The following is a 56,397-nucleotide window of genomic DNA, read 5'->3' on the forward strand; positions in this document are numbered from 1 at the left end:
TGTCGTTCCTGTTGTCCCGCAACCGGTCGAACGTGGCCCTCTCACGCGGCAAGTGGTCGGCGGTGATCGTCCGGTCCGGCGCCCTGACCGATCACCTCCCGTCGACCCCGGACGGCCTGATCGAACTCGGGGCGTTCATGCGGCTGACCGGAGCCGACCCGACCAGGACGTGACCGCACTCACAGCGTCCGTTAGGATCGACGACGATCCTGTTACCTCAGGTATCAGATACACGGGACCCGGCCCCCGAGAAGACCCGGTCCCCCGAGCACAGGAGTACACGTGTCGAAGACCCTCGAGGCCACGATCGAGATCACCGCCTCCCCCGAGCAGGTGTGGCGCGTGGTGTCCGATCTGAAGCGGATGGGCGAGTGGAGTCCGCAGTGCCGTCGGATGATCGTGCGCGGTGGGCCGGTGTCTGCCGGCACCACCACGATCAACATCAACAAGAAGGGCCTGCTGGTGTGGCCCACGACGTCGAAGGTGATCGACTTCGAACCCGGCCGTCGCCTGAGCTTCCGGATCAACGAGAACCGGTCCATCTGGTCGTTCACCCTCGAACCCACCGCCACCGGCACGCGGGTCACCCAGCGGCGCGAGGCGCCCACCGGGACGAGCAAGGTATCGCAGACCCTGGTCAAGTATGTTCTCGGCGGCACCGAGGCGTTCGACGACGAACTGACGATGGGGATGAACGCGACTCTCGCCCGCCTCAAGAACGAGATCGAGGCGGGCGCGCGGGTCTGACCTTCCCTCCTCCGCTCACGTACGCTGGAGTGCCTGTGGACCGACAGGACCCGCCCGCGCGACGGGCGGGTCCACTGCGGTCCCGGATCACCGATCGCCAGCGATAAGAGGAGCCCGTGGCACGTAAGCCGACGCCCGCCGGAACACCCCCCACCAGCGGGGTAGCCCACATGGTCGACCTGGTCAGGCATGTCGTACCGCCCATGCATCCGGGCGGCATCCCCTTCGTCGCAGCTCCGCTCGCCGTGGCCACCCTCGGCCGCCGCAAGCCCTGGCTGCGCCGCGCCGGTCTCGCATCGGCACTGGCGTGCGCCACCTTCTTCCGGCACCCGCACCGCGTGCCGCCGAACCGCGCCGGGGTGGTCGTCGCTCCCGCCGACGGTGAGATCGCTCTCGTCGACCACGCCGTGCCGCCCGCCGAACTCGGGCTCGGCAGCGAGGAGCGCCCTCGGGTCAGCATCTTCCTGTCCGTCCTCGACGTGCACGTGCAGCGCAGCCCCGTCGGCGGCACCGTCCGCTCGGTGGTCCACACCCCGGGCAAGTTCCTCTCCGCCGATCTCGCCGACGCGAGCGAGGTCAACGAGCGCACCAGCATGCTGATCGAGACGCGCGACGGCGCCGAGGTCGCCGTCGTCCAGATCGCCGGGCTGCTCGCACGGCGCATCGTCAACGACGCGCAGATCGGCGACACCCTGCCGATCGGCGACACCTACGGCCTGATCCGCTTCGGATCCCGGGTCGACACCTACCTGCCGGTCGGGAGCACCCTGCTGGTCGAACGCGGTCAACGCACCATCGGTGCCGAGACCGTCCTCGCTCAGCTGCCCACGGTGTCGTGAGTCCGCACACGCAGGGTTCGCGTGCGGTCGCGACCGGGCGGTCCCGCAATCGGCCCAACGTCGTCCGCCTGCTGCCGAGCGTCATCACGATCCTGGCGTTCTCCGCCGGACTGTCGGCGGTGAAGTTCGCGCTCGACGGACAACTCGGCACCGCGCTCGGCATGATCGGCGCCGCGGCCGTCCTCGACTCGCTCGACGGCCGCATCGCCCGCATGCTCGACGCGACCAGCAAGATCGGCGCCGAACTCGACTCGCTGTCGGACGCCGTCGCGTTCGGTGTCGCCCCCGCGCTCGTGCTGTACGTGACGTTGCTCGACGGCAGCCCCTTCGGCTGGATCGTCGCCCTGCTCTACGCGGTGAGCCTCGTGCTGCGACTCGCGCGCTTCAACACCCTGCTCGAGGACGACAGCGTCCCCGCCTACGCACGCGAGTACTTCGTCGGTGTGCCCGCACCGGCGGCCGCCCTCATCGCGCTCGCACCCGTCGCCGCCCACATCCAGTGGGGCGACGGCTGGTGGACCGCCTACGGGCTGGTCGCGGTGTGGATCCTCGGGACGGCCGGGCTCGCGATCAGCCGCATCCCGACCTTCGCGATGAAGTCGGCGTCCGTGCCCGCGCGACTCGCCGTGGTGCTGCTGGTGCTGGTCGCGGTGGCGGCGGCCGCGCTGGTCACCTATCCGTTCATCCTCATGCTCGTGCTGGTCGCGGTCTACCTCGCGCACATCCCCTTCGCGGTGCGTTCGCGGCGCTGGGTCGCGGCCCGGCCCGAGACCTGGGACATCAAGCCCTCGGAGCGGCGCGCATTGCGTGCCCGCAACCGCGCGCAGCGTCCGCGTCGTGTCGCGGCCCGGCGTGTCGCCACATCGGCGAGATCTCAGGCGCGACTCGGGCTGCGCCGTCCGCGAGGGCGATGACATGCACGTCCCGCGAGGACGCTAGTCACGTTCTAGGCTCGGCGGGGTGACGACCCCACAACTCTCACTCACCGTCCGGCTCAACACCTCCGCCGCCGACTCGCGGCGCGGTGTCGTGCGTCTGCACCCCGAGGCGCTGGCCGCGCTGGGCCTACGGGAATGGGACGCGGTCGCGCTGGTGGGAGCGCGTCGCACCGCGGTCGTGGCGGGTCTCGCCCCGGCCGGCACCCCGACCGGCACGATCCTGCTCGACGACGTGGTGCTGTCGAACACGGGCCTGAAGGAGGACGCGACGGTCGTCGTCGCGCCCGTGACGGTCTACGGCGCGCGCACGGTAACGGTCACCGGCTCCACGCTCGCGCGGCAGTCGATCCCGGAGACCACCCTGCGTCAGGCGCTGCTCGGGAAGGTCCTCACCGTCGGCGACGCGGTGTCCCTGCTCCCCCGCGATCTCGGACCGGGCACGAGCAACGCCGAGACGACGCGGGCGCTGTCGCGGACGTTCGCGATCGCGTGGACCACCGAACTGCTCACCGTCTCGTCGGTCGATCCGGCCGGACCGGTGAGCGTGCAGCCGAACACCGCCGTCGTGTGGGGTGGTGGCCCGGGTGCGCTGCCGTCTTCCGTGCCGTCCGCCTCCGGATTCGTCTCGTCGGGCTTCGTCGCCTCCTCCCCCGCGACCGCCCCGCCCGACTCGGCCCCCGCCATGCCTCCGGCACCACCGGTCGAGGATCTCGTGGGTGTGCAGCCCCAGGTCGCGAAGCTCTCCGAATGGCTCACCCTCTCGCTCGACGAACCCGAACTGCTGCGCACCCTCGGCGCGTCGCCGCATCTCGGGGTGCTCGTCACCGGCCCCGCGGGCGTCGGTAAGGCGACCTTCGTGCGCTCGGTGGTTGCGGACCGGCGTCTGGTGGAGGTCGACGGGCCGGGCGTGGGTGCACTCGCCGCCGACGAACGGTTGCGCCGGATCTCCGCGGCGGCCGAAGCGGTGCGCGGCGGTGGCGTCCTGCTGCTCACCGACGTCGATGCCGTGCTGCCCGCCGACACCGAACCCGTCGCGACGTTGATCCTCGACGAGCTGCGACGGGTGGTCGACACCGAGGGCGCGGTGCTGATCGCGACCACCGCGCATCCCGACGACGTCGACTCCCGGTTGCGCGCCCCGGAGATCTGCGACCGCGAACTGTCCCTGCCGCTGCCCGACGGCGCGACCCGCCGGGCCCTGCTCGACGTGCTGCTGCGCTCGGTGCCGTCCACCGGTCTCGACCTCGCCGCCGTCGCGGGTCGCACCCCCGGTTTCGTCGTCGCCGACCTCGCGGCGCTGTGTCGCGAGGCGGCACTGCGCGCGGCGTCGCGGGCGAACCGCGACGACGACGAACCCTCGCTCGTCCAGGACGACCTGGTCGGCGCGCTCGAGGTGATCCGTCCGCTGTCGCGGTCGGGCTCCGAGGAGCTGGCGATCGGCAGCGTGAGCCTCGACGACGTCGGCGACATGGTCGAGACGAAGCAGGCCCTCACCGAAGCCGTCCTGTGGCCGCTGCAGCATCCCGATTCGTTCGAGCGTCTCGGCGTCGACCCGCCGCGCGGGGTGCTGCTGTACGGCCCGCCCGGTTGCGGCAAGACCTATCTCGTCCGCGCTCTCGCCGGCACGGGGCGCCTGAGCGTCCACGCCGTCAAGGGCGCCGAGCTGATGGACAAGTGGGTCGGTGCGTCGGAGAAGGCGGTGCGCGAGTTGTTCGAGCGTGCCCGCAACTCGGCACCGGCGCTGGTGTTCCTCGACGAGATCGATGCGCTCGCACCGCGCCGCGGGCAGAGCTCCGATTCCGGGGTGTCCGACCGGGTGGTTGCGTCGCTGCTCACCGAACTCGACGGTGTCGAGCCGCTGCGCGACGTCGTGGTGGTGGGAGCGACGAACCGGCCCGACCTCATCGATCCGGCACTGCTGCGTCCCGGCCGGCTCGAACGTCTCGTGTTCGTGCCGCCGCCGGACGCCGAGGCCCGGGCCGCGATCCTGAAGACCGCGGGTCGATCGGTACCGCTCGACGACGACGTCGACCTCGACGAGCTGGCCGCCGGACTCGACGGCTACTCGGCCGCGGACTGCTCGGCGCTGCTGCGCGAGGCCGCGCTCGCGGCGATGCGGCGGAACGTCGACGCCGCCGTGGTGACCGCGGAGGACGTCGCGGTGGCCCGGGAGAAGGTGCGGCCCTCGCTCGATCCCGCGCAGGTCGCTCATCTGCAGGCCTACGCGGAGGGCCGTTGAGATGGCCGTGACCACCGCGGTCCGCGTCGCCGGACCGGCAGCCGTCCTCGCGGCCTTCCTCGCCGCCGGGGTCGCGATCCTCGTCCCGGCCGCGGGCGAATCCGTCCTTCCTGAGGGTGCGCGCAGCGAATGGGCGCCCGTGGTCACCGCCGCGCTCGCCGTTCTCTCGGCGGCCGGACTGCAGCGGACCGGCTCCCGACGTACCGCCTGGATGCTGGCCGCCGCCTCTATCGTGGTCCTCGGTTCGATCCGCTATCTCGTTCCCGCCGGCATCTCGGCCGACAGCCTGACGGTCGTCGGATGGATGATCGCCGCGATCACCGGTGTGCTGCTCGGGGCGGCGACCGCGGGCTCGTGGGGTTCGGCGACCGGCCAGTGGGCCCTGATCGCCGGTGGCTGGGCGGCCTTCCTCACCGCCGCGGCCGTCGGTTCCGAGGTCCCCGTCGCGGCCGTGCGCTGGACGGTTCCCCAGTGGGTGCTGGCCTTCGCACTCGTGGCAACGGTCGCCGCCGCGCTGACGGTGCCCGCCGGGATGCGCGTGCAGCGGGCCGATCCGCGGTTGCTCGCGATCATGGTGACCGCCGCGGTGGTGCTCTCGGTGGGCTACCGACTGCTGGGCGAGTTCGTGGGTTCCCGCGCGAGCGACACGGGTGTGCTCCTGTGGCTGGTCGCCGGTGGGGCGCTCGCGGTCGCGGTCGTCGGCGCCGAGATCGTCGCGCGCCTCGTCCCGCCCGGCGACGACCGGTTCGTCCTCGCGGTCACCGGAGCCGTGGCCGCGGCGTACCCGGTCCTCGTCGAGTTGTGGTCGGGTATGCAGTCGGCGACCGTGCCGTGGTGGGTGCTGCTCGTCGCGGTGGCCGCCGTGGTCGCCGGGGTGCGGCTCTCCCCGTACATGCCGTACGCGCTTCCCGGGTTGGTGCTCGCCGCATCGATCTCGGCGGCGACGGTGTGGTGGCCGGCGGAGATCGGCGAGGGCATCCCTCTCGCGGTGCGGGTCGCGCTCGTCGCATTGGGCACCGGTCTCGCGCTCGGGGCATCGTTGCCGGGATCGGCGTCCGTCGCGGCTCTCGGCCTGGCGCTGCCGGTGCCGGCGACGGCCGTCGTCGGGGCGGTGTGGATGCTCCCGGCGGACGCGCAGTGGTCGGCGCTCGCACTGTTCGCCGTCGCCGTGATCTGTGCGTGGCAGGTGCGTTAGCGCTCTCACCTCCCCGATTCGCAAGCGTGCGAAGACAACCGTTAGGATAGGCACAATCCGTTTTGCCCGATGACGGCGAGCGGCGTGCATGTCGGGGCGATCCCCGTTTCGGCGGTGTGCCGTCCGCTGTGACGACAGCGAGTCCCACGGCCCGCAGTCTGTTTCACCCCGCCGACAGGCCCGACCCCGACGGAGTGCCTTTTGATCGCCATACTCGTTGCCCATGCGGTCGCTGCTCTTCTGGCGCCGTTTCTGGTCAGAGTCATGGGGAGAAATGCATTCCTGCCGCTCGCGCTGGTGCCCCTCACAAGTCTCGGCTGGGTCGTCACCAACTGGGGAACCGATCAGAAACTACAGATCGCGTGGGCCTCGACGCTGTCGATGAATTTCGACCTGCGCTTCGACACGCTTGCGGCGATCATGTGCGTGCTCGTCCTGGGCATCGGCTCGTTGATCCTGCTCTACTGCTCGCGCTATTTCGAGGACGACGAGCCCCGCCTGGGCGTGTTCGCCGCCGAGATGGTCGCCTTCGCGGGCGCCATGTTCGGTCTGGTGGTCAGCGACAACATGTTGCTGCTCTACATCTTCTGGGAACTGACGACCGTCCTGTCGTTCCTGCTCGTCGGGCATTACGCCGAACGCGCCTCGAGTCGGCGTGCCGCCACCCAGGCCCTGCTCGTCACCACGGCCGGTGGTCTGGCGATGCTGGTCGGCATCATCATCCTCGGCGAGATGGTCGGCAGCTACAACCTGTCCGACGTCGTCGCGGCGGCACCCCACGGCTGGCTCGCCGGTGTCGCCGTGGTGCTCGTGCTCGTCGGCGCACTGTCGAAGTCCGCCGTGGTCCCGCTGCACTTCTGGCTGCCCGGTGCGATGGCCGCCCCCACCCCGGTGTCCGGATATCTCCACGCCGCGGCGATGGTCAAGGCCGGCATCTATCTCGTGGCCCGGCTCGCCCCCGGCTTCGCGGACAGCGCCGCGTGGCGGCCGATCGTCATCGGTCTCGGTCTCGCGTCGATGATCCTCGCCGGCTGGCGAGCGTTCCGAGCCTTCGACCTCAAACTCATCCTGGCCTTCGGCACCGTCAGTCAGCTCGGTTTCCTCACAGCGCTGGTGGGCACGGGCAGCCGGGAAGCAGCCCTGGCGGGCCTGGCGATGGTGATCGCCCACGCCCTGTTCAAGGCATGCCTGTTCATGGTGGTCGGCATCATCGACCACTCCACGGGCACCCGCGACATTCGCAAGCTCGCGCACCTCGGCTCCGCCGCGCCCTATCTGATGGTGATCGCGATACTCGCGGCGGCGAGCATGGCCGGTCTGCCGCCGTTCATCGGGTTCGTCGCGAAGGAAGCAGCACTCGAGTCGTCGCTGGTGGCCGAGGTGCTGCCCGAGTGGGCGCGGATCGCCACGACCGCGGGCATCGTGGTGGGGTCGATCCTCACCCTCGCGTACAGCATCCGGTTCATCTGGGGTGCGTTCGGTCGCAAGCAGCTCAAACGTCCGAGCCCCGCGGTGCAGAACCTGCACGCGCCCGGCCCGCTGCTGCTCACCGCCCCGAGCGTTCTCGCGTTCGCCGGTCTCGCCGCGGGCTTCGCGAGCTCGTGGATCGATCACCTGATCGCCCCCTACGCCGACGAGCTGCCCACCGAACTCGACAAGCCCTACCACCTGGCGTTGTGGCACGGATTCACTCTGCCGCTCGCTCTGACCGGCGTGGTGATCGTGGGCGGCACGGCCCTGTTCCTCGCGCACCGCACCATCGCGCGCCTGCGCTTCGAGCACCCGCCGCTCGGCAACGCCGACCGGATGTACGACGCGACCCTCCAGGGCATGGACACCCTGTCCCTGCGCCTGACCGGTTTTCTGCAGCGCGGTTCGCTCCCCCTGACCCAGGCGACGATCCTCATCACCCTGGTGGCGCTCCCGACGGTGCTGATGTTCTTCTTCGGGCTGAGCACGATGCCGTCGACGCGCGCATGGGACTCGATCTGGCAGCTCGGGGTGGGGCTCATCATGATGGCCGCCGCGGTCACCGCGACGGTCCTGCGCAATCGCCTCGGCGGTGTGCTGGTCGTGGGCGTGACGGGTTACGGGCTCGGTGTGCTGTTCGCCCTCCAGGGAGCTCCCGACCTCGCGCTCACCCAGTTCCTCGTCGAGACCGTCACCCTCGTGATGTTCGTGCTGGTCCTGCGCAAGCTGCCCGCCGAGACCGACCCGGCCGCGGTGATGGGCAGCAAGTTCGCCCGCGCGATGCTCGGCATCGCCGTGGGCGCGGTGGTCGTCGGGATCGGCGCCTACGCCGTCGCGGCACGCACCACCGATCCGATCTCGCTGCTGCTGCCCGACGCCGCCTACTACGGCGGTGACGGCAAGAACATCGTCAACGTCCTGCTCGTCGACATCCGCGCCTGGGACACGATGGGCGAGATCTCGGTACTGCTGGTCGCTGCGACCGGCGTGGCCAGCCTGGTCTTCCGCACCCGCCGCTTCGGCACCGCCCCACGTGTGGCGGACGCACCCGCGGCGCAGCTCGACGCGGTCTCCGCCAGCAACGAGACGACCTGGCTGCTCGGCGGCGATCTCATCGATCCGCGCTACCGCTCGCTGGTCCTCGAGGTCACCACCCGGCTGGTCTTCCCCACCATGATGATCCTGTCGGTGTACTTCTTCTTCTCCGGGCACAATGCGCCCGGTGGCGGCTTCGCGGGCGGTCTCGTCGCCGGTCTCGCGCTGGTGTTGAGGTACCTGGCCGGCGGACGCTACGAGCTCGGAGAGGCGGTTCCCATCGACGCCGGCAAGATCCTCGGCCTCGGACTCACCTTCGCCGCGGGCACCGCACTGGTGTCGATGTTCCTCGGCGCCCCGGCCCTGTCGTCGGCGACCCTCGAGCTCACGCTGCCGCTGCTCGGCGACATCAAGCTCGTGACCGCACTGTTCTTCGACCTCGGTGTGTACCTCATCGTGGTCGGCCTGATCCTGGACGTGCTGCGCAGCCTCGGTGCTCGCCTCGACGCCGAGACCGTGGGTGAGGGCCGATGACCGCGAACATCACGCTCCTCGCCGTCGTCGGCGTGCTCGTCGCGGCCGGTGTGTACCTGTTGCTCGAACGCAGCATCATCAAGATGCTGCTGGGGCTGCTGCTGGCCGGCAACGGCATCAACCTGTTGCTGCTGACCCTCGGCGGTCCCGCAGGTCATGCACCCATCGTCGGTGTGGAGAGCGACGTCGAGCCGGACATGGCCGATCCCCTCGCGCAGGCGATGATCCTCACCGCGATCGTCATCACGATGGGTGTGGCGGCGTTCGTGCTGGCACTGACCTACCGCTCCTACACCTACCGCGCACGGGACGAGATCGAGAACGACCCCGAGGACACCCTCGTGTCGCAGCGGCGCAGTCTCGCCGACCTGCCGTCACGAGACCGCTCCGACGACCCGCTCACCGGTATCCCGAGCAAGAGCGGCGATGCCTTCGACGCCGCGGGCAACCCGATCCCGCTCGACCAGCTCAAGAACATCGAGGACCTCGAGGCGTACGAGGATCTGCACGACGGCGACTTCGACGACCCGACCGACTCGGCCTACACGCAGAACCAGGGCGGGACGGACGAGCCCGGTAGTGCCGAGGACGCCGACGAGGCCGTCCGTGCCGGTGAGGTCGACGAGGCCGTCCGTGCGGACGATCCCGACCCCGAGGCCCCCGACCCTGCCGAGGGCGAGCGGACCGGAGACGACGAGAAGAACGGGAAGGAGGATCGCCGATGAACCTGAGCGTCGCGAACCTCGTTCCCCTCCCCGTCCTCATCCCGTTGCTCGCCGCAGCCGCGACCCTGATCGTCGGCCGCCGTCCGCGCGTTCAGCGGTGGATCACCGTCTTCGCGCTGGTCGCCTCGCTCGTCGTGTGTGTGGCGCTGCTGTACTACGCAGACGCCGACGGCATCGCGGTACTGCAGATCGGTGGGTGGGAGGCGCCGATCGGCATCTCGCTGGTCGTCGACCGATTGTCGGCGTTGATGCTGGTCGTCTCGGCGATCGTGCTGCTGTCGGTGATGCTGTACGCGGTCGGTCAGGGTATCCACGACGGCAACGAGCAGCAGCCCGTCTCGATCTTCCTGCCGACCTATCTCGCGCTCACCGCGGGCGTCAACATCGCCTTCCTCGCAGGCGACCTGTTCAACCTCTTCGTCGGCTTCGAGGTGCTCCTCGCCGCCTCGTTCGTCCTGCTGACCCTGGGCGCGAGCGCCGACCGCGTCCGCGCGGGCGTCTCGTACGTCATGGTCTCGATGGTGTCCTCGCTGGTCTTCCTCGTGGGCATCGCCTTCGCCTACGCCGCCACGGGCACCTTGAACCTCGCCCAGATGGCACTGCGGATGGACGAGATCTCACCGGGCACCCGGGCCGCGATCTTCGGTGTGCTGCTCGTGGCCTTCGGTATCAAGGCCGCGGTCTTCCCGCTGTCGTCGTGGCTTCCCGACTCCTACCCCACCGCGCCCGCGCCGGTCACGGCCGTCTTCGCCGGCCTGCTGACCAAGGTCGGTGTGTACGCGATCATCCGGGCGCACACCCTGCTGTTCCCGGGCGGCGAACTCGACGACGTCCTGCTCGTCGCAGGTCTGCTCACGATGATCATCGGCATCCTCGGCGCGATCGCGCAGAACGACATCAAGCGTCTGCTGTCGTTCACGCTCGTCAGCCACATCGGCTACATGATCTTCGGCGTCGCGCTGTCGTCGCAGACCGGTCTCGCGGGCGCCGTCTACTACGTCGGCCACCACATCCTCGTGCAGACCACCCTCTTCCTCGTGGTGGGTCTCATCGAACGCCAGGCCGGGTCGGCCTCGCTGCGACGCCTCGGCAGCCTCGCGCTCATGTCCCCGCTGCTGGCGGTCCTGTTCCTCATCCCGGCGCTCAACCTGGGCGGTATCCCGCCGTTCTCCGGGTTCATCGGCAAGGTCGCCCTGCTGCAGGCCGGCGCGGAGGACGGTTCGGTCCTCGCCTGGGTCCTCGTCGCCGGTGGTGTCCTGACCAGCCTCCTGACGCTGTACGTCGTGGCGCGTATCTGGACGAAGGCATTCTGGCGGGCACGCGCCGACGCCCCCGAAGGCGACCTCGCCGACATCGGCCCCTCGGCGCTGATCGACGAATCCGCCACCGACATCTCCTTCGAGGAACGCCCGGACGTCGGCCGGATGCCGGCGGCGATGCTCGTCCCCACGGTCTGGCTCGTCGCGATCGGTGTGTCGTTGACGGTCTTCGCCGGTCCCCTGCTCGACATCAGCAACCGTGCCGCGGAGAACCTGCGCGACCGCACGGTGTACATCGAGGCCGTGCTGGGGGGTGAGCAGGAATGATGAAACGTGCCAATGTCCTGCGATTGTTCGTTCTGGGATGGACGACCCTGGTGTGGGTGCTGCTGTGGGGCACCTTCAGCATCGCCAACATTCTCGGCGGCATGGCCGTCTCGCTCGTCGTCATGTTCGTGCTGCCGCTGCCGCGTGTGCCCGTCGAAGGTCGCCTGCACGTGTGGTCTGCGATGCGACTCGGCGCGGTGATCTTCGGCGAGACCATCCGCTCGACGATCAACGTGGCGTGGCTCGCGATCCGGCCGTCCCCGCCGCCGGTCACCGGCGTGCTGCGCTGCCGGCTCACCATCAAGTCCGACCTGGTGCTGACACTGTGGACGGACATCATGAACAACATCCCGGGCACCATGGTGCTCGAGATCGACCAGGTGCGGCGGATCATGTACGTGCACGTCCTCGACGTGAGTACCGACAAGGCCGTGGCCGACTTCTACCGTTCCGCCCGCCTCATCGAGCGCCTTCTCATCCGGACGTTCGAACGCGAGTCGGAATGGCAGGCCAGCCCCTGGCGCAGCGGAACGGAGGAACTGACGTGACCGTGACACTGGCGATCGCGGGGGCACTGTTGTTCGTCTCCGCGGTCCTGATCACCTACCGCGTGATCGCGGGTCCCAACTCCCTCGACCGGCTCGTCGGCGTGGATGCCCTGCTCGCGCTCGGCATCTGCGGCATCGCGATCTGGGCGGTGTACACACGCGACACATCGGTGCTGCCCGCCACCGTGGCGCTGGCCCTGGTCGGCTTCATCGGATCGGTGTCCGTGGCTCGATTCCGGGTGCGTGACGAAGGATGACGACGATCATCGACACCTTCGCCCACATCCTGATCCTCATCGGGGCGGTCATCTCGCTGACCGCCGCGATCGGCGTGGTGCGTTTCCGCGACACCCTGTCGCGCATGCACCCTGCCACGAAGCCCCAGGTGGTGGGTCTGTTGTTCGTGCTGGGCGGTTCCATGATCATCCTGCGTAGTTCGGTCGACATCTGGATGATGGCCCTGGCGGGCATGTTCATGGTGCTCACCGCCCCCGTGATCGCCCACCGGGTCGGCCGCGTCGCCTACCGGGAGCAGCTCGGTCGCGACGGTCTGCTCGACGAGGACGCTCCCGGCGGTGCCTGACAACCGATGAGGGCCTGACGGCCGGGACGTCCTCGGCCGATCACTCCTTCAGTTCCTGCACGAGCGAGTCCACTACCGCGACGAGATCGCCGTCCGTCCGTTCCGCGAGCCGCCGCTGACGCTGATAGGACGCTCCCCGCACCGGGATGTCCGCGACCCGCGCGAGTTCGTCGGCGCAGCCGAGCCGCACCGCGGTGGGCATGATCTGCTCGAGCAGATCGTTCAGGTCGTCGGTGACCAGCCGCTCGGTGCACACCGGGTCGAGGATGACCTCCGCGTCGAGTCCGTAGCGCGCCGCACGCCACTTGTTCTCCTTGACGTGCCACGGCTGCAGCACGGGCAGTTCCTCGCCCCGTTCGAGACATTCGTCGAAGTAGACGACGAGCGAATGCACGAACGCGACGAGGGCGGCCAGTTCTGCGCGGTTGGTGATGCCGTCGAAGACCCGGACCTCGAGGGTGCCCCATTTCGGCGCCGGCCGGATGTCCCAGTGCATGCCCCCGGGGTGGCTGATGACTCCGGACTTGAGCTGGTCGGCGATGAACTCCGCGTACTGCGGCCAGTCGGCGAAGTGATAGGGCAGACCGGCGGTCGGCAACTGCTGGAACATCAGCGCGCGGTTGCTCGCGTAGCCCGTGTCGTAGCCCGCCCAGATCGGCGACGAGGCCGACAACGCGAGCATGTGGGGATACTTCACGAGCATGGCGTTGAGGATCGGGATGACCTTCTCCGCCGAAGAGATCCCCACATGGACGTGCACTCCCCAGATGAGCATCTGCCGTCCCCACCAGCGGGTGCGGTTGATCATCTCGTCGTAGTCCGGGGAAGGCGTGACGGTCTGGTCGGTCCACTGCGCGAACGGGTGGGTACCGGCGCACATCAGGTCCACGCCGTTCGGGTCGGCGGCACGTCGCAGCAGCGACAGCGACTCGGACAGGTCGTCGACCGCCTCGGCGACCGTGTCGTGGACGCCGGTGACGAGTTCGACGGTGTTGCGCAGGAACTCCTTGGTCAACCGCGGGGTCTCCCCCGCGATCTCCTTCACCCTGTCGAAGACGACCGCCGCGCTGTTCGAGAGATCGCGGGTGGTCTTGTCCACCAGAGCGATCTCCCATTCCACGCCGATCGTGGGACGGGGTGATCCCGGAAACGCGACTGCCACGTCTCGATCCAACCACAGGGCCCCGCCGACGGATGTCCGTCTGCGGGGCCCTGTGTCGGGAATTACCTGCGAGATCGAGTCTCAGGAGATTCGGACTCCGGTCACTCGATGACGCCGCACGCGAGGCGTGCGCCGAGGTTGTCCTGGTGCACGACCACCGAAGTGCCGTCCTCACCCTCGAGGTCCTCGAGGCCGAAGGCCGAGGTGGTGACGGTGGCGGTGGCGGTACCGTCCTCACGGACGACGAGCGAAACCAGGTCGCCGCTCTCCGGGACGGAGGTGTTGCCGCCGGCCTGCAGGTGGGCGCCGGCGGACAGGAACGCTCCGGGCTCGCCACCGTCAGGAGCGGTGGACTCGGCCTCGCAACGGCCGAACTCGTGGATGTGGACACCGTGGTAGCCGGGCTCGAGACCCTCGACGTCGACGGTCACCTCGACGTTGCCACCGTTCTCGGCAAACGACACGGTGCCGGCCGACTCGCCGTCGACCGTGGTGAGCTCGGCGGTGAGCGCAGCAGCGGTGGCGGAGCCACCGGCGTGCGACTCGCTGCCGCCCTCGGTGCCGTGGTCGTCGCCGTGGGCCTCGGAAGCGGGTGCGGCGGATCCCGTCCACACCGGCGGCGTCGTCCCCGGCTCGGTGCTCGCCTCCTCGCTGTTCGAGCACGCAGTCAGGCCCACCGCGGCGATCGCGACGATCGGGGCCAGAGCACGCCAGGACATGCGACGGGTGGAACTGGAGACCATCAAACCGCTCCTTCGAAGTGCCGAAAAGTCACCCGATCATAACCGGGCGTCTCCGGCACCCACCCGGTGGCGGACCGACACGGTTCCGGCGCTACGGCGAAGTGACGATGACGATCACTCCGGGGGCGGCATTGCGGATGCCCTCGAAGCGCGGTTGCGCGGTGACCCCGAGCGACTCCGCGACGGCCGTCGCGGTCTGCTGCTCGCCGGGCGACGTCCCGTAGAACACCGAGGTCTGCGGCAGTAGGCCCTCGCTGTAGTTGCCGGTTTCGGTGATGGTGAAGCCCTCGTCCTCGAGGTAGGTGGCGGTCTGCGCGGCCAGGCCCGCGATCTCGGAGTTGTTGAACACGCGGACCGGTGCCGTCGCGGCGGCCGAGGTGTCGGAGGCGAAGGAGGTTCCGCTCGCCACGGGCAGGGAGGGAACCGAGGACGCGGCCGCGGTGGTGGTCGCGCCGGTTCCGGCGGCGGACGTGCCCCCGTTCGCGGCAGCGGGCGCGGGCACGTTGGGCACCGCGGCCGAGCGCGGCGACGGTGCGCTCGGCGCTGCGGCGGTCGTCGTGGTGGGTGCCGCCGTGGGAGCGGGTTCGTCGTCGGAATCACCGAGCGAAGCGAAACCCAGACCTGCGAACAGGATGCCCAGGGAGATCAGGACCATCGCGAACGCACGCAGAGGCGGTCCCGAGGGTGCGGGCGCGCGGCTGGGGATCTCGGGGGTTCTGCTCACGACCTCGACCATAGTTGCCCGAGCACACGCAGCGCTGCCGACCGGCCGCGCGTGTCGACATTGCAGTATCCGGCCCGGAAGCCGCCCGTCTAGCGGGTGTCGAAACCGAGCCGGCGGGCCGCGCGGGCCTTCTGACGGCTCGCACGCAACCGCCGCAGCCGCTTGACCAGCATCGGATCGGCGGCGAGCGCCTCGGGACGATCCACCAGAGCATTGAGCACCTGGTAGTAGCGGGTGGCGGAGAGACCGAAGAGTTCCTTGATGGCGTCCTCCTTGGCACCGGCGTACTTCCACCACTGCCGTTCGAACGCCAGGATGTCGAGATCGCGACGGCTCAGGCCGTTCGCCTCGTCGCCGGTGGGCTCCTGCGCGGATGCGCCGTCGCCCTGCGGGGACACGAGATCGGACCGGTCGTTGCCGTGCGCTGCTGCGCCGTCCATTTCCCTCCTCGACTGGCTGGATCACACCGTGACGAAGAGTCCTTGCGTCTCGGCGGAAGTCATTCAATCACGGGGTGGGGACACATACCGGTTCGAGAACGCCGCGAGTCGATCCCATTATCCTGTGTCACCATGGCCATTCTTCCCATCGTCATCGTCGGCGACCCCGTCCTGCACAACCCGACCCGGCCGGTGACCGAGTCACCCGCCGAACTCGCTCAGCTGATCGCCGACATGTTCGAGACGATGGACGCGGCCAACGGCGTCGGCCTCGCCGCCAACCAGGTCGGTGTCGACAAGCGGCTGTTCGTCTACGACTGCCCCGACCGCGACGAGTCCGGCAAGGTCGCGCGCCGGCGTGGCGTCGTCGTCAACCCGATCCTCGAGACCTCGGAAATCCCCGAGACGATGCCCGACCCCGAGGACGATCTCGAGGGCTGCCTGTCCGTGCCCGGCGAGAACTTCCCCACCGGTCGCGCCGACTGGGCGAAGGTCACCGGTACCGACGAGAACGGTGAGCCCGTCGAGATCGAGGGCCACGGATTCTTCGCTCGCATGCTGCAGCACGAGGTCGGGCACCTCGACGGCTTCCTGTACGTCGACGTCCTGATCGGGCGCAACGCCCGCGCCGCGAAGAAGACCATCAAGCGTGCCGGCTGGGGTGTCCCGGGTCTGACCTGGCTCCCCGGTTCGGTGGAGGACCCGTTCGGCCACGACGACGAGGACGACTGACGAGGCGACCGGCGAACCGTCGATGACGACCGACCGTCCGGCCCCCTCCGTACCCCTCGGCACCCGGGTGGTGCTGCGGTACCGCCTGCCCGCCGGCTACAGCCACCCGATGACCGACGTCATCGGTGAACTCGTCTCCGTCGAACCGGTGGTCTCGGTGCGCACCGCCGACGGTCGTGTCGTCCAGGTGTCCCCCACCTCGGTCGTCGCGCTCAAGCCGATCGCGGCGCGGCCGATCCGCGTCTCGGAGATCCGCGCGCTCGAGCACGCCGCCGCCGCGGGGTGGCCCGGTCTCGAATCGGCCTGGGTGGACGGCTGGCTCGTGCGCGCCGGGCACGGTTTCACCCGGCGCGCCAATTCGGCGACGCCGCTGGGTGAACGCGGCACCGTGGCCGACCCCGCCGATCCGGCCGTCCGCGCCCGGCTCCGCGAATGGTTCGCGGCGCGCGGACTGCCGCTGCGACTGCTGGTACCCGATCGCCTCGCCCGGGTCCCCGAGGGGTGGCCGACCTCGGAGCCGGTACTCGTGATGGGCGCCGACCTCGCGAACGTCCCCTTGCCGCCGGAGCCCACCCCCGTCACGATCACCGACCGGCCGGACGCCGACTGGATGTCGCTCCACCGCGCCGACGCCGACCCGCTGCTCGCGCAGGACGTGCTCGGCTCGGTGGCCGCGGGGATCCTCGGGTTCGGCCGCATCGGAGCACCCGGGCAGCCGCCCCTCGCGATCTGCCGCGCGGCGATCACCGACGCGCCGGACGGACGCCGCTGGGTGGGTCTGTCGACCGTCGAGGTCGCTCCCGAACACCGGCGTCGCGGACTCGGCACACTCGTGTGCGGCGCCCTGCTGCGCTGGGCACGCGAGCAAGGCGCGACCCACGCATATCTGCAGGTCGAGGAGTCGAACACCGCGGCGCGCGCCCTGTATCGCGAACTCGGCTTCGTCGACCACCACCGCTACCGGTACGCCTCCGAACCCGTCGGATAGGTCGCCTACAGTGGGCGTGTGCGCCTTGCTACCTGGAATGTGAACTCCGTCCGTGCCCGTACCGACCGCATCCTCGACTGGTTGCAGCGAACCGACACGGATGTGCTCGCGATGCAGGAAACCAAGTGCAAGGACGAGCAGTTCCCGTACGAACGCTTCGAGGAACTCGGCTACCGCGTCGCGCACGTCGGACTGAGCCAGTGGAACGGTGTGGCCATCGCGTCGCGCGTGGGCCTCGACGACGTGCAGATCGGCTTCGAGGACCAGCCCGGTTTCTCCAAGGACCCGGAGGTCGATCCGGCGCTCGAAGCGCGGGCGATCGGCGCGACGTGCGCGGGTGTGCGCGTGTGGAGCCTGTACGTCCCCAACGGCCGCGATCTGAACGACCCGCACTACACCTACAAGCTCGACTGGCTCGCCAAGTTGCGCGCCGACGCGCACGCGTGGGCCACCGCAGCGCCCGAGCAGCCCATCGCGCTGGTCGGCGACTGGAACGTCGCCCCCACCGACGACGACGTGTGGGATCCGGCCTTCTTCGAGGGCAAGACGCACACTTCGCAGCCCGAGCGCGACGCCTTCCACGCGTTCGCCGAGGTCGGCTACACCGACGTCGTCCGTCCGTACGCGCCCGGCCCCGGGGTGTACACCTACTGGGACTACACCCAGCTGCGCTTCCCCAAGAAGCAGGGCATGCGGATCGACTTCGTCCTCGGATCACCGGCCTTCGCGGCACGGGTGACGGGCGCCGAGATCGACCGCAACGAACGCAAGGGCAAGGGCGCGAGCGACCACGCACCGGTCATCGTCGACCTCGACCTCTGAGCGGATTCGATCGCTGAGCGGATTCCTGGCCGGGTGAACCGCCCGCGCAGGCATCAGGCCTTGCGGGCGGGCACCTTGCGCTGCGGTTGCCTGCGCCGATTCTCCTTGCGCTGGGGTTCCGTGCGCTGAGCTTCCGTGCGCTTGGGTTCCGTGCGCGGCGGCTCGAGAGCCACGACGACGTCGCGGTAGTTCTCGTGCGACGACAGGAACCGCTGCACATAGGTGCACACCGGCCGCACCCGCCAACCTCGGCTGCGCGCGAGATCGAGCGAACCACCGACGAGGACGGCCGCGAGACCCCGATGGCCGAAATCCTCGACGATCACGGTGTGCATGAAGTCGACGACCGGCGGGTTCGGCGCCGGAGCGCGTTCGAAGTCGTAGTACCCCAGGATGCCGACGAGATCGCCGTTGAGGCGCAGTTCGAACCGGTTCTGGTCGGCGTTGTCCGACACGGCGAGGTCCGGCGAACTCGTGTTCATGAGCGCCTCCAATGGGGGTGTTGCGTGATCGAACTGTGACCTATGCCACTATAGAGCAACGAGGCGGCCACCGGCGGCAACGCTGTCGTGTTTCGCAAAGTGCACCCGCCTCAGCGCCGCCCGGCCGTGATCGAACACACCCTCGGTAGGGTGTCCGCGTGGACCTTCTGCCCCTGTCGCCTCGAGGCGAGACCCCGGTTCGAGCCCTCACCATCGCCGGCACCGACTCCGGAGGCGGAGCCGGCATCCAGGCCGACTCCCGCACGATGGCGATGTGCGGTGTGCACGCATGCGTCGCGGTGGCCGCCGTGACCGTCCAGAACTCCGTCGGCGTCCGCGGGTTCCACGAGATCCCCGCCGAGACCGTGGCCGACCAGGTGCGGTGCGTGGTCGAGGACATCGGGGTGTCCGCAGCGAAGACGGGCATGCTCGCCTCCACGCAGATCATCGAGGCCGTCGCGCAGGTGTGCTCCGAGGTGGGCATCGGCCGCGACATGGAGGTGCCGCTCGTCGTCGACCCGGTCTGCGCCTCGATGCACGGCGACCCGCTGTTGCACTCCGACGCCCTCGACGCCATCCGCGGGGTGCTCATCCCCCTCGCCACCGTCGTCACCCCGAATCTCGACGAGGTACGGCTGATCACGAGCATCGACGTCGTCGACGACGCGTCGGCACGGCGCGCCGCCGAAGCGCTCCATGCGCTCGGCGCCCAGTGGGTGATCGTCAAGGGCGGTCACCTGCGCAGCTCGGAGAAGAGCACCGACCTGCTGTTCGACGGCGACCGTTTCCTCGAGTTCAGCACGCCGCGCATCGAGACCGGCAACGACCACGGCGGCGGCGACACGCTCGCGGCTGCGATCGCGTCGGCCCTCGCGCACGGCCGGTCGGTGCCCGAGGCCGTCGAGTTCGCGAAGGAATGGATCACGAAGTGCCTCGAGTGGTCCTACGACCTCGGTCACGGCCACGGCCCGGTCAACCCGTTGTGGCGCCTGCACGAGCGCTGACCGCGCCCGCTCTCACTCGGTGAACTCGGCGCGCACCTCGGCCCGCTGGTCGCCGGTGGGCACCCCGTCGGGTCCGTCGATCGAATTCGCGTAGACGGCCGTGCCGTAGGCGACGGCGGCGGCCGCCGCGGCGAACGCGTCTCGGTCGATGCCGGCCAGGGTGTCCTCGGGGGTGTGGTAGTTCGGGTCGAAGGGCTGGTCGGCGGTGCCACCCCACAGGTCGGCCTGTTCGGGGGTCTTGACGTCGTCGGCGCCGGTGAACACCCCGCCCGCGGGGATGCCGAAGGCGACGAACGGACCGTAATCGGAGCGGCCGTCGAAATCCGTTCCGCCGACCTCGATTCCGCGTTCGTCGAAGAACTGCGCGAAGGTCCGTTCGATACCCGCCGAGCCCTCCGGTCCGGGTCCTTCACCGACGGCGTCGGAGTCGTCGCCGTCGAACACCAGATATCCGGCGTTGGGCGAGCCGAGCATGTCGAAGTTCAGATAGAGGGCGATGTCGAGTCGTTCCTCGTCGGACAGCGACTCGACGTACCTCGTGGAGCCGACCAGTCCGACCTCCTCGGCGCCCCAGAACGCGAACCGCACGGCGTTGGTCACGCCCGGCTCGCTGCCGAGTTGCAGCGCGGTCTCGAGGACGGCGGCGACGCCGGTTCCGTTGTCGTTGATCCCCGGTCCTTCGGGGACGCTGTCGAGGTGCGCGCCGACGACGACCACGTCGTCGGTCGAACCGGTGCGCGTCTGCGCGATCACGTTGCGCGACTTCCGGTCCTCGGTGCGAGTCTGGAGTGTCACCGTCACGGTGGTCGCGGCGGACAGACGCTCGGCGTCGGCCCCGGCCACCCCACCGACCGGGATGCGGGGGTTCGATTCCGCCCCGAGACCGGCGGCCGCGAGCGGGCCGTCCTCGTTGTTGGCGACGAGCAGCGCGGCCGCTCCCCGTTCGGCGGCGACCTGCTCCTTGACGGCGAAGGTGCACACGCCGCGATCGACGATCACCACCGCGCCGGTCGCGTCGATGCCGTCGTAGTCGGTGGCCTCGCAACCGGGGGTGTCGTCGGGGGCGATGCGCACGACACGCGCGGTGAGCCCCTCCGGTCCCGTCGACGGCGACATGCCGAGTGCGCTCACGCCCATCGGCTCCCCGTCGACGGTGAGCTGCTCGTTCTCGACGGCGAACAGGGTCGTGTCGAACTCCGGTGTCTGCACGTCGAATCCGGCGTCGCGCAGGGCTCCGGCGACGTAGTCGACGCTCGCGTCGTAGCCGGGGGTCCCGAGCGAACGGTTTCCGTCGTTCTCACCGGCGATCCGTTCGAGTTCCGTCAGGTGCGTCATGACGGCATCGAGCTGCACGGCGTCGGCGAGCGCCGTCGGGTCGACGGGCGGCGCCTCCACCTCCGCCTCCGAGCATCCCGCCGTCAGCAGTACACCGGCGGCGATCAGCGCCGCTCCCCGCATGCCGTATCTCGTCTGCGCCCGCGCCATCGACCGAGCGTACAAAAAAGCACTGCGCCGCACGGGGAAACCGTGCGGCACAGTGCGTCGAAGCAGTACCTCGGGCGTGCCGAGGCGGAACCTCAGGCGTCGCGGCGGTTGACCACCACGAGCGAGGCCGCGAACACCAGGAACGAGAAGGCCGCGAAGTACACGAGCGAACCCCATGGACCCCAATGGAATTCGATGCCCTGCCCGATGCCCAGGAAATTGTTCGCGTTCGCGAACGGCAGGAACGGCTGGATCTCGCGCCCCACCGAACCGAACAACGCGAACAACGACTCGAGCAGCAGCGGCCACAGCATCAGCAGCGCGATCGTGCCGGCCGACTGCCGCAGCAGCGTGCCCACACCGATCGCGAGGAAGACGCACAGGAACGCGTAGATCGCGGTGCCGTAGACCGCGCGCCACGCCGTGTCGCCGCTGAGGACGAGTTCGCGACCCGCGTCGGGCCCGGCCAGCGCCTTCGCGAGGTAGAAGGCACCGAACGAGACCGCGAGTGTCAGCACCGCGCCCAGCACGCCGATGAGCAGCGCCTTCATCGTCAGGAGCAGGGTGCGGTTCGGGGTGGCCTGGAAGGTCGTGCGGATGACCCCGAAGCGGTACTCGCTGGTGACCGACAGGGCCGCGAGGATCATGAGCACCAGCACGCCGAAGCCGGTGACGCCGCTGACCGCGACGTCCACGGTCGGATAGAACCGTCCCAGTTCGTCGTCCATCCCGGCCGATGCGCGGGAGACCGACCCGAGGATCGCGGCCAGACCCAGGCCGAGGGCGACGATGACGACGGTGCACCACAGCGGAGACTGCACCGACGTGAGCTTGATCCGTTCGGCCCGCAGTGTGTCGAGCGCCGTACTCATCACAGTCCACCCTTCATGACGTCGTCGACTCCGGATCCGTGGTATTCGACCTCGCCACCGGTGAGTTTCATGAACGCTTCCTCGAGTGACGCGTTGCGTCCCGCGAGTTCGTGCAGCACGATCGACCGGGTCGCGGCGAGTTCGCCGATCTCCGCGGCCGGAGCGCCCGAGACGTGCAGGGCACCGTCGTCCTCCCGCACGGTGTGTCCGCGCTCGGTGAGCGCGATGCGCAGCTCGTCGAGCTGCGGGCTGCGCACGACGACGAACGAGTCGGAGGCGCGGTCGACGAACGCCTTCACCGAGGTGTCGGCGATGAGCCGTCCACGGCCGATGACGATGAGATGTTCGGCAGTCTGCGCCATCTCCGAGAGCAGGTGGCTGGACACGAGCACCGTGCGGCCTTCCGCGGCGAGCGCCTGCATGAACCGCCGGATCCACACGATGCCCTCGGGGTCGAGGCCGTTGACCGGTTCGTCGAACAGCAGCACGCGCGGGTTGCCGAGCAGTGCGGCGGCGAGACCGAGTCGCTGCGACATGCCGAGCGAGAAGCCGCCGGCGCGCTTGCCCGCAACCTCCGTCAGACCCACCTGGCGCAGCACTTCGTCGACGCGCGAGGCGGGCAGACCGTTCGACGCGGCCAGCCACGCGAGATGCGACCGCGCCGACCGGTTGGGATGCACCCACTTCGCGTCGAGCAACGCCCCGACAGTGGTGAGCGGCCGTGTCAGCTCGCTGTACGGCTTCCCTTCGATCAGTGCGGTTCCCGAGGTCGGCCGGTCCAGCCCCAGGATCATGCGCATCGTGGTGGACTTCCCCGCGCCGTTGGGGCCGAGAAAGCCGGTGACGATGCCGGGACGGACCGTGAACGTCAGGTCGTCGACCGCGGTCGTGGACCCGAAGGTCTTGGTCAAGCCGGTCACTTCGATCATGCGCACCACCCTACGTGCGGCTCCGGCGAGCGCATCCGATCACACACCCCGGAGCCGCACGCGGTGCGTCAGGGGACGAAGACCTCCGTGGTGACCGGGATGCTCGGTCGCTCGGTACGCATCGTCAGGGCGACGCGGCCCGGTCCGGGGAACACGTGCATGAACAACGGCCGGGTGCTCGTGTGGAAGGCCGGCACGAAGCGGGTCTCCGTACCGCGGGCACCGGTGTCGAGATTGTGCCAGTCGAAAGCGACGGTGACGTCGCAGTTCAGGATGCTCGGCGTCCACTCGCCGAGAAGCGAGTAGCCCTGCGTGATCCGCAGTTCGATCCCGTGGGTGGCGCCCGCCACCGAGTAGATCGCGTAGGACTCGTCGAGCGGGCCGTCGAAGGCGGTTCCACCCGCGCGCACGATGCCGGCGCAGATGCCGTCGCCCAGTGTCAGCACGGGAGGCGTGGCCAGCTGCGTCATCTCGCACGTCCTCGGTCCGGTGTTCGACCGGCTCAGCTGGCACGGCTCCTGGGCGCCTGCCACGCCCGGTGCCGTGACGGCGACGGCGACACCCATGAGCCCGGCAGCCGCGGCGGAAAGGATTCGGTGTGCAATTGTCATGCCCGGGGATCGTACATACCGATCGGTATCCCGTCGCGCGATAATCGGAAAACCCCTGAACACGAAGGTGCTCAGGGGTTTCCCGTAGCGGTCACGGCTCCATCGGCGAAGATGCCTGGGCCCAGAAGCGTTTCGGGATCCGGCCGGCGTGCCGGGCACGGAATCCTGCTTCGACCGCGTGCTGCATGGCCGACGCCATCAGCGCCGGATCCTTCGCGCGGGTGACGGCGGTCGCGAGCAGCACGGCGTCGCAACCGAGTTCCATCGCGAGCGCCGCGTCGGAGGCGGTTCCGATTCCCGCGTCGAGGATCACCGGCACACCCGCAGCCTCGACGATCATCTCGATGTGGTGCGGGTTCGAGATACCGAGGCCGGTCCCGATCGGCGAGCCGAGCGGCATCACCGCAGCACAACCGACGTCCTCGAGGCGTCGCGCGAGGACGGGATCGTCGGTCGTGTACGGCAGGACGACGAAGCCGTCGTCGACGAGTTGTTCGGCCGCGGAGACGAGTTCGATGGCGTCGGGCAGCAACGTCCGTTCGTCGGCGATGACCTCGAGCTTCACCCAGTCGGTCTCCAGCGCCTCCCGCCCGAGCTGCGCGGTCAGCACGGCCTCCTTCGCGCCGCGGCACCCGGCGGTGTTCGGCAGCGGTTCGATGCCGAGGCGGCGCAACAGGTCGAGGACACCGGTTCCGGAGGCCGCGTCGACGCGGCGCATCGCGACGGTGGTCAGCTCGGTGCCCGACGCGACGAGCGCCTCCTCGAGCACGGCCAGGTTCGCCGCGCCACCGGTGCCGGTGATCAGCCGCGACCCGAAGGTGCGGCCGGCGATGGTCAGCTGCGGCAGGTCGGCGCCGGGATCGTGTGTGTCAGCCACCCTGGACCGCCGTGAGGATCTCGATGCTCGCTCCGCGCGTGACCGGCTCCGACCAGCGGCCGCGCGGGCACACCACACCGTCGACGGCGACCGCGATGCCCTTCTCGGGCAGACCGAGCTCGTTCAGCAGCTGCGACACGGTCGGGGCCGCGTCGTAGTACTTGTCCTCACCGTTGACGGTGATGCCCACGGACACGTTCGTCATCCCACACTCGCTTCCGTAATTCGTCCAGGACAGGCGTATTGCGCGTCGGCCAGCGACCGCCCACCGAGTTCGGCGAGCACCGCGTCGACGGTGAGCGGCGTGAGCAGCACACCGTTGCGGCCGTGGCCGGTCGCGGCGACGACACGATCGGAGAGCCGGCCGATCAGCGGCAGGTTGTCGGGGGTCATCGGACGCAGGCCCGCACTCGCCTCGAACAGTTCGTACTCGCCGAGCGCCGGGAAGATCCGCTCGGCGTCGGCGATCAGATCGCGCACCCCGGCCACCGTGACCTGCGTGTCGGACGCCTCGTACTGCGTCGCGCCCACGACGAGACCGTCGTGGCGGGGCACCAGATAGGCGGGGCGGCCGTGGACACTCGCGCGCACGGTGCGCTGCGGCGGCGGGGTCGCGCCCGGCCGCACCCGCAGGCGCAGGATCTCGCCCTTGACCGGACGGACCGGAAGCCCCGGCCACAGTCGCGCCGACGCCGAGCCGGCGGCGAGCACCACCTGATCGTCGGGCAGGTCGGCGAGGTCGTGGACGGCGGCGTCGGAGAAACGCACCCCGGCCCCGGTGGCCGCGACGCGCAGGGCGTCGACGAGCGCGCGGTTGTCGACCGACGACTCGGTGGGCGCGAGCAGTCCGAGACGCACCTTCGGGCCGAGCGACGGCTCGAACTCCCGGATCTCCGCACGGGAGAGCAGACGCATCTCGTGCCCCCGCTCCCCGACCCACTCGGCGACGGTCCGCAGGTCGGCGGCGTCCGCCGCGTCGAGCGCGACGGTCAGCGATGCCTCGGCGGTGAACACGTCGACGCCGGTCTCCGCGCGCAGTGCCTCCGCGAATCCGGGCCAGCGGTCGAGCGAGGCCGCACCCAGGGACAGCACGTGATCCTCACCGGGCCAACCCTCGGACAGCGGGGCCAGCATCCCGCCGGCCACCCACGAGGCGCCGCTACCGGGATTCGGGTCGTGCACGGTCACGATGTGCCCCGAGCGGGCTGCGCGCCATGCGATCGACAGCCCGATCACTCCGCCACCCACGACGGCCACAGTTGCCATTGGTCCACCTCACTCCCTGCGCCGGCATGATCCGGGTCAGGTCATAACGGTCGGGGCCGGCAGGCCCCCTCTCAGCCCCGCGAACCTCGGGACTCCCGTGTCGTCACACTTTCTGCCTAGAGGCTACCGTCTTGGTCGTGACCACCTATCGCGGCAACCATCCCGACCCGCGCGGCCGCCTCGCGACCGCCCGGTTGTACCTGTGCACCGACGCTCGCCGGGACACCGGCGACCTCGCACGGTTCGTCGAGGAGGCCCTCGCCGGTGGGGTCGACATCGTCCAGTTGCGCGACAAGGACTCGGCCGGCGAGAAGAAGTTCGGACGCCTCGAGGCACGCGAGGAACTCGCCGCCCTCGAGATCATCGGCGAGGCGTGTGCACGCCACGGTGCGCTCCTCGCCGTGAACGACCGCGCCGACATCGCGCTCGCGTCGGGCGCCGACATCCTGCATCTCGGTCAGGGCGATCTACCGGTGCGGCACGCGCGGCAGATCCTCGGCGACGAGATCGTCATCGGCCGCTCGACGTCGAGTCGGGCGCAGGCCGCGCTCGCCGACATCGAGGAGGGCGTCGACTACTTCGCGTCCGGGCCGGTGTGGGACACCCCGACCAAGCCGGGACGGACCGCGGCGGGGCTGGAGGTGACGCGCGAGGTCGCGCAGTCGCAGCCGGCACGACCGTGGTTCGCGATCGGCGGCATCGATCTCGAGCGGCTCCCCGAGGTGCTCGACGCCGGGGCCACGCGGGTCGCGGTGGTCCGGGCGATCACGAAGGCCTCCGATCCGCGCGCAGCCGCGGCAGCACTGAAGGCCGCACTGCCGGCCTGAAAGGCGGCGGAAGACCGCACGCCGGCCTGAAAGGCGGGTAAGACCGCACTTGCCGGCTTGAGGCGTTACAGCCAGCCCAGCACGGCCGAGGGCGACATCGCGATCGTGCCCTCGGGCAACCGTGCGCGCAGGCCGCGATCCGCGGTGACCACGACCGTCACCCCCGGATCCACCACGGCCGTCGCGGTGGAGGCCAGCCGGGCCAGTTCGTCGTCGCCGCTGCCGTCCGCGCTGTGCACCGGGATCCGGACGTCGTCGATCGTCGCGTCGCGGGCATGCCCTTCGAGGACCGCTTCGACGCGGGGGACCCAACCGAACGTCCCGTCGGGAAATTCGACCGTGCGGGGCAGGACCGCGGCGAGGTCGGCGAGCAGGGCGCTCGTGGCGCCGGGGCGGTCGCGCCACCATCCGGTGGGGCCGCTCGCACCGAGCACGTTCGCGGTGTCGAGCAGCATGCGTACCGGTGAGGTGCGCAGCGACGGCCACGCCTCGGCGAAGCCGCTGTGCAGCGCCATCGCCTCAACCTCCGGTTCGGGCACCCAGCGCAGTTCGGTGCTCTCCTGGTTGAGGCTGGTCACGAGCGTTTCGGTGGCGTCGGCGACGACGGTGGTGTAGGTCCATCCGCCCGCGAGACCGGAGGTGACACGTTCGGCGCGCACCGTCACGGCCGCGACATCGATGCCGGCCTCCTCGTGGGCCTCCCGCACGGCGGCGTCGACGGTGCTCTCGTGCGAGTCGCGGGCTCCGCCGGGAAGTGCCCAGGTGCCACCCTGGTGCGACCATGCCGCCCGATGCTGCAGGAGAACCGCGGGGCGACCGTCCGCGAGCGGAGCGCGCAGCAGCAGACCTGCGGCACCGTGTCGTCCCCAGCGCTTCTCACCGTCCGGTCCGACCGCCCAGCCGTCACCGTCTCCACGCATTGCGTCCGCCTCTCCGACCCGCCCTCGTCCGGGCCTGTGCCCGGTACCGGATCCCCGCCGTCCGTGGACGGCAACAATACCGCCGGGCTGCTTATATGCTCCCCTCAGACCGCTCGACACGAGGAAGGGAGTGCCCGGTGGACGTACGGATCACCCCTCCCTTCGCTCCTGTCGAGAGCCACATCCGCGACGACGCCGATACGGACACTCCGGACGCCCGGTTCGACGACGCCCGTGCCCTGCTGCGATCCACGCCGGTCCGGTTGGTGGTCCTGGGGGTGGTGCTCACCGTGCTGCTCGTCGCCTCGGCAGCGGTCTCCGCAACGATGGTGTCCGGCAGGCAGGCCACCCACGATCGTCTCCTCGCGTCCATCGAGCCGCTGGCCAGCGCGGCCCAGAATCTCTACAGCGCGCTGTCGGTGGCCGACGCCGCCGCCGTGACGGGCTTCATCTCGGGCGGACTCGAACCGGAGGCGGTGCGCAGTCGCTACATCCAGGCGACCGACGAAGCCGCGGAATATCTCGTCATCGCAGCGACCGGACTGACCGACGCCGACCGCGAGACCGCACACAATCTGACGGAGATCGGGCGACTGCTGCCCGTCTACACGGGCCTCATCGAGACGGCTCGCACCAACAACCGCACCGGGCATCCGGTCGGCGCCGCATATCTCGGCGAGGCGTCGCACCTGATGCAGACCGAACTGCTCCCCGCTGCGCAGGAACTGCACACGCGCGGCGTCGCCGCCGTCGAGGACACCCAGCGCGACGCGGTGCGACCACCCTGGCTCGCGATCGGGTTGCTCCTCGTCACGGTCGCCGCCCTGTGCGTGGCGCACGTCGTCGTGAGCCGCCGCTCTCGTCGCACCCTCAATCCCGGAATCCTCGTCGCGATCGGCGCGACCGGTGCGCTGCTGTGCTGGTTGCTCGTCGCCGGCCTGGCCTCGTCGAGTGCCACCGAACGCGCCATCGAGCGCGGTGCGGCACCGCTCGCCGATCTCACCGAGGGACGGATCCTCGCCCAGCAGTCGCGTACCGCCGAGACCCTGCTGATCGCCCGGCGCGACACGACCGGCGCGTACGACGACACCTTCGGGACCAACATGTCGCGACTCGGCGACATCCTCGACGAGTACGCTCGCGATTCCGCCCTCGAGGCCGGCGCCGAGGCGGTGGAGACCGCCCGGTCGGCGCACGAGGCCTGGATCAACTCGCATGCACGCATGGTCGACGCCCTCGTCCGCGGCGACTACGCAGCGGCCTCGGTCCTCGCGGTCGGCGCAGGTCCCGGTGAGTCCACCGCGCGGTTCGTCGCTCTCGATGCCGCTCTGACGGAAGGAATCGACGACACCCGCACCGAACTGCGCGACAACGAGTTCCGCGCCTCCCGCACCCTCGCCGGCCTCGCACCGATGTCCGTGGTGCTGCTGACGGTGGCGCTGGTCGGCGTGTGGGTCGGCCTCCGGCCCCGGTTGAAGGAGTACCAGTGAGAAAGCGCGTTCTCGTTGCGAGCCTGTGCGTCGTCGCCGCACTCGCCGGCGGGTGCGCGACCGATCCCCCACCGCGCGCCCCCGGCCTCCAGGGGACGACGACCTCCCTCCCGCTCCCTGAGAACGCGCGGATGCTCGAGTCCTCGGTGGCCACACCGCCCGCCCCCGACTGCGGCGATCCCACCGCATCCCTCCCCCCGGACCCGGATGCCACCGGGCCTGCGATCGATCGGATCCGCACGCGCGGCCGGCTGATCGTCGGTCTCGACACCGGCAGCAACCTCATGAGCTACCGCGACACCGCGACCGGGCGCATCACCGGTTTCGACGTCGACATCGCGCGCGAGATCGCCCGCGACCTCCTGGGCGATCCCGCTCTCGTCGACTACCGCATCCTGTCGTCGGCCGAGCGTGAGAAGGCGCTGCAGGACTCCACCGTCGACATCGTCGCGAAGACCATGAGCATCACGTGCGCCCGTCGCGAGAAGGTCGACTTCTCCACCGAGTACTTCCGGGCCCAGCAGCGTGTGCTCGTCGTCCGGGGATCCGACATCCGCTCCGCCGCCGATCTCGCCGGCCGGCGCGTGTGCATCGTCGAGGGCACGACCTCGCTGCTCCGGATGCGGGAGGTGCAGCCGTCGGCGTCGATCCTCACCGTGCCGTCGTGGGCCGACTGCCTCGTCGTTCTCCAACAACAGCAGGTCGACGCCGTGAGCACCGACGACACGATCCTCGCCGGACTCGCCTCGCAGGACCCCTATCTCGAACTCGTCGGCCCCTCCCTGGGATCGGAGCCGTACGGAATCGGAATCCGGCTGGGCAGCGACGAGCTCGTACGGTTCGTCAACGCCACCCTCGAAAGGATCCGTTCCGACGGGACGTGGACGGCGCTGTACGAGAAGTACCTGCGGGTGCTCGGTCCCACTCCGTCACCCCCGACACCGAACTACCGGGAGTGACGGCCATGTCCGACGAACCCGAACCGGCCGATACCCCGTCGGTCGATTCCGGCCCCGCCACCGAACGGGCAGTGAACTCCGGGCCCGCCACGGAACGGGCAGTGAACTCCGGGCCCGCCACCAGGCGTGCGGCGGATTCCGGGCCCGCGACCGAGCCGTCGACGAGCGACTCGGGACCGGCCACCGCCCGGGCCACCGGGGATGCCGGACCTGCCACCGAACGCGGCCCCGTCCCCACCACGCGGCCCGAATCCACCCAGCGCTCGTCGATCTGGTCCGGCTCGTCCTCCCAGCGCTCGTCGAGCCGTCGCGTCCGGCCGCGCGGCACCCAGCGTCGCCGCATCGCCGGCCTCGTCGACGTGCCGGTCCCCACCACGAAGGATCCGGTCGACGCCGTCCTCCGCGATCCCCACGTCTCCGAGGGCAAGAGGTTCTGCTCGAAGTGCGGACAACCGGTGGGACGCAGCACTCCGTCGGGGCCGGGCCCCACCGAAGGCGATTGTCCCCAGTGCGGAACACATTTCCAGTTCACTCCGGCCTTGCACCGCGGGGATCTCGTCGCCGGGCAGTACGAGGTGCAGGGTTGTCTCGCACACGGCGGACTCGGGTGGATCTATCTCGCGATCGACCGCAACGTGAGCGACCGCTGGGTGGTGTTGAAGGGCCTGCTGCAGGGTGGCGACGCCGAGGCGCAGGCGGTCGCGGTGGCCGAACGCCAGTTCCTGGCCGAGGTCAGCCATCCGAGCATCGTGCAGATCTACAACTTCGTCGAGCACCCCTCACCCGACGGCACCCCGATGGGGTACATCGTCATGGAGTACCTGGGTGGTCACACCCTGCGTACCGTGCTCGACAACTATCCTCCACCGAACCGCATCCCGGTCGAGCAGGCCATCGGGTACATGCTCGAAGTGCTTCCGGCACTGCAGTATCTGCACGACATCGGACTGGTCTACAACGACCTCAAGCCCGAGAACATCATGGTCACCGACGAGCAGATCGAACTCATCGACCTCGGTGCCGTCTCCGCGATCGAGGGATACGGCTATCTGTACGGGACGCCGGGATATCAGGCACCCGAGATCGTCCGGACCGGGCCGACGGTCGCGAGCGACATCTATACGGTCGGACGCACACTCGCGGTCCTCACCCTCGACATGCCGTCGGACAAGGGCCGGTACCGCGACGGTCTGCCCACCCCCGAGCAGGCTCCCCTGCTCGACGAGTTCGACTCCTTCCACCGCCTGCTCCTGCGGGCCACGAACCCCGATCCGCAGCAGCGCTTCTCGTCCGCCGACGAACTGCAGGGACAGCTCACCGGTGTGCTGCGCGAGATCCTGTCGAAGAAACTCGGCACCGAACATCCCGGACTGTCCCGGCTGTTCAGCCCGCCCCGCACGACCTTCGGCACCGACGAGGCGCTCGTCCCCACCGACGTGTACGCCGACGGGATCGAGCGCGACCCCAAACTGCGGGGTCAGGATGTCGCGGCGGCGCTGCCCGTCCCGCTGCTCGACCCCAACGATCCGAGTGCCGCGCTCCTCGCCGCGGCGGTGCACAGCGAACCGCAGCAGACCCTCGACTCGCTCCGGCACGCGCGCGAGAACGGGGTCGGCCGGGTCGTCGGGGCATCCGATGTGTCGTTCTCCAAGGAGATCACCCTCGCCGAGGTCCGCGCCCATCTCGATCTCGGGCAGGTCGACAGCGCGGTGGAGATCCTCACCCGCCTCGAGCGCGAGTTCGGCGACGACTGGCGCATGGACTGGTACGCCGGCATCGCCGAACTGCTGCAGGACGACTACGAGGCAGCGTTCGCCCGATTCGACAAGGTGCTGCAGGCTCTTCCGGGCGAGATCGCCCCGAAGATCGCACTCGGGGCCACCGCCGAACTGACGCTGCAGCATTGGGAGAGCGACGACCCCGACGCGTGGCGACGCTTCTGCGAGCAGTCCTACCGGGTCGTGTGGCGCACCGATCATGCCGTCGTCAGCGCGGCCTTCGGGTTGGCACGCCAGCTCACCGCCCACGACGAGATCCGTGCCGCCGTCGACGTGCTCGACGAGGTCCCCACGACCTCCCGGCACCACAGTGCAGCGACCATGACCGCCGCCCTGGTCCTGTTACGAGGCGGCCGCGTCGAGGAGATCTCCGAGGCGGATCTTCGGGAGGCCGCGCACCGGATCGCGTCGCTGCCTCCCGACGAGGGTCGCGCCCTGCAGATGCGCGCTCTCGTCCTCGGGACCGCGCTGGAATGGGTGCGCAGCGGCCGGGCGTCGAGTCGCGAGTACGACCGCATCCTCGACGTACCGTTCACCGAGAAGGGACTGCGCCTGGGCACTGAGGCGGCGCTGCGGCAATTGGCGCGCAACGCCCCCTCCCGCACCCACCGTTACACCCTCGTCGACCTCGCGAACGCGATCCGGCCGCGTAGTTTGACCTGATCGAAGATCAGGCACGTGTAGTTTGACCTGATCAGAAGTCAGCGCCGGGCGAACTGCACGGCCGCGCGGGCGATGGCGAGTTCCTCGTTCGTGGGGATCACGAGCACCTCCACCTGCGACGAGTCGGCCGAGATCCGGCGTTCCCCGTCGTCGTCGGCAGTGTTGCGCGCGTCGTCGACGACGATGCCGAGCCGGTCGAGGCCGGAGAGGCTGTCGCGCCGGACGTCGACGTTGTTCTCCCCCACCCCACCGGTGAACACGATCGCGTCGACGCCGCCGAGTTCGAAGGTGTAGGCGCCCACGTACTTCCGGATGCGATGCACGTAGACCTCGTACGCGAGTCGCGCGTCCTCGTCGCCCTCGCCGACGAGCTTCAGCAGGGCCCGGAAGTCGTTGACACCCGACAACCCCTTCAGGCCCGAATGCCGGTTGAGCAGGTCGTCGATGGCGTCGACCTTCAACCCGGCCGCCCGGCTGAGGTGCATGACGACACCCGGATCGATGTCTCCGCTGCGCGTGCCCATGACGAGACCCTCGAGCGGAGTCAGTCCCATCGAGGTGTCGATCGGGCTCCCACCTGCGACCGCCGACGCCGACGCACCGTTACCCAGATGGAGCACAACCAGATTCAGGTCCGCGATGTCGCGTCCGAGGAACTCCGCGGCACGCCCCGACACGTATTCGTGTGAAGTACCGTGGAATCCGTACCGCCGGATGTCGTGCTTGTGCGCGATGTCGCGGTCGATCGCGTAGGTCGCCGCGTGCGGCGGAAGACCGTGGAAGAAGGCGGTGTCGAAGACACCCACGTGGGGGATGTCGGGAAGTTCCTCCCGCGCGACCTCCATTCCTACGACGTTCGCCGGATTGTGGAGGGGCGCAAGAATCGACAGTTCGTCGACAGCGCGGACCACATCGTCGTCGATCAGGGTGGGTTCGTAGAAGACCTTGCCGCCGTGCACGAGTCGGTGTCCGACGGCGACGATGCCCACCTCGTGCAGCGGACGGCCCAGCCCTTCGAGCATCTCGAGCACCGCACGCAGACCCGTCCGGTGGTCGGCGATGGCGTCGTTGCGTTCGTCCACACCCGTCGTGTGGTGGAAGACGATCCGGCCCTCCGGCTCCCCGATCCGCTCGATCAGTCCGTGCGCCAGGGACTTTCCGCTCGCCGGCTCGATCAGCTGGAACTTGATCGACGACGATCCGGAGTTGAGGACCAGTACGGTGCCTGCGGTGGCCGGGTTCGGGCTGCTCACGCGTCTTCCTCCTGCGCCTGGATCGCGGTGATGGCGATGGTGTTGACGATGTCCTGGATCAGGGCGCCTCGCGAGAGGTCGTTGACCGGCTTGTTCAGGCCCTGCAGGACCGGCCCGACGGCGACGGCACCGGCGCTGCGCTGCACGGCCTTGTAGGTGTTGTTGCCGGTGTTCAGGTCCGGGAAGATGAACACCGTGGCGCGACCGGCGACGTCGGAGTCGGGGAGCTTCGCGCTCGCGACCGTCGGTTCGATCGCCGCGTCGTACTGGATCGGCCCCTCCACGAGCAGGTCGGCTCGCCGCTCCCGCACGAACGTCGTGGCCGAGCGGACCTTGTCGACGTCGGCGCCCGAACCGGATTCGCCGGTGGAGTACGACAGCATCGCGACCCGGGGATCGATACCGAACCGGGCGGCGGTCGCGGCGGACGAGATCGCGATGTCGGCGAGCTGATCTGCGGTCGGGTCGGGGACGACGGCGCAGTCACCGTAGGCGAGCACGCGGTCGGCGAGGCACATCAGGAAGATGCTCGACACCGTGGAGACACCCGGTTCGGTCTTGATGATCTCGAGGGCGGGACGGATCGTGTGAGCGGTGGTGTGCGCCGCGCCCGACACCATGCCGTCGGCCAGGCCCAGATGCACCATCATCGTACCGAAATACGAGATGTCGCGCATGATCTCGCGTGCACGATCGACGGTCATGCCCTTGTGGGCACGCAGCCGCGCGTACTCCTCCGCGAAACGGTCGGCGTGCTCGGAGGTGCGCGGGTCGAGGATCTGCGCTTCCGACAGGTCCACCCCGAGTTCCGACGCCCGCTGGCGGACGGCTGCCTCGTCGCCGAGGATCGTGAGCTTCGCGATGCCGCGCTGGAGCACACGCCCGGCAGCTCTGAGGACGCGATCGTCCTCGCCCTCGGGCAGCACGATGTGGCGCTGCTGGGCCCGCGCCCGGTCGATGAGCTGGTATTCGAACATCTGCGGGGTGGTCACGGACGGTCGCGGCAGTCGCAGCCGGTCGAGCAGGGAGTGCGCGTCGACGTGCCGTTCCATGAGCGCGAGAGCCGTGTCGATCTTGCGCTGCGCACCGAGGGCCATGCGGCCGCGGGTGCGGTCGGCGGCCGAGGCTGTATCGAAGGTGCCGAGGTCGGTGGTGAGGATCGGCAGCGACGGTTTCAGAGCCGCAACGAGCTCCGCGATCATCGGATGCGGCAGCAGACCGCCGTTCATGATGATGCCGGCGAGCGTCGGGAACCCTTCGGCGGCATTGGCGTTGACCAGTGCGAGGATGACATCGGAGCGGTCGGCGGGAGCGATCACGACGATGCCGTCGGTGAGGCGCTCCAGAATCCGTTCGGCGGTCATGCCACCGACCATGATCCGCAGCGCTTCCCGCTGCAGCAGGTCGGGGTCGCCGCTGTAGAGCTCGCCTCCGATCGCGGTCTGCAGCTCGGCCATCGTCGGCGCGACCAGCGCGGGTACCTCCGGGAGGGTCCACACCGGTTCGGTGCGGTCGCCGAGTGCCTGTGCGATCTCGTCGAGTGCGTCGGGGTCGCAGCGGTTCACCACGACCGCACCGAGATGCGCGTGCTGCCCCGCGAGCTCGTTCGCACACACCCCGGCGAGCTGGGCGATCTCGGCGGGCGTGCGGCGGGAACCGCGCAGGACGAGCAGCACCGGGGCGTCGAGGTTCGCCGCGATGCGGGCGTTGTACGACAACTCGCTGGGGTTGGCGATCTCGGTGTAGTCGCTGCCGACGATGACGACGGCGTCGCAGCGGTCGGCCACCGCGTGGTACTTGCCGACGATGTCGCTGAGCGCGGTGTCCGGGTCGTCGTGGACGTCGTCGTAGGTGACGCCGATGCAGTCCTCGTAGGCGAGGTCGACGGTGGTGTGTTCGAGCAACAGTTCGAGGATGTAGTCGATGTCGCTGTCGGAGCGCGCGATGGGCCGGAAGACACCGACGCGGGCGGTGGATGCGCACAGCGTCTGCAGCACCCCCAGGGCGACGGTCGATTTCCCGGTGTCCCCTTCCGGAGCTGCGATGTAGATGCTCGAGACGGACCCTGCAGCAGCACTCATGGATTCCACCCTAACCGCAAACTTTGCTCGGTCCGGTGTCCCCGCACACGTGGCCCGAAAACCGGCGACACGAACACGGTGCCGCTCCTCCGTGGAGAGAGGCGGCACCATTCGAGGTCGGTATCAACCGAGTGCGCGCAGCCTCGGCGCGAGGTCGCGCTCGAACAGTTCCAGGAACCGCTTCTGATCATGACCCGGCGCGTGGAACACCAGATGATTCAACCCCGCATCGACATACGCCTTGACCTGCTCGACCGCCTCGTCCGGATCCGACGCCACGATCCACCGCTTGGCGACCTGCTCGATCGGCAACGCATCCGCCGCCGCCTCCATCTCCATCGGATCGTCGATGGAATGCTTCTGCTCCGGCGTCAGCGACAACGGTGCCCAGAACCGGGTGTTCTCCAACGCCTTGCCCGGATCGGTGTCGTACGAGATCTTGATCTCGATCATCTTGTCGATCTGCGCCACATCCCGCTCCGCCTTCCCGGCACCCTCCGCCACGGCCGGCAGGAGTTTGTCGGTGTAGAGCTCCATGCCCTTACCCGAGGTGCAGATGAACCCGTCCCCGGCGCGTCCGGCATAGCGGGCCACGACCGGGCCACCGGCGGCGACATAGACCGGAATACCGTCCTCGGGCACGTCGTAGATCGACGCCCCCTTCGTCGTGTAGTACTCGCCCTCGAAATCCACCCGGTCCCCGCGCCACAACTCGCGCATCAACCGCACCGACTCCCGAAGACGGGCGAAGCGTTCCTTGAACTCCGGCCACTGGCCCGCATAACCGGTGGCGATCTCGTTGAGCGCCTCACCGGTGCCGACACCGAGGAAGATCCGCCCCGGATACAGACACCCCATCGTCGCGAAGGCCTGCGCGATCACCGCCGGGTTGTACCGGAACGTCGGCGTGAGCACGCTCGTGCCCAGCTGCAGGCGTTCGGTGCGCTCGCCGACGGCGGTCATCCACGCCAACGAGAACGGCGCATGCCCACCGTTGTGCCGCCACGGCTGGAAATGATCCGACACCGTCGCCGAATCCATCCCGTGCGCCTCGGCGAGCACACCCAACTCCACCAGCTCGCGCGGGCCGAACTGCTCCGCCGACGCCTTGTACCCCAACTTCAAACTCTGAGCCACAGATTCCTCCGACCGTTCGCGTTTCCGATGTCCCCGAGTATGCCCACCGGACGCTCGTCGTCGGTCGAGACCGACGTTGTGTTCGAAACTCACGGAAAAATCGCGCACAACACCGGTCTCGACGAGTCACCCGAGGGCACCGGCGCGGTGCAACGCGCGTCGCACCCTTTCGACGAGGACCTGGGGTCGTCGGTACAGCAGGTCGGCGCCGACACGCACCACGGTCCAGCCCAGCTCCGACAGCAGCGCGTAACGGTCGATATCGATGGTGCGCTGCACCCGATCGGTCCAGTGCTGCGCGCCGTCGTACTCGACGAGGACCCTCCACTGCTTCCAGCCCATGTCCGCGCGTGCCACGAACCGCCCACCGTCGTAGATCTCGATCTGCGTCTCCGGCACGGGCAGACCGGATCGGACGATCAGCAACCGCGTGTGCGTCTCCGGTGGTGACGCGGCACCTCCGTCGACGAGTTCGAGAACCTTCCGGACGGACGCGAGGTGCCTAGCGCCCTTGTTCCGAGCGACCACCGCTTCGATCTCGTGGACCTTCGTTCCGGTCGCATTGCAGAGTGCGTCCACCATTTCGACGCACCGATCGAGGTCTGCACCGCGCGCGAGGTCGAAGGCCGTTCGGGCCGGTGTCGTCACCGTCATTCCGCCGACGACGCAGGATTCGATGTCGTCGACGCTGCGAACGCTGATGCCCGGCGTCGAGTGCAGCTTCCCGGGCCGCACGATCTCCGCGGGCAACGACGCGTCGAGCCAGCGCGTCCCGTGCACGGCGGCTGCGGACGGTCCGGCCAGTACCCCTCTACCTCCCGCCCACAGCCAGGCTGCCTTCGCGCGTAGAAGTGCGGTCGCTTCGACTCCCGGAGCAACGTACACATTGCGATGCAGCTTCACGAAGTGGTGCCGAAGTCGGTACCGCGTCACCGATCCGGCCGCCAGCGCATCGGTGCCGGCGAACGGTTCGTGGAAGTCGACCATGAGCGCGAGCGTGCCCGGTCTCCGGTCCCTCCGGTACCCCGAATCCGCCGTCTGTGGAGAACTTTCGACGTTATCCCCAGGCGCCCCGAAACGAGACCGGTGTTGTTGTCGATTTCTCGCGAGTTATCGACAACAACACCGGTCTCGACGAACGATCACGCGGCGCGGACCCGCGCCAATCCCCATTCGCGGGCCAGGAATTCATAGGAACGCAGGCGGTCCTCGTGGCCGTGGGTGACCGAGGTGACGACGAGTTCGTCGGCGTCCGTCACTCGGCGGAGGGTGTCGAGTCGCTCCGCCACCGTACTCGGCGACCCCACGAACTGGGTGACGATGCGGTCGTCGACGAGGGCCCGTTCCTCGTCGGCCAGAGGCGGGGTGGTGTCCGGGTTCGGGTACGGGATCGCGCCCTGGCCCGAGCGGATGCTGTGCGTCCAGTGCCCGTAGGTCGACGCCAGTTCGCGTGCGGTGGCGTCGTCGTCGGCGACCACCGCGTCGGCCGAGACCACCACGTAGGGCTTCCTCAGGATCGACGACGGACGGAACGCCGCCCGGTACGCCTCGACCGCTTCGACGGTCGTGCCCGGGCTGACGTGGTAGTTCGCGCCGAACGGCAACCCCAGGCGACCCGCGAGTTCCGCCGAGGGTCCGGCACTCGAACCGAACACCCACAGTTCGAGATCGGCGCCTTCTCCCGGACTGGCATGCAGCTCCGTTCCGTCCGGTGCTGTGTAGGTGCCGTCCAGGAAGGCGAGGATGTCCTCGACCTGCTGCGCGAAGTCCGGCGACTGCGCACCGGGTTGCTGCAGGATGCCGAAGCTCGCGGCCAACCGGGACGACGACAGCAGCTTCGCCGGCGAGAACGGCGGCGGGATGATCAGTCCGTCGCGGATCTCCGTCGCCCGCGGAGCGGGTTCGGGAGCCGCCCCCGCCAATGCTTCCGCTCGTCGCTGCCCCGACCTGCCGAGACCGAGATCGATGCGCCCTGGGTACAGGGCGTCGAGGGTGCCGAAGGATTCGACGACGCCGATCGCTGTGTTGTGTCCGAGCTGAACCGCGGCGGCACCGACACGGATGGTGCGGGTCGCGGCGGCGATCGCGCCGATGAGCACGTCGGGTGCCGACGACGCGACGGCGACGAAGTGGTGCTCGGCGACCCAGTACCTTTTGTATCCCCACGCTTCGACGTGGCGCGCCAGGTCGAGGGTGTTGCGCAGTGCCTCCGGCACCGAGGATCCCTCGCTGACCGGCGAGAGGTCCAGCACGGACAGCGGGACCGGATTCACCGCGTTCACGACGACTCCCCGACACGCGGAGTGCGTTCACCGGCTTCGACGGCGAACGGAAGGCGGTTCTGCGGCGGAGCGATCGGGCATGTCGCCGCGTCGGTGAACGCGCACGGCAGGTTCGCGGCGCGGGTGAAGTCGAGCGTGACGGTCCCGTCCTCGGCCGTCGCCTCGACCTGCAGGATCCGTGCGGCCGGATAGGTCGTCACCCCGCTCGTCGCGTCGGTGAACAGGATCCGCAGCGGACCACCGGCTTCCCCGAAGGTGACGAGTTCGTGTTCGGCACCGTCGTATTCGAACCGGATCGCACCCGCCGCCGGGTGGTGGTGTTCGAGCCCGTCGACGACTGCGCCCGTCGTCACGACCTGCTGTTCGTCGAATGCTTCGAAACGGCCGGTCAGTACCCAGGACGGGTCGGGTTCGTAGGCCGGGACGCCGGTGAACGACGCGAGCGCCGGTGCCGTGCGATCGTGGATACGGATCCCGAATCGTCCGGTGCGCTTGATGATCTCGACGAAGCCGCGATCGAACTCCGCTTCGAGACCGGGCGCCCCCTCGACCGGCTCGTAGGTGGTTGTCTCCCCGTCGAATTCGTGGAACACCGATTCGCCGTCGACGTGCCACGGGCCCGGCGCTTCGTCGAAGGAGGTGGGAGTCTCGTCGAGCCAGTGCAGCGCGGTCAGGCTCAGCCAGCCGAGCGGCTGCCGCAGGCCGTCGTTGCGCTCGGCATGCCACCGCTCTGGATGGTCGCGGCTCGAGCTACGGAGTGCGGCGCGTCGCGGACAGGCTTTCTCTCACCGTGGCGGAAATACCGGCCCTCGTCGAGACCGACGTAGTTGTCGACGTGGTGCCCCGACATCGACAACAAGGTCGGTTTCGGCACGCCGTAGACTCGCCTCGGTGACCCCGCTCGAACTCTTCCTCGTCGCATTGGCCGGGCTCGGCGCCGGAGCGATCAACTCCCTCGTCGGATCCGGCACCCTCATCACCTTCCCGACGCTCGTCGCGTTCGGTGTACCCCCGGTGACCGCGACGATGTCCAACGCGATCGGCCTCGTCGCGGGAGGCGTGTCGGGCACCTGGGGGTATCGGCGCGAACTGCGCGGGCAATGGGAACGGTTGCGATGGCAGATCCCCGCGTCGTTCTGCGGGGCACTGGTCGGAGCGTGGCTTCTGCTCCACCTACCGGAGACCGTCTTCGAGACGGTCGTGCCGATCCTGCTCCTCCTCGCCCTCACCCTCGTCGTGTTCCAGCCGAAGATCCAAGCCTGGGTGGCGCGCAGGACGGGAGGCGACGCGGACGGCCGGCTCGGACCGGTGCGGATGACACTGCTCGTCGTCGGCACCTTCGCCGTCGGCATCTACGGCGGCTACTTCACGGCGGCACAGGGCATTCTGCTCATGGGCCTGTTCGGAGCGTTGCTGCACGACCACATCCAGCGACAGAACGCGGCGAAGAACCTCCTGTCGCTGGTCGTGAACGTCGTGGCCGCATGCGCGTACATCCTGGTGGCGTTCGACCGGATCGACTGGACCGTGGCCGCACTGATCGCCGTGGGCTCTTTGATCGGTGGCTATCTCGGCTCCCACTACGGCCGACGCCTGTCGCCGGTGGCGCTGCGTGCGGTGATCGTCGTGGTCGGGTTGATCGGCCTGTACCGACTGCTCGCCTGACGGGCTATTCGCCGGAGGCCGATTCGGCCTGGGTCGTCTCCGGCATTGTGACCACCACTTCTTCCTCGGTTGCGTCCGGCTCCGTGACAGCCGTGCTCGGCGCCACGGGGGCCACCGAAGTCGCAGCGGACTGCATCGCAGGAAGGTCGAAGATCCACCCCGCGGTTCCACTCGGGCGCAGCATCACGGACGTACCACCGTTGGCGACGCCGAATTCGACCCATCCCGAATACGTCTCACCCGGTTCGAAGGTCGACGGCAACGACGCACCGGTGTCGCACTCACTACCTGCGGAGGTGACGGGTGCGGTTCCCCCGTCGGCGAGGACCTCCCGGAAGTCGCGAGAGCGCAGGCCGGACAGAGGGTTCTCGAGGTCGCCCGAGACCGTGACCTGCAGACGCACTGCGACTCCGCATCCAGCGGTGTGAGTGACGTCCTTGATGGTGACGGTGGCGAGATGCGCGCCCCCCGGAGTGACGATCGGGAACTCCGAATACTGCCGGACCATCATAGGCGAGGTCGGTCCGGACGATACAGGGGTCGGGATCGCCGTTTCCTCGACCGGAGGATTCACAATGGGGACAGATGGCTTCGAGACAGGTGCGCCGGACGACTCGGTGTCATCTGGTTGGTCGCTGTCATTCCGTACTCCGGTGGCATCGGATGCGATGGGCGACTTGTCGCCATCCAAGGACACGACTTCCTCGGCGGGAGGTGCTGCATCCCCGACTTCCGGCCCCTCGGTCGGTTCGGACGCGGAACCCTCAACCTCGGAGGCCGATGAATCCGTCGATTTCGCGGCATCGGGAGTCACGGACTGCGAGTCGTCGGCGTCGGTGGCGCGGTCGTCGCCGTCCGTATGGATCCTGTCGGTCGCCTCCGTTTCGGGCAGAAGATCCGCCTCGCCGACGATGCCCTCATCGATCAAGGATTCGATCGGTGTCAGGGTGCACACCGGTTCATTCTCTCGATCACCGAGTTCGGCCTGGAACTCGCCGGCCGGTTCCTCGACTTCGGGATCGAGTTCGTGGTCTCGGGGCGCAGCTTCCTCCACCGGTTCCGTCGCGCAGCCGTCCGTGGAGGGAGGAGCCTCGATCGGCATCAGCAACGTGCGAAGGGCAGAGAGTGTGGACCACGGTGAGACGGTCGGTGTATTCGTTCCGACACCGCATTCGGAGTGTGCCAGATTCAGCGACACCGTCCAGACAGGAGTGCTGCTCAAGGATGACAAATATTCCGAGAGGGTGAGACGAATCGAGGACACAGCCCGGGTCGCGTTCGTGGATGCGGTGACTTCCCACGTACCGCGCAAACGGATGTCACTCAGTAAAAGACGAACGTCGAAATCCTTCCTACCCGAAGCCGGTGGATAGGCATCGTGCCCGGGACCGATGCTCCGGTTCGCAATACTCAGACCGGACACCGAGGGTGCCGCCGCGTTGAGTCCGTACGGGTTGCCGGCGCGACATGTGACACTCGTGTCGACGGATGAAATGAACAAGCGGTTATCCGCATTACCCTGCCAACTCCCTAGACGGACATCTGTAGCACCGGCTCGAGCCTCGCCGAGAAGAGTTCCGTCAGACACGCCTGCACAAGAACGATCCGGATAGGCACCATAGGAAGCGCATCCACGAACCGGAGGCCCGGAAAGACCGTTGCCGATCCACAACTCCGGCAGGACCGTACCCGAACGGTTGAAAGGAAGATTCGACAGGGACAGCTGTTCTGTCCCTCTATTGCTCAGATCCTTTGTAACGGTTCGGGTAGCGAGTTCCCCTGCCGCATAGTCCCTCGGATACAGACCGGACACGGAAGCCGTCTGGGCACGCGCATAGCCCTGGGGAACGAGAGCACCGTCCCCGAGACCGAAACGTATGCTGCTGAGCACACGATCGTTCCACGAAGCCAGGGTCGGACCGACGAACCCGTTGTTGAACAGCGTGACGGACACGACGGACAGCATGCCCACCACAACCATAAGAAGTCGAAGCCTCTGGGAGTTCGTCATTCTCGGTCTTTCTCCTCGTCGAACTCGTCCCGTCGCGGCCAGAAAGCCCACAGAACCAGGGCCGCCGCACCCAGGGTCAGCCCGCCGAGAATCAGGGGATCCGAGAACCAGACGATCACCGACGCCGCGCCGGGCAGCGACCACAGCACCTTCCGTACCTCGGTCACACGGTAGGGGCCCGGATCAGGATTGGGGTTGGCGTCACCCTGCATCTCGATGAGCGCTTCACCGGGGCGTTGAGGGTATACAGCGATCACCCGGTGAGTGACGGGGAGCTCGCCCTCTTCGCGATCGACTGTGACGACATCACCCACTCGGATCTCGTCGGCCGAGATGCGCTGCACTACCGACATCGAGCCCTGCGGAATGGTCGGTGACATCGAACCGGTCTTGAACAGGATCAACGAGATGTTGAAGAAGAACGCGGCGATCACCAGGCCGATGCACAACACTCCTCCTGCGGCGAGCAGATTGAGAAGCGAATTCTCGATCCGCGAACCGAGGGATCGGCGAGATCCATTCTTTTTCGGCAATGTGTGCACCACGAGTTGACCACTCTTCCTCGAAGCTTCCAGGGGTATGTGTCGCCCGACAGGCCGCCGGGCGACGCGGGGCGCAGATAGGGACTACGGGGTGGCCACAGGCTCAGCGCTGACAGCCTGGAATTCCCATGCCGCCGAGACGCTCTTGCTCAGAGTGCTGGGATTGAGGTTGTTCGGAAGGGTCACGGCGAAGCAGAGCCACCGCTCCGTGCCCTTCGGTACGGTCAGATTTGCGAAGGTTCCGTTCGAGACGGTCGCGCCGGCGGAGGTGAGCACGGCACCGGTCTGCTGCGTGTCCGTGCATGCCCCCTTGGTCGCCCCCATATCGGTGACCTTCAACAGGAGCGTCTCGTCGAGGTTGCTCTTGGAGACGCCGTCGGCTGCACCGGCCGGATCGGTCGCCCTCTGCAGAGACACGATTGCGTCGAGGTTGCTTCCGGTCTCCCTCAGCCCCACCACGGATGCGACGGTCTGCCCCGGAGCCAGGTTGTCGAATCCGGGCGTGAAGATCATCGACCCACCGGGATTCTCGATGTACTCGTTGAAGCCACCGCCGAAGTCACCCTGCACGTTCCACGTATTGGCACCCGTGCCGAACTCTGCGTTACCCCACACCGAGTCGTTCCACGTAGCGAGGGTCACTGCCGCACCCACGCCGAGAACGAGGCCGGAGGCCAGGATCGCACGAACCTTGCGACGCTTCTGTGCCTTGTTGTCGGCGTTGTCGATCGTCATGACTCACTCCTCTGGGCAATCTGCGTGCCCACTCGTGTCGCTTGTCGCCCCGGCCCCTCGACCCTTCCCGAATCAGGCATGGGGCTACCGCACGACCGAATATCGAATTTCGATCGAGTGGGGTTCTGCGGGTTATTGCTGGTTTGTTTTCCGCCCGTTGCATCGGACTTACCCGGAAGTATGTTACTGACAAGTAGGGGATTTCAAGCTGTGTGATTCGGATCATCCTGGACGGTCGTCTTTACTGTTTACGCAGTTCACGTGTAGTAATTGAAACTTCACCCGTGATTTCACCCCTATGAAGCTGGACAACCGTCCACTTCAGGGGATCGCTACACGGTGGCAGCAAAAAGTCCTCAAGCGGACATTGAAGACAATAATTCCATCACTGAAATTATGTGTAACGAGAAAGAACAGAAATCAATTCGACTTCAGAGAAATGGGAATTCCCGCCACTACAAGAATCGCCGACTCACCGGCCTCGGCGACCCGCGCATTGAGCCGACCCAGCAGGTCCCGAAACAACCGCCCCGACGCGCTCGCCGGCACCACACCGCTGCCCACCTCATTGCTGACGGCGACCACGGGAACCCGGGCCTGTCGCCACGCATCGAGGAGATCCTCGATGTCGGCATGGACCGCAGCGGGATCTCCCGTATTCCACACGTCGTGAAGGTCGAGTCGTGCAGTGAGCCAGGTTCCGAGACAGTCGACGAGCAGAGGTTCGTCCGCATCCCTCAGTACCTTCGCCACATCCGATGTCTCGATCGTCGACCACGAGTCCGGTCGTCTCTCCCGGTGCAGCGCAACACGTTCCGCCCATTCGGCGTCACCTTCACGCGTCCCGCCGGTGGCGACGTAGGTGACGGACGGATACGACGCGAGCAGTTCCTCGGCGTGCCGCGACTTGCCCGACCGCACTCCCCCGAGCACCAATGTCCGATGCGGCACGACCGGCGGCTCTTCACCCACGTGGATCACCTCACCGTCACGACCCGGACGAGCATTCAACTGCTGCAGACGATTCCGCAGATCGTCGATGGGCGGATTGTGGTGCCCCAGATGCACCGCGACCACGTCGGTGTTCTCGGTGACGGCACCGGCCCCGCGCAGACCATCCACCATCGCGCCGAACTCGGGCAGACCGAGGTGGCCTTCGGACAGTTCGGAACGGTCGCCGAAGGTCTCTTCCAGGAAGACCGCGTCGAACCGGGCGTCACGCAGGGTCTCGAACCACTCGGTGGGCCACATCCCGGTGTCGCACGCCCACAACAACCGCGACCCGCCGGGACCCGTCACGTCGTACAGCACCGCATCTCCGTCACGGAACACCTTGTGCCGTGCGGGAAGAACACGCACCGAGTACTCGCCGACGGTGAGCGAGTCCCCCGCCTCGACCGGCACGAAGCGCACCGGGTCGTCCGGACCCACCCACGGCCGGCAGGTGTCGAGCGCATCGGCGGAACCGATCACGTCGAGTTCCACGCCGGCGGCGACCCACGCTCGGAACAGCAGTGCCTGCGGACCGAGATGATCGGCATGGGCGTGGGTCAGGAGAATGTGGCGCACCTTCGCCAGCGACCTGCCGTGTCGCACGGCCGCCCGGGGCGCCTCGGGTCCACAGTCGAGCATGAGCACGTCGTCGACGAGTGCCGCGGTCTGCCCGCGGATCTCACCGCGACGCGCGGCGTCCGCGCAGGATGCACACGTGCAGAACGGATTCGGCCACCCGTCCGCCGCGCCGGCCCCCAGGAGTACGACCTCCATCAGCAGTCCTTCGTACTGTCGCGGAGCGGGAGTACGGCGCGACCCGCCGGACGGTCGAGGATCTCGACGCGGGCACCGTAGACCTGTGCGATGCGGTCGGCGGTGAGCACGTCATCGGGGGCTCCGTCGGCGACGACGTGTCCGCGATCGAGGAGCACGAGTCGTTCCCCGTACTGCGCGGCGGAGGTCAGATCGTGCATCGCGGCGATGACGGTGAGGTCGCCTTCGGTGCGCATCGAGTCGACGAGTTCGAGTACCTGCTGCTGGTGCCCGATGTCGAGTGCGCTCGTGGGTTCGTCGAGAAGCAGCACCCGCGGTTGCTGGGCGAGAGCGCGCGCGAGCACGACGCGCTGCAGCTCACCGCCGGACAGTTCGGTCGCGAGGCGCGGGGCGAACGCTTCGAGCTCGAGTCGTTCGACGACGCGGTCCACCACCTCGCGGTCGTGTGCGGTCTCGGAACCGAAGCGCGGGATGTGCGGGGTGCGGCCGAGGTGGATCAGTTCCCGGACGGTGACGCCTTCCGGCACCACCGGGCGTTGCGGCATCAGCGCGACCGCGCGTGCCATGTCCCGGCGTCCGGCGCGCCCCGGCGCGATGTCGGCGACCTGCAGGTGACCGGTGGCCGGCACGAGACCGGCGAGGACGTGGAGAAGAGTGGTCTTGCCCGATCCGTTGGGTCCGACCAGCGACACCCAGGATCCCGCGGTGACGTTCAGGTCGACCCCGTGCAGCACCTCGACGCCGCCGCGTTCGGCGCTGAGCTGACGGCACGAGACCGTCGTGGTCGGGGTGGTGAGAACATCGCTTTTCATCGGACACCTCGGCTCCGCCTGAGCACGACGAGGAAGAAGGGCGCCCCGATCGCCGCGGTGACGACACCGATCGGCAGTTCGGCGGGCGACATGACGGTGCGGGCCAGGACGTCCGCGAGGACGAGGAAGGACGCACCCACCAGCAGTGACAGCGGCAGCAGGAGACGGTGACCCGGTCCGACGAGCAGCCGGACCGCATGGGGAACGACGATGCCGACGAACCCGATGAGTCCGCTGGCCGAGACCACTGCGGCGGTTCCGAGCGTCGCGACGCACACGAGCAGCAGCCGCACGCGCGCCGGATTGATCCCGAGGCTCGCGGCTTCGACGTCGCCGACCGCCATGACATCGAGTGTGCGCCGATGCAGCGCGATGATCGCGACGGTGACCACGACGTAGGGCAGGACCACGACGACGTCGGACCAGCCGTCGGTGGACAGGCGGCCGAGCATCCACGAGTACACCTGCCGAAGCGTGTCGTCGTGCAGCTGCATGAAGAACGTCTGGATCGCGTTGGCGAAGGCCGCGACGGCGACACCGGCGAGAATGATGACGACTTCCGAGCGGCTGCCACCGACGGTGCGGCCGAGCGAGTACGTCGCGCCGACGGCGAGTAGTCCCCCGGCGAAAGCCGCGATCGGAACGCCTGCGAAGCCGGCGGCGCCGCCCACGACGATGGCGAGGGTGGCACCGAGACCGGCGCCGCTGGAGACCCCGAGGAGATAGGGGTCGGCGAGCGGATTGCGGAAAACTCCCTGGTAGGCCGCACCGGCGATGGCCAGCATCGCCCCGACCAGCACCCCGAGCACGACGCGCGGCATCCGGATGTTCCACAGGATCGCCTGCTGACGCGTGCTCAAGCCGGAGTCGACGTCGACGAGCGGCAGGCGGTCGGCGATGTCGAGCAGCACCCCGCCCGGGGTGAGACCGGCGGGTCCGACGAGGATCCCGACCAGCATCGCGGCGAACAGGGCGAGCACCGCGCCGGTCAGCACGAGCACGTTGCGCGGCAGTACCCGCGCACCACCGGGTGGCAGTGCGCGGGTATGGCCTCGCGACAGGGAGATCAAGGCGTGGGCTGGGCCGCGGGGATGGTGCCGACGATCCGGGCGACCTCACGCATCAGGTCCACGACGCGCGGCCCCCAGCGACTGGCGATGTCCTCGTCGAGGACGTAGACGCGGCCGTCCCGGACAGCGGTGAGTTCGCCCCATCCGGCACGCTCCGCGACGACCTCGGGTGTGACGCCGCAGCACTGGCCGTCGGCCAGGAAGATCACGTCGGGGTTCTGTTCGAGGACGTACTCGGCGGACAGCTGCGGGTAGCCGTCGCCGCCGGTCGCGATCGAGGTCAGCCCCAGCATCGAGTAGATCTCGCCGATGTAGGTGTCGTCGGTGACGGTGTAGAAGGTGTTGTCGAGCTCGTGGTAGTAGCTCAGCGGGGTCTCCCGTTCGGGGAGGCCGGCAAGGATCTCGTCGATGTCCGTCTTCATCTGCGCGACGAGCTCGGCGGCGTCGCCGACGTGTCCGGTCACGGCTCCCAGTTGCTCGATCTGGGCGTAGGTGTCGTCCAGGTTCTCGGCCGCGGGAAGGATCAGCGTCTCGACGCCGGCCTGCTCGAGCCCGGCGACGAGATCGGCGGTGTCGGCATTGGCGACGACGAGGTCGGGTTCGTATCCGAGGATCGCCTCGACGTTGGGGGTGTACCCCGACAGGTCGGTGACCGGCGCGTCGGTCGGGTAATCGGACCGGTCGTCGACCGCGACGACCTGATCACCGGCACCGACGGCGTAGAGCATCTCCGTGCTGGTGGGGCTCAACGACACGATGGCCTGGGGGACGTCCGCGGAGGTGGTGTCGGTGTCACCGGACGGTGACGAATCGTCGCTGCTCGAGCATCCTGCGGCGAGGAGCGCGAAGGCGGTCAGTCCGGCGGCGAGCAGCCGTCGGTGATTGTCGAGGGGCACAGCCATCCTCCGTTGTTCGGAGGACGAAAACAGTACGGCTGCAACGGTGCGGTTGCGGCACGTCACCGTCCTTCGTCCGAGGACCAGTACGTACGGACCCTCCGCGCCGGCTGACCTGGCTCACCCGGAAGTCGGGCTCACAGTTGCGGGACAGCGCCGGATTCTCACCGGCTTCACCGAAAACGCAGCGGGTGCCCTACCGGATCGGCAGGACACCCGCAGCGTAGCTCACGGCGTCCCAGGTCAGGACAGCGCCTGCTGGAGATCCTCGAGCAGGTCCTCGGGATCCTCGAGGCCCACGGACAGTCGCACCACACCGTCGGACAGACCGATCGCGGCCCGGCCCTCCGGTCCCATCGCCCGGTGGGTGGTGGTCGCCGGGTGGGTGATGAGCGACTTGGAGTCGCCGAGATTGTTGGAGATGTCGACGATGCGCAGCTTGTTCAGCAGCTCGAAGGCACGCTTCTTGCCCTCGCCCTCGGGGGCGTCGAGCTCGAACGTGATGATCGTGCCGCCGCCGCTCATCTGCGACTTCGCGAGTTCGTACTGCGGGTGCGATTCGAGATACGGGTACTTGACCCAGCGCACGGCATCCTGCGTTTCGAGGAACTGCGCGATGCGCAGCGCCGAATCGACGGAGGCGCGCAACCGCACCGGCATGGTCTCGAGGCCCTTGAGCAGCGTCCACGCGTTGAACGGGCTCAACGACGGCCCGGTGTGGCGGATGAGCTGCTGCACGGGCCCGTCGATGTAGTCCTCGGGACCGAGGATCGCTCCGCCGAGCACGCGGCCTTGGCCGTCGATGTGCTTGGTGCCCGAGTAGACGACGATGTCGGCACCGAGATCGATGCTGCGCTGCAGCAGCGGGGTGGCGAAGACGTTGTCCAGCACCACCTTCGCGCCCGCCGCGTGCGCCATCTCGGAGACGCGTCGCACGTCGACGAGGGTCTGCATCGGGTTCGACGGGGTCTCGAAGAAGACCGCCGTGGTGGGCACCGACAGCGCCTTCTCCCACTGGTCGAGATCCTCGCCGTCGACGAACACCGTCTCGACACCCCAGCGGGGCAGGATCTCGTTGCACACGACGAAGCACGAACCGAAGAGGCTGCGTGCCGCGACGAGGCGGTCGCCCTTGCCGAGCAGCGCGGCGAGCGCGGTGAACACCGCGGACATGCCGGACGCGGTGGCGTAGGCACCCCCGGCACCGTCGAGCAGGCGCAAGCGCTCCTCGAACATCTTCACCGTGGGATTGCCGTAGCGGGAGTAGACGAAGTGGTCGACGTCGCCGGTGAAGGCGGCTTCGGCGGCCTCGGCCGACTCGTAGACGAACCCGGAGTTGAGGTAGAGCGCCTCGGAGGTCTCCTCGAAACCGGATCGGAGCAGGCCGCCGCGCACGCCGAGCGTGGCGGGGCGAACGGTGTCGGGCAGTGCCTTGTCGAACGCGCCGCCCTGGGGGATGGAACTCACGACTGCCTCCACGGCAGGCCCGCGGCCCGCCAGCCCTCGGCACCGCGATGGCCTTCGCCGTCGAGAGCGCCTTCGAATCCTTCGAGAACGTTGTAGGCGGGGGTCAGGCCCGCAGCGGTGGCGGCCGTGGCCGCTCCGATGGAGCGCTGCCCCGAGCGACACAGGAAGATCACCGGTCCGCCGCCGATACCCGCTGCCCTCAGGTCCTCGACGAAGCTCGGGTTGGGGGCGCCGTCGGGGTAACGAACCCACTCGACGAACACGGTCCGGCGACCGAGCGACGAGGTCTCGGGGACCCCGACGTATTTCCACTCGGCTTCGGTACGCACATCGACGAGCACGGCATCCGGATCACCTTGCAGCAGGTCCCATGCCTGCTGCGGCGTTATATCACCTGCGTAGCTCACCCGGACATGTTTTCACAGGTCGGGCTGTGACGTACACGCGGGCACCGCGTCGTATACGCACGGCGACGCGTCAGAACCGGCAGATCCGCCACACGTCGTCGATGCGGACGACCTGCCACGTCTCGGTTTGCGTCTCCCCGTCGAGGCCGGTCCGGACGTCGACGGTGGCCCGATCGCCGTCCACGGCAATGTTCTGCGTGGCCTGCAGCTCCACCCGTCCCTCGACGTCCGCGAGCGGCGCTTCTTCGGCGGGCAGATCGCTGCAGCGCAGCCGGTCGAGGATCGGTCCGTCGTTCTCGTTGTGCGCGGAGACGTAGTCGGTGACGGCACGACGGACCATCTCGTCCTCGGTGAGGTCGTCGCCCGCCGGGGAGAAGAGCTGTGCACCGAAGACGACGAGGACGAGAACCACCAGGACGGCGAGGGCTCCGAGGAAAGGCCCTATGCTGCTACTGGTGGGACCGTCGGGATCCGGGCCGGGATCGGGTTCGGGTTCGGGGGCTCCGCGCTTGGCCATGCGCCCGATCCTAATGGGCGCGAGGTCGCGGCCCGTCACGGCCGCATTTGCCCTAAAAACCCTCTCGAGGTAGGAATTGTGGCATGGCCACCACGCAGCTCGTTCGACGCCTCGCCGTCGACCTGTGTCGTATGGGTGCCCACATGTGTTGTCGCTGAAGCGATTCGCTCGACGGCTCGATTCATCCTCCTTCGCCGTCATCCCCGCGCGACCTGCGCCGAGCCCACTGAGGGCAGCCTTAATTTAAGCTGGATATGTCCGTCCGCACACCGAAGAGGTAGTTGATCCCCTGATGACCGATCAGACTCGTCCCCTTCGCGTCGCGATCGTCGGTGCCGGCCCTGCCGGTATCTACGCCGCCGACGCACTCATGAAGTCCGACACTGCGCAGGATCCCGGGGTCAGCATCGACCTGTTCGAGCGCATGCCGGCGCCGTTCGGTCTGATCCGCTACGGTGTCGCGCCCGACCATCCGCGCATCAAGGGCATCATCACCGCCCTGCACAAGGTGCTCGACAAGCCGCAGATCCGCTTGCTCGGCAATCTCGACTACGGCAGCGACTTCAACCTCGACGACCTGCAGCGTTTCTACGATGCGGTGATCTTCTCGACCGGCGCGAACGCGGACCGCGCGCTGAACATCCCCGGCATCGACCTCGACGGCAGCTACGGTGCCGCCGACTTCGTGTCCTGGTACGACGGGCACCCCGACGTGCCGCGCAGCTGGCCGCTCGAGGCAGAGAAGGTCGCCGTCCTCGGTGTCGGCAATGTCGCTCTCGACGTCGCCCGGGTGCTCGCCAAGACCGGCGACGAGCTGCTGCCGACGGAGATCCCGCCGAACGTCTACGAGGGCCTGAAGAACAACAAGGCCGTCGAGGTGCACGTCTTCGGGCGCCGCGGTCCGGCGCAGGCCAAGTTCACCCCGCTCGAGCTGCGCGAACTCGACCACTCCCCGACCATCGAGGTCATCGTCGACCCGGAGGACATCGACTACGACGAGGGCTCCGAGCAGGCGCGCCGTAACTCCAAGCAGGTCGACATGGTCGCCAACACCCTGCAGGACTGGGCGATCCGCGATGTGGGCAACCGCCCGCACAAGCTGTTCCTGCACTTCTTCGAGTCCCCGCACGAGATCCTCGGTGAGGACGGCAAGGTCGTCGGTCTGCGCACCGAGCGCACCGAGCTCGACGGCACCGGCAACGTGCGCGGCACCGGCAAGTTCAACGACTGGGAGGTCCAGGCGGTCTACCGCGCGGTCGGTTACCTGTCGCAGAACATCGCCAAGCTGCCCTTCGACGAGCAGGCCGGCACCGTGCCGAACGAGGCCGGGCGGGTGCTCGCCGACGAGACCGCCGAGGGCCCGGACCGGTTCATGCCGCACACCTACGTCACCGGCTGGATCAAGCGCGGTCCCGTGGGCCTGATCGGTCACACCAAGGGCGATGCGAACGAGACCGTCGCGAATCTGCTCGAGGACCGGGCCGCCGGTCGTCTGAACACCCCCGAGGATCCGTCCGAGGACGCGATCGTGAAATTCCTCGAGGACAAGCAGCTGCCGTACACCACCTGGCAGGGCTGGTACCGCCTCGACGCGCACGAGCGCAGCCTCGGTGAGGCCGAGGGCCGCGAACGCGTCAAGGTCGTCGAGCGCGAGGACATGTTCCGCGCCAGCGAGCCGCACAAGGCCTGATCCGCGTCCGAGGTGATCAGCGCCTGACCTGTACGAACGAGGAGGGATCCATCCGCACGGATGGGTCCCTCCTCACATTCCGGGTCTGCTCGGCTTTCCGGGTGCGCTCAGGTGAACAGGACGGCGCCCAGCCATACCGACGCCGCGACGAGCCCACCGAACAGTTCGACGAGGATCGACAACGCGACCGCCTTGGTCGCCGCGACCGTCGAGACCCACGCGTCGCGGTGGGTGCGGTGCCGCTGCACCTCCGACAGGTACATGCCGAGCAGGAAGCCCAGGAACAGCCCGACGACGGGGACGACGAAGAATCCGACGATGCCGAGCAGGCCGGCGAGGATCAACGAGCGGTTCGGCACCCCGGCCTGCTGCAGTCGCTTGCCGGGCCAGGTGTACTTCACGATGCCGGTGACCAGCAGCGCCACCGTCGCCACGCCCAGCACGATCCATGCGGTGGTGCCTCCCGTGAGGAACGCCCACACGGCGATCGCGCCGAAGATCAGCAGGACGCCGGGCAGGATCGGCAGCACGATCCCGAGCAGGCCCACGAGGATCGCCAGCCCGACGAGCAGTTCGCCGCCGGCACTCACGGCGCCACCGGGCGGGTCGAGCGGACGGAAGACAGCGGAGTACCGGGACGCAGTGGCAGCATGGTGGGACTATATGTGCCACCGGTCCACGCCCCCGGGAGGACGCGATGAGCAGTACCAGGCCTCACAGCAGCCCGAAGAGTGCATCGGACGCCGCATCGCCCGCGGTGCGCGGCGACGTCCGGTACTTCACGACGCCCGGTGTCGATCCCGCCGAGACGGTGGAGTGGCAGCGACGCGACGCGCGAATCGTCCATCACGGCACCGGACGTGTCGTCTTCGAACAGACGGACGTGGAGTTCCCCGCCTTCTGGTCGCAGAACGCCACCGACATCGTCACGCAGAAGTACTTCCGCGGGCAGCTCGGGCATCCCGATCGTGAGCACTCGCTGCGCGACGTGATCGCGCGCATCGTCGACACGATCACGGCGTGGGGGCACACCGACGGTCATCTCGACGATCCGGAGGCGTTCGCCGCCGAGCTGACCTATCTGCTGATCCACCAGCGGGCCTCGTTCAACAGTCCCGTCTGGTTCAACATCGGGGTGCCGAACACTCCGCAGCAGGCCAGCGCGTGTTTCATCCTGTCGGTCGACGACAGCATCGACTCGATCCTCGAGTGGTACCGGCAGGAAGCGGTGATCTTCAAGGGCGGGTCGGGTGCCGGGGTGAACCTCTCCCGGATCCGCTCGTCGGCCGAACCGCTGACCGGTGGCGGAAGCGCGTCGGGTCCGGTGAGCTTCATGCGCGGCGCCGACGCGTCGGCCGGCACCATCAAGTCCGGCGGCAAGACCCGGCGGGCCGCGAAGATGGTGATCCTCGACGTCGACCATCCCGACATCGAGGAGTTCGTCGACTGCAAGGCGATCGAGGAGCGCAAGGCGCGGGTGCTCGCCGAGGCCGGTTTCGACATGGGTCTCGACGGCACCGACATCCATTCGGTGCAGTACCAGAACGCGAACAACTCGGTGCGCGTGACCGACGAGTTCATGCACGCGGTGGTGGCCGACGCCGAGTGGCCGCTGCGTACCGTGACGACCGGCGAGACGGTCCGGACGGTCCGCGCGCGAGAGTTGTTGCAGCGCATCGCCGCCGCCACCTGGGAGTGCGCCGACCCGGGCATCCAGTACGACACGACGATCAATACCTGGCACACCGCCTCGGCGACCGGCCGGATCAACGCGTCGAACCCCTGCTCGGAGTACATGCATCTCGACGATTCGGCCTGCAACCTCGCGAGCCTGAATCTGCTCACCTTCCTGCGCGAGGACGGCACCTTCGACGTCGACGGTTTCCGTCACGCCGTGGCGGTGATGCTCACCGCGCAGGAGATCCTCGTCGGCCGCGCCGACTACCCCACCGAGCGGATCGGTGAGACGTCGCGGCGGTTCCGGCAGCTCGGGCTCGGTTACGCCAATCTCGGTGCGCTGCTCATGGCTTCGGGTCTGCCCTACGACAGCGAGGCCGGACGCGCGACGGCTGCGGCGATCACCGCCCTGATGACCGGTCACGCCTACGCCGTGTCGGCGGACATGGCACGGCGTCTCGGACCGTTCGACGGGTTCGACGAGAACCGCGCGCCGATGCTCGACGTGCTGGGCAAGCATCGCGGTGCGCTCGACGACATCGACGCCGACCTCGCGCCGGCCGACGTGCTCGATGCGGCACGACAGGCGTGGGACCGCGCGGTGGCCGACGGCACCGCCCACGGTGTGCGCAACAGCCAGGTCAGTGTGCTCGCGCCGACCGGCACGATCGGGCTCGCGATGGATTGCGACACCACCGGGATCGAACCGGATCTGGCGTTGGTGAAGACCAAGAAGCTCGTCGGCGGCGGCAGCCTCACGATCGTCAATCGCAGTGTGCCGCGCGCACTGTCGCGTCTGGGTTACGGCCCGTCGGAGGTCGCCGACATCGTGGCGCACCTCGATCTGCACCACGATCTCGCCGGTGCGCCACACGTGCGCGACGAGCACGCACCGGTGTTCGCGACCTCCATGGGCGACAACGTCATCTCGCCGCGCGGCCACGTCGCGATGATGGCCGCGGTACAGCCCTTCCTGTCGGGTGCGATCTCCAAGACGGTGAACCTGCCCGAGTCCGCGACCGTCGACGACATCGCCGACATGTACGTCGACGCGTGGCGTCTCGGTGTGAAGGCGCTCGCGATCTACCGTGACAACTGCAAACTGGGACAACCGTTGTCGACGTCGTCGCGTCCTGCCGTCGCAGAAGCGGCAGTTCCGGCCGCGGCGCCTCGTCGTGAGCGGCTCCCGCGCACCCGTAATTCGCGGACGTTCGAGTTCCGGGTGGCCGACTGCAAGGGCTTCTTCACGATCGGCGAGTACGACGACGGGCGTCCCGGCGAGATGTTCCTGCGCGTGTCGAAGCAGGGCTCGACATTGGCCGGCATCATGGATGCCTTCTCGATGTCGGTCAGTTACGGTCTGCAGTACGGGGTTCCGTTGCGCACCTTCGTCCGGGCCTTCACGAGTACACGCTTCGAACCGGCCGGGATCACCGACGATCCGGATCTGCGGATCGCCACGTCGATCCTCGACTACATCTTCCGGCGACTCGCGGTCGACTATCTCGAGCCCGACGAGCGAGCGGAGCTGGGCATCCTCACCGTCGCCGAACGTTCGGTGCCCGACACCCCGACGCTTACGCCGTACACGAGCACGCCGCCGGTGCGTGAGCCCGATCCACCGACGCCCGCGCCTCACAACACGAGCAGTGCGAGCACGTCCTCCCCGGGTGGTCTCGCAGCTCCGTCGCCGTCGAATCCGGACGCGCCGTACTGCATGCAGTGCGGAGTGAAGATGCAGCGGGCCGGGTCGTGCCACGCGTGTCCGTCCTGTGGGAACACCAGCGGCTGCAGCTGAGGTGATGCGTCCATACTGGCGCGATGGTCCTGGGAGTCGACACCGAACTGACATTGACGGCCGCGGGTGCGGTCTTCCTCCTCGCGCTCGGTCTCGGCGTGTGGAAGTACCGGCAGATGGCGACGTCCGACGACCACCTCGCGCACCCGTACGTCGACATCGCCCACCGGTCGGCGCTGATGTACTCCTTCGCGACGCTGCTGGTCGCGGTGTTCGTCGAGTTCAGCGCGTGGCCCACCGCGGTGAACCTCGCCGCGGCCGCGGTGATCGTGGTGTTCTTCGTCGGCGCGATCGCGAGCTATGTCGTGCACGGCGCGCTGCGCGACACCACGAATCAGTTCGCGCATCCTGTGCGTGGGACGGGCCTGGCGATGGCC

Annotated in this window: 54 protein-coding genes, 2 pseudogenes and 2 riboswitches (2 of these 58 only partly in view); of the genes and pseudogenes, 24 read left to right on the top strand and 32 right to left on the bottom strand. The window is 68.6% G+C overall.

Features of this window, described 5'->3' with window-relative positions:
• The 12 genes from C6Y44_RS19565 to mnhG form a co-directional block, all read left to right on the top strand.
• Positions 1-173: the final stretch of a TM0106 family RecB-like putative nuclease gene (locus tag C6Y44_RS19565; protein WP_159417684.1), read on the top strand. Its footprint begins 3,322 nt before the window's first position; only the last 173 of its 3,495 coding nucleotides appear in the window; the start codon falls outside the window, past its left edge; it ends in the stop codon at positions 171-173.
• A 109-nt stretch (positions 174-282) separates the two neighbouring features.
• Positions 283-747, top strand: a complete 465-nt coding sequence (locus C6Y44_RS19570; RefSeq protein WP_085469694.1) for an SRPBCC family protein — start codon at positions 283-285, stop codon at positions 745-747.
• Between the two features lie 116 nt (positions 748-863).
• Entirely contained in the window at positions 864-1,586 is a 723-nt protein-coding gene (locus tag C6Y44_RS19575; RefSeq protein WP_024101805.1) for a phosphatidylserine decarboxylase, read from the top strand.
• Positions 1,583-2,500: a CDP-alcohol phosphatidyltransferase family protein gene (locus C6Y44_RS19580; RefSeq protein ID WP_060650589.1), complete on the top strand. Its 918-nt coding sequence runs from the start codon at positions 1,583-1,585 to the stop codon at positions 2,498-2,500. Before C6Y44_RS19575 ends, C6Y44_RS19580 begins: the two co-directional genes overlap by 4 nt.
• 46 nt (positions 2,501-2,546) lie before the next feature.
• Entirely contained in the window at positions 2,547-4,763 is a 2,217-nt protein-coding gene (locus tag C6Y44_RS19585; RefSeq protein ID WP_159417683.1) for an AAA family ATPase, read from the top strand.
• Position 4,764: 1 nt separating this feature from the next.
• A complete protein-coding gene (locus C6Y44_RS19590) occupies positions 4,765-5,958 on the top strand; it encodes a hypothetical protein (protein WP_159417682.1) in 1,194 nt (397 codons plus the stop codon).
• A gap of 201 nt (positions 5,959-6,159) precedes the next feature.
• Complete coding sequence (locus C6Y44_RS19595; RefSeq protein ID WP_159417681.1) at positions 6,160-8,997, top strand: Na+/H+ antiporter subunit A; 2,838 nt, start codon at positions 6,160-6,162, stop codon at positions 8,995-8,997.
• Positions 8,994-9,722 carry a Na(+)/H(+) antiporter subunit C gene (locus tag C6Y44_RS19600; RefSeq protein WP_120280150.1) on the top strand — a complete coding sequence of 243 codons (729 nt, stop codon included), beginning with the start codon at positions 8,994-8,996 and terminating at the stop codon, positions 9,720-9,722. Before C6Y44_RS19595 ends, C6Y44_RS19600 begins: the two co-directional genes overlap by 4 nt.
• Entirely contained in the window at positions 9,719-11,308 is a 1,590-nt protein-coding gene (locus C6Y44_RS19605; RefSeq protein ID WP_120280151.1) for a Na+/H+ antiporter subunit D, read from the top strand. Before C6Y44_RS19600 ends, C6Y44_RS19605 begins: the two co-directional genes overlap by 4 nt.
• Positions 11,308-11,856 (top strand): Na+/H+ antiporter subunit E, encoded by a 549-nt coding sequence (locus C6Y44_RS19610; RefSeq protein WP_120280152.1) that lies wholly within the window; start codon positions 11,308-11,310, stop codon positions 11,854-11,856. The genes C6Y44_RS19605 and C6Y44_RS19610 overlap by 1 nt, the downstream gene beginning before the upstream one ends.
• Positions 11,853-12,113: a monovalent cation/H+ antiporter complex subunit F gene (locus C6Y44_RS19615; protein ID WP_060650582.1), complete on the top strand. Its 261-nt coding sequence runs from the start codon at positions 11,853-11,855 to the stop codon at positions 12,111-12,113. The genes C6Y44_RS19610 and C6Y44_RS19615 overlap by 4 nt, the downstream gene beginning before the upstream one ends.
• Complete coding sequence (mnhG, locus tag C6Y44_RS19620) at positions 12,110-12,439, top strand: monovalent cation/H(+) antiporter subunit G (RefSeq protein ID WP_120280153.1); 330 nt, start codon at positions 12,110-12,112, stop codon at positions 12,437-12,439. Before C6Y44_RS19615 ends, mnhG begins: the two co-directional genes overlap by 4 nt.
• Before the next feature lie 40 nt (positions 12,440-12,479).
• Here mnhG and C6Y44_RS19625 read toward each other — a convergent pair whose 3' ends face one another.
• The 4 genes from C6Y44_RS19625 to C6Y44_RS19640 all read right to left on the bottom strand — a co-directional run bounded on the left by C6Y44_RS19625 (position 12,480) and on the right by C6Y44_RS19640 (position 15,508).
• A complete protein-coding gene (locus tag C6Y44_RS19625) occupies positions 12,480-13,601 on the bottom strand; it encodes a glutamate--cysteine ligase (RefSeq protein WP_120280154.1) in 1,122 nt (373 codons plus the stop codon).
• A gap of 101 nt (positions 13,602-13,702) precedes the next feature.
• Positions 13,703-14,344: a superoxide dismutase family protein gene (locus C6Y44_RS19630; RefSeq protein ID WP_120280155.1), complete on the bottom strand. Its 642-nt coding sequence runs from the start codon at positions 14,342-14,344 to the stop codon at positions 13,703-13,705.
• A 91-nt stretch (positions 14,345-14,435) separates the two neighbouring features.
• Complete coding sequence (locus C6Y44_RS19635) at positions 14,436-15,080, bottom strand: LytR C-terminal domain-containing protein (RefSeq protein ID WP_120280156.1); 645 nt, start codon at positions 15,078-15,080, stop codon at positions 14,436-14,438.
• A gap of 77 nt (positions 15,081-15,157) precedes the next feature.
• Complete coding sequence (locus tag C6Y44_RS19640) at positions 15,158-15,508, bottom strand: DUF3263 domain-containing protein (protein ID WP_016691601.1); 351 nt, start codon at positions 15,506-15,508, stop codon at positions 15,158-15,160.
• A 132-nt stretch (positions 15,509-15,640) separates the two neighbouring features.
• Here C6Y44_RS19640 and C6Y44_RS19645 point away from each other — a divergent pair, with 132 nt between their 5' ends.
• Genes C6Y44_RS19645 through C6Y44_RS19655 form a run of 3 tightly spaced genes read left to right on the top strand, consistent with a single transcriptional unit; the run spans position 15,641 to position 18,050 of the window.
• A complete protein-coding gene (locus tag C6Y44_RS19645) occupies positions 15,641-16,240 on the top strand; it encodes a peptide deformylase (RefSeq protein ID WP_120280157.1) in 600 nt (199 codons plus the stop codon).
• 22 nt (positions 16,241-16,262) lie between these two features.
• Positions 16,263-17,228 (top strand): N-acetylglutamate synthase, CG3035 family, encoded by a 966-nt coding sequence (locus C6Y44_RS19650; protein ID WP_159417678.1) that lies wholly within the window; start codon positions 16,263-16,265, stop codon positions 17,226-17,228.
• An 18-nt stretch (positions 17,229-17,246) separates the two neighbouring features.
• Positions 17,247-18,050: an exodeoxyribonuclease III gene (locus C6Y44_RS19655; protein ID WP_120280159.1), complete on the top strand. Its 804-nt coding sequence runs from the start codon at positions 17,247-17,249 to the stop codon at positions 18,048-18,050.
• Positions 18,051-18,103: 53 nt separating this feature from the next.
• Here C6Y44_RS19655 and C6Y44_RS19660 read toward each other — a convergent pair whose 3' ends face one another.
• Positions 18,104-18,532: a GNAT family N-acetyltransferase gene (locus C6Y44_RS19660; protein WP_120280160.1), complete on the bottom strand. Its 429-nt coding sequence runs from the start codon at positions 18,530-18,532 to the stop codon at positions 18,104-18,106.
• A gap of 158 nt (positions 18,533-18,690) precedes the next feature.
• On the opposite strand from C6Y44_RS19660, the gene thiD reads away from it, so the two are divergent.
• Positions 18,691-19,536 carry a bifunctional hydroxymethylpyrimidine kinase/phosphomethylpyrimidine kinase gene (gene thiD, locus C6Y44_RS19665; protein ID WP_120280161.1) on the top strand — a complete coding sequence of 282 codons (846 nt, stop codon included), beginning with the start codon at positions 18,691-18,693 and terminating at the stop codon, positions 19,534-19,536.
• A 12-nt stretch (positions 19,537-19,548) separates the two neighbouring features.
• Here thiD and C6Y44_RS19670 read toward each other — a convergent pair whose 3' ends face one another.
• The 7 genes from C6Y44_RS19670 to thiO all read right to left on the bottom strand — a co-directional run bounded on the left by C6Y44_RS19670 (position 19,549) and on the right by thiO (position 25,576).
• Positions 19,549-21,021 carry a M20/M25/M40 family metallo-hydrolase gene (locus tag C6Y44_RS19670; RefSeq protein ID WP_225623608.1) on the bottom strand — a complete coding sequence of 491 codons (1,473 nt, stop codon included), beginning with the start codon at positions 21,019-21,021 and terminating at the stop codon, positions 19,549-19,551.
• Between the two features lie 92 nt (positions 21,022-21,113).
• Entirely contained in the window at positions 21,114-21,893 is a 780-nt protein-coding gene (locus C6Y44_RS19675; protein ID WP_120280162.1) for an ABC transporter permease, read from the bottom strand.
• Positions 21,893-22,822, bottom strand: a complete 930-nt coding sequence (locus C6Y44_RS19680) for an ABC transporter ATP-binding protein (protein WP_159417677.1) — start codon at positions 22,820-22,822, stop codon at positions 21,893-21,895. Before C6Y44_RS19680 ends, C6Y44_RS19675 begins: the two co-directional genes overlap by 1 nt.
• 68 nt (positions 22,823-22,890) lie before the next feature.
• Entirely contained in the window at positions 22,891-23,433 is a 543-nt protein-coding gene (locus tag C6Y44_RS19685; RefSeq protein WP_225623609.1) for a hypothetical protein, read from the bottom strand.
• A 91-nt stretch (positions 23,434-23,524) separates the two neighbouring features.
• The gene (gene thiG / locus C6Y44_RS19690) at positions 23,525-24,310 is read right to left on the bottom strand and encodes a thiazole synthase (RefSeq protein ID WP_159417676.1); all 786 of its coding nucleotides are present in this window, start codon (positions 24,308-24,310) and stop codon (positions 23,525-23,527) included.
• Complete coding sequence (thiS, locus tag C6Y44_RS19695; RefSeq protein ID WP_006553656.1) at positions 24,303-24,515, bottom strand: sulfur carrier protein ThiS; 213 nt, start codon at positions 24,513-24,515, stop codon at positions 24,303-24,305. The genes thiG and thiS overlap by 8 nt, the downstream gene beginning before the upstream one ends.
• Positions 24,512-25,576, bottom strand: coding sequence for a glycine oxidase ThiO (gene thiO / locus C6Y44_RS19700; protein ID WP_174246996.1), 1,065 nt, complete (start codon positions 25,574-25,576; stop codon positions 24,512-24,514). Before thiO ends, thiS begins: the two co-directional genes overlap by 4 nt.
• Positions 25,573-25,685, bottom strand: a riboswitch (TPP riboswitch). (Overlaps the previous gene by 4 nt.)
• A gap of 28 nt (positions 25,686-25,713) precedes the next feature.
• On the opposite strand from thiO, the gene thiE reads away from it, so the two are divergent.
• Positions 25,714-26,403, top strand: a complete 690-nt coding sequence (gene thiE / locus C6Y44_RS19705; protein ID WP_159417675.1) for a thiamine phosphate synthase — start codon at positions 25,714-25,716, stop codon at positions 26,401-26,403.
• Between the two features lie 65 nt (positions 26,404-26,468).
• On the opposite strand, the gene C6Y44_RS19710 is transcribed toward thiE, so the two are convergent.
• On the bottom strand, positions 26,469-27,323 hold the full coding sequence (locus C6Y44_RS19710; protein ID WP_159417674.1) for an NUDIX hydrolase: 855 nt from the start codon (positions 27,321-27,323) through the stop codon (positions 26,469-26,471).
• Positions 27,324-27,460: 137 nt separating this feature from the next.
• On the opposite strand from C6Y44_RS19710, the gene C6Y44_RS19715 reads away from it, so the two are divergent.
• The 3 genes from C6Y44_RS19715 to C6Y44_RS19725 are packed head-to-tail and all read left to right on the top strand — an operon-like array spanning position 27,461 to position 32,213.
• Positions 27,461-28,813 carry a hypothetical protein gene (locus C6Y44_RS19715; protein WP_120280165.1) on the top strand — a complete coding sequence of 451 codons (1,353 nt, stop codon included), beginning with the start codon at positions 27,461-27,463 and terminating at the stop codon, positions 28,811-28,813.
• Positions 28,810-29,772, top strand: a complete 963-nt coding sequence (locus C6Y44_RS19720) for a glutamate ABC transporter substrate-binding protein (protein WP_159417673.1) — start codon at positions 28,810-28,812, stop codon at positions 29,770-29,772. The genes C6Y44_RS19715 and C6Y44_RS19720 overlap by 4 nt, the downstream gene beginning before the upstream one ends.
• A 5-nt stretch (positions 29,773-29,777) precedes the next feature.
• Entirely contained in the window at positions 29,778-32,213 is a 2,436-nt protein-coding gene (locus tag C6Y44_RS19725; RefSeq protein ID WP_225623610.1) for a serine/threonine-protein kinase, read from the top strand.
• Positions 32,214-32,251: 38 nt separating this feature from the next.
• On the opposite strand, the gene C6Y44_RS19730 is transcribed toward C6Y44_RS19725, so the two are convergent.
• The 7 genes and pseudogenes from C6Y44_RS19730 to C6Y44_RS19760 all read right to left on the bottom strand — a co-directional run bounded on the left by C6Y44_RS19730 (position 32,252) and on the right by C6Y44_RS19760 (position 39,840).
• Positions 32,252-33,466: an acetate/propionate family kinase gene (locus C6Y44_RS19730; RefSeq protein ID WP_159417672.1), complete on the bottom strand. Its 1,215-nt coding sequence runs from the start codon at positions 33,464-33,466 to the stop codon at positions 32,252-32,254.
• Positions 33,463-35,547 (bottom strand): phosphate acetyltransferase, encoded by a 2,085-nt coding sequence (gene pta / locus C6Y44_RS19735; protein WP_159417671.1) that lies wholly within the window; start codon positions 35,545-35,547, stop codon positions 33,463-33,465. Before pta ends, C6Y44_RS19730 begins: the two co-directional genes overlap by 4 nt.
• 123 nt (positions 35,548-35,670) lie before the next feature.
• The gene (gene fgd / locus C6Y44_RS19740) at positions 35,671-36,684 is read right to left on the bottom strand and encodes a glucose-6-phosphate dehydrogenase (coenzyme-F420) (RefSeq protein WP_159417670.1); all 1,014 of its coding nucleotides are present in this window, start codon (positions 36,682-36,684) and stop codon (positions 35,671-35,673) included.
• Positions 36,685-36,810: 126 nt separating this feature from the next.
• Positions 36,811-37,671 (bottom strand): DUF559 domain-containing protein, encoded by an 861-nt coding sequence (locus C6Y44_RS19745; protein WP_159417669.1) that lies wholly within the window; start codon positions 37,669-37,671, stop codon positions 36,811-36,813.
• Between the two features lie 155 nt (positions 37,672-37,826).
• Positions 37,827-38,966: an LLM class flavin-dependent oxidoreductase gene (locus C6Y44_RS19750; RefSeq protein ID WP_159417668.1), complete on the bottom strand. Its 1,140-nt coding sequence runs from the start codon at positions 38,964-38,966 to the stop codon at positions 37,827-37,829.
• A pseudogene (locus C6Y44_RS19755) lies at positions 38,963-39,691 on the bottom strand (DUF1684 domain-containing protein); the annotation flags it as partial. The gene C6Y44_RS19750 and the pseudogene C6Y44_RS19755, both read right to left, overlap by 4 nt.
• The gene (locus C6Y44_RS19760) at positions 39,643-39,840 is read right to left on the bottom strand and encodes a hypothetical protein (protein ID WP_192378515.1); all 198 of its coding nucleotides are present in this window, start codon (positions 39,838-39,840) and stop codon (positions 39,643-39,645) included. The gene C6Y44_RS19760 and the pseudogene C6Y44_RS19755, both read right to left, overlap by 49 nt.
• A gap of 17 nt (positions 39,841-39,857) precedes the next feature.
• On the opposite strand from C6Y44_RS19760, the gene C6Y44_RS19765 reads away from it, so the two are divergent.
• Positions 39,858-40,631, top strand: a complete 774-nt coding sequence (locus C6Y44_RS19765) for a sulfite exporter TauE/SafE family protein (protein WP_159417667.1) — start codon at positions 39,858-39,860, stop codon at positions 40,629-40,631.
• 4 nt (positions 40,632-40,635) lie between these two features.
• On the opposite strand, the gene C6Y44_RS19770 is transcribed toward C6Y44_RS19765, so the two are convergent.
• From C6Y44_RS19770 to C6Y44_RS19815, 11 genes and pseudogenes are all read right to left on the bottom strand, one after another.
• A complete protein-coding gene (locus C6Y44_RS19770) occupies positions 40,636-42,642 on the bottom strand; it encodes a hypothetical protein (protein ID WP_159417666.1) in 2,007 nt (668 codons plus the stop codon).
• The gene (locus C6Y44_RS19775) at positions 42,639-43,187 is read right to left on the bottom strand and encodes a signal peptidase I (protein ID WP_254072934.1); all 549 of its coding nucleotides are present in this window, start codon (positions 43,185-43,187) and stop codon (positions 42,639-42,641) included. Before C6Y44_RS19775 ends, C6Y44_RS19770 begins: the two co-directional genes overlap by 4 nt.
• A gap of 81 nt (positions 43,188-43,268) precedes the next feature.
• Entirely contained in the window at positions 43,269-43,919 is a 651-nt protein-coding gene (locus C6Y44_RS19780; RefSeq protein ID WP_159417665.1) for a SipW-dependent-type signal peptide-containing protein, read from the bottom strand.
• Between the two features lie 420 nt (positions 43,920-44,339).
• Positions 44,340-45,044, bottom strand: a complete 705-nt coding sequence (gene cobU / locus C6Y44_RS28465) for a bifunctional adenosylcobinamide kinase/adenosylcobinamide-phosphate guanylyltransferase (protein WP_404817806.1) — start codon at positions 45,042-45,044, stop codon at positions 44,340-44,342.
• Positions 45,036-45,686, bottom strand: a pseudogene (locus C6Y44_RS28470) (MBL fold metallo-hydrolase); the annotation flags it as partial. The pseudogene C6Y44_RS28470 and the gene cobU, both read right to left, overlap by 9 nt.
• On the bottom strand, positions 45,686-46,498 hold the full coding sequence (locus tag C6Y44_RS19790) for an ABC transporter ATP-binding protein (RefSeq protein ID WP_159417663.1): 813 nt from the start codon (positions 46,496-46,498) through the stop codon (positions 45,686-45,688). The pseudogene C6Y44_RS28470 and the gene C6Y44_RS19790, both read right to left, overlap by 1 nt.
• Entirely contained in the window at positions 46,495-47,457 is a 963-nt protein-coding gene (locus C6Y44_RS19795; RefSeq protein ID WP_225623838.1) for a FecCD family ABC transporter permease, read from the bottom strand. Before C6Y44_RS19795 ends, C6Y44_RS19790 begins: the two co-directional genes overlap by 4 nt.
• A 107-nt stretch (positions 47,458-47,564) precedes the next feature.
• A complete protein-coding gene (locus tag C6Y44_RS19800) occupies positions 47,565-48,470 on the bottom strand; it encodes an ABC transporter substrate-binding protein (RefSeq protein WP_174246995.1) in 906 nt (301 codons plus the stop codon).
• 81 nt (positions 48,471-48,551) lie between these two features.
• Positions 48,552-48,667: riboswitch (cobalamin riboswitch) on the bottom strand.
• A 40-nt stretch (positions 48,668-48,707) separates the two neighbouring features.
• Positions 48,708-49,931, bottom strand: a complete 1,224-nt coding sequence (locus C6Y44_RS19805) for an O-succinylhomoserine sulfhydrylase (protein WP_085469169.1) — start codon at positions 49,929-49,931, stop codon at positions 48,708-48,710.
• On the bottom strand, positions 49,928-50,338 hold the full coding sequence (locus tag C6Y44_RS19810; protein ID WP_172415055.1) for a rhodanese-like domain-containing protein: 411 nt from the start codon (positions 50,336-50,338) through the stop codon (positions 49,928-49,930). Before C6Y44_RS19810 ends, C6Y44_RS19805 begins: the two co-directional genes overlap by 4 nt.
• A gap of 70 nt (positions 50,339-50,408) precedes the next feature.
• Positions 50,409-50,855, bottom strand: a complete 447-nt coding sequence (locus tag C6Y44_RS19815; protein WP_006552930.1) for an Rv0361 family membrane protein — start codon at positions 50,853-50,855, stop codon at positions 50,409-50,411.
• A gap of 292 nt (positions 50,856-51,147) precedes the next feature.
• Between C6Y44_RS19815 and C6Y44_RS19820 the strand changes: the two genes are divergently transcribed.
• Complete coding sequence (locus tag C6Y44_RS19820) at positions 51,148-52,545, top strand: FAD-dependent oxidoreductase (RefSeq protein WP_159417661.1); 1,398 nt, start codon at positions 51,148-51,150, stop codon at positions 52,543-52,545.
• A 107-nt stretch (positions 52,546-52,652) separates the two neighbouring features.
• Here C6Y44_RS19820 and C6Y44_RS19825 read toward each other — a convergent pair whose 3' ends face one another.
• Complete coding sequence (locus tag C6Y44_RS19825; protein ID WP_145692381.1) at positions 52,653-53,135, bottom strand: DUF456 domain-containing protein; 483 nt, start codon at positions 53,133-53,135, stop codon at positions 52,653-52,655.
• A gap of 107 nt (positions 53,136-53,242) precedes the next feature.
• On the opposite strand from C6Y44_RS19825, the gene C6Y44_RS19830 reads away from it, so the two are divergent.
• On the top strand, positions 53,243-56,020 hold the full coding sequence (locus C6Y44_RS19830; RefSeq protein ID WP_225623611.1) for a vitamin B12-dependent ribonucleotide reductase: 2,778 nt from the start codon (positions 53,243-53,245) through the stop codon (positions 56,018-56,020).
• Positions 56,021-56,043: 23 nt separating this feature from the next.
• Positions 56,044-56,397 carry the 5' portion of a hypothetical protein gene (locus C6Y44_RS19835; protein WP_159417660.1) on the top strand. 75 nt of this gene lie beyond the right edge of the window, so only the first 354 of its 429 coding nucleotides appear in the window; the start codon lies at positions 56,044-56,046; its stop codon lies off the right edge, out of view.

The organism is Rhodococcus rhodochrous, assembly GCF_014854695.1.
Classification (GTDB): domain Bacteria; phylum Actinomycetota; class Actinomycetes; order Mycobacteriales; family Mycobacteriaceae; genus Rhodococcus.

Excerpts from the sequence above, each read along its gene's own strand:
- C6Y44_RS19590 (WP_159417682.1), top strand. The coding sequence starts at position 4,765 with ATGGCCGTGACCACCGCGGTCCGCGTCGCCGGACCGGCAGCCGTCCTC.
- C6Y44_RS19600 (WP_120280150.1), top strand. The coding sequence starts at position 8,994 with ATGACCGCGAACATCACGCTCCTCGCCGTCGTCGGCGTGCTCGTCGCG.
- C6Y44_RS19605 (WP_120280151.1), top strand. The coding sequence starts at position 9,719 with ATGAACCTGAGCGTCGCGAACCTCGTTCCCCTCCCCGTCCTCATCCCG.
- C6Y44_RS19610 (WP_120280152.1), top strand. The coding sequence starts at position 11,308 with ATGAAACGTGCCAATGTCCTGCGATTGTTCGTTCTGGGATGGACGACC.
- mnhG (WP_120280153.1), top strand. The coding sequence starts at position 12,110 with ATGACGACGATCATCGACACCTTCGCCCACATCCTGATCCTCATCGGG.
- C6Y44_RS19630 (WP_120280155.1), bottom strand. The coding sequence starts at position 14,344 with ATGGTCTCCAGTTCCACCCGTCGCATGTCCTGGCGTGCTCTGGCCCCG.
- C6Y44_RS19635 (WP_120280156.1), bottom strand. The coding sequence starts at position 15,080 with ATGGTCGAGGTCGTGAGCAGAACCCCCGAGATCCCCAGCCGCGCGCCC.
- C6Y44_RS19640 (WP_016691601.1), bottom strand. The coding sequence starts at position 15,508 with ATGGACGGCGCAGCAGCGCACGGCAACGACCGGTCCGATCTCGTGTCC.
- C6Y44_RS19645 (WP_120280157.1), top strand. The coding sequence starts at position 15,641 with ATGGCCATTCTTCCCATCGTCATCGTCGGCGACCCCGTCCTGCACAAC.
- C6Y44_RS19650 (WP_159417678.1), top strand. The coding sequence starts at position 16,263 with ATGACGACCGACCGTCCGGCCCCCTCCGTACCCCTCGGCACCCGGGTG.
- C6Y44_RS19660 (WP_120280160.1), bottom strand. The coding sequence starts at position 18,532 with ATGAACACGAGTTCGCCGGACCTCGCCGTGTCGGACAACGCCGACCAG.
- C6Y44_RS19670 (WP_225623608.1), bottom strand. The coding sequence starts at position 21,021 with ATGGCGCGGGCGCAGACGAGATACGGCATGCGGGGAGCGGCGCTGATC.
- C6Y44_RS19675 (WP_120280162.1), bottom strand. The coding sequence starts at position 21,893 with ATGAGTACGGCGCTCGACACACTGCGGGCCGAACGGATCAAGCTCACG.
- C6Y44_RS19680 (WP_159417677.1), bottom strand. The coding sequence starts at position 22,822 with ATGATCGAAGTGACCGGCTTGACCAAGACCTTCGGGTCCACGACCGCG.
- C6Y44_RS19685 (WP_225623609.1), bottom strand. The coding sequence starts at position 23,433 with ATGACAATTGCACACCGAATCCTTTCCGCCGCGGCTGCCGGGCTCATG.
- thiS (WP_006553656.1), bottom strand. The coding sequence starts at position 24,515 with ATGACGAACGTGTCCGTGGGCATCACCGTCAACGGTGAGGACAAGTAC.
- thiO (WP_174246996.1), bottom strand. The coding sequence starts at position 25,576 with ATGGCAACTGTGGCCGTCGTGGGTGGCGGAGTGATCGGGCTGTCGATC.
- C6Y44_RS19710 (WP_159417674.1), bottom strand. The coding sequence starts at position 27,323 with ATGCGTGGAGACGGTGACGGCTGGGCGGTCGGACCGGACGGTGAGAAG.
- C6Y44_RS19725 (WP_225623610.1), top strand. The coding sequence starts at position 29,778 with ATGTCCGACGAACCCGAACCGGCCGATACCCCGTCGGTCGATTCCGGC.
- pta (WP_159417671.1), bottom strand. The coding sequence starts at position 35,547 with ATGAGTGCTGCTGCAGGGTCCGTCTCGAGCATCTACATCGCAGCTCCG.
- C6Y44_RS19745 (WP_159417669.1), bottom strand. The coding sequence starts at position 37,671 with ATGGTCGACTTCCACGAACCGTTCGCCGGCACCGATGCGCTGGCGGCC.
- C6Y44_RS19770 (WP_159417666.1), bottom strand. The coding sequence starts at position 42,642 with ATGACGAACTCCCAGAGGCTTCGACTTCTTATGGTTGTGGTGGGCATG.
- C6Y44_RS19780 (WP_159417665.1), bottom strand. The coding sequence starts at position 43,919 with ATGACGATCGACAACGCCGACAACAAGGCACAGAAGCGTCGCAAGGTT.
- cobU (WP_404817806.1), bottom strand. The coding sequence starts at position 45,044 with ATGGTGGATGGTCTGCGCGGGGCCGGTGCCGTCACCGAGAACACCGAC.
- C6Y44_RS19790 (WP_159417663.1), bottom strand. The coding sequence starts at position 46,498 with ATGAAAAGCGATGTTCTCACCACCCCGACCACGACGGTCTCGTGCCGT.
- C6Y44_RS19795 (WP_225623838.1), bottom strand. The coding sequence starts at position 47,457 with ATGCTGGTCGGGATCCTCGTCGGACCCGCCGGTCTCACCCCGGGCGGG.
- C6Y44_RS19800 (WP_174246995.1), bottom strand. The coding sequence starts at position 48,470 with ATGGCTGTGCCCCTCGACAATCACCGACGGCTGCTCGCCGCCGGACTG.
- C6Y44_RS19815 (WP_006552930.1), bottom strand. The coding sequence starts at position 50,855 with ATGGCCAAGCGCGGAGCCCCCGAACCCGAACCCGATCCCGGCCCGGAT.
- C6Y44_RS19820 (WP_159417661.1), top strand. The coding sequence starts at position 51,148 with ATGACCGATCAGACTCGTCCCCTTCGCGTCGCGATCGTCGGTGCCGGC.
- C6Y44_RS19830 (WP_225623611.1), top strand. The coding sequence starts at position 53,243 with ATGAGCAGTACCAGGCCTCACAGCAGCCCGAAGAGTGCATCGGACGCC.